This is a genomic window from Streptomyces sp. NPDC012508 (assembly GCF_042902595.1).
GTDB lineage: Bacteria > Actinomycetota > Actinomycetes > Streptomycetales > Streptomycetaceae > Streptomyces.
In genome coordinates this window covers 1-54723 of record NZ_JBIBEO010000002.1, presented here as the reverse complement: position 1 = coordinate 54723, position 54723 = coordinate 1, and the positions used below count along the sequence as shown (strand labels likewise).

General features: G+C 68.7%; 52 protein-coding genes and 11 pseudogenes. 33 read left to right on the top strand and 30 right to left on the bottom strand.

Features of this window, described 5'->3' with window-relative positions; translation table 11 throughout:
• Positions 1-350 precede the first annotated feature (350 nt).
• Positions 351-1091, bottom strand: coding sequence for a class I SAM-dependent methyltransferase (locus ACFY8U_RS06135; protein ID WP_389566336.1), 741 nt, complete (start codon positions 1089-1091; stop codon positions 351-353).
• 599 nt (positions 1092-1690) lie between these two features.
• Between ACFY8U_RS06135 and ACFY8U_RS06130 the strand changes: the two genes are divergently transcribed.
• A complete protein-coding gene (locus tag ACFY8U_RS06130; RefSeq protein ID WP_389566333.1) occupies positions 1691-2692 on the top strand; it encodes a 5'-nucleotidase in 1002 nt (333 codons plus the stop codon).
• Positions 2693-2786: 94 nt separating this feature from the next.
• Here the strand turns inward: ACFY8U_RS06130 and ACFY8U_RS06125 are convergent, their stop codons facing one another.
• Positions 2787-3491, bottom strand: a complete 705-nt coding sequence (locus ACFY8U_RS06125; protein ID WP_389566330.1) for a TetR/AcrR family transcriptional regulator — start codon at positions 3489-3491, stop codon at positions 2787-2789.
• Between the two features lie 120 nt (positions 3492-3611).
• Here ACFY8U_RS06125 and ACFY8U_RS06120 point away from each other — a divergent pair, with 120 nt between their 5' ends.
• The 4 genes from ACFY8U_RS06120 to ACFY8U_RS06105 all read left to right on the top strand — a co-directional run bounded on the left by ACFY8U_RS06120 (position 3612) and on the right by ACFY8U_RS06105 (position 7260).
• Complete coding sequence (locus ACFY8U_RS06120) at positions 3612-4832, top strand: saccharopine dehydrogenase family protein (RefSeq protein WP_389566327.1); 1221 nt, start codon at positions 3612-3614, stop codon at positions 4830-4832.
• 976 nt (positions 4833-5808) lie between these two features.
• On the top strand, positions 5809-6312 hold the full coding sequence (locus ACFY8U_RS06115; protein ID WP_389566324.1) for an N-acetyltransferase: 504 nt from the start codon (positions 5809-5811) through the stop codon (positions 6310-6312).
• A gap of 45 nt (positions 6313-6357) precedes the next feature.
• Positions 6358-6492, top strand: coding sequence for an RICIN domain-containing protein (locus ACFY8U_RS06110; protein ID WP_389566321.1), 135 nt, complete (start codon positions 6358-6360; stop codon positions 6490-6492).
• Positions 6493-6939: 447 nt separating this feature from the next.
• Positions 6940-7260, top strand: coding sequence for a peptidoglycan-binding protein (locus ACFY8U_RS06105; RefSeq protein ID WP_389566318.1), 321 nt, complete (start codon positions 6940-6942; stop codon positions 7258-7260).
• Positions 7261-7788: 528 nt separating this feature from the next.
• Here ACFY8U_RS06105 and ACFY8U_RS06100 read toward each other — a convergent pair.
• Positions 7789-10896, bottom strand: coding sequence for a hypothetical protein (locus tag ACFY8U_RS06100; RefSeq protein WP_389566315.1), 3108 nt, complete (start codon positions 10894-10896; stop codon positions 7789-7791).
• 457 nt (positions 10897-11353) lie between these two features.
• Between ACFY8U_RS06100 and ACFY8U_RS06095 the strand changes: the two genes are divergently transcribed.
• From ACFY8U_RS06095 to ACFY8U_RS06085, 3 genes are all read left to right on the top strand, one after another.
• Positions 11354-12529, top strand: a complete 1176-nt coding sequence (locus ACFY8U_RS06095; protein ID WP_389566312.1) for a hypothetical protein — start codon at positions 11354-11356, stop codon at positions 12527-12529.
• A gap of 194 nt (positions 12530-12723) precedes the next feature.
• Positions 12724-12969, top strand: coding sequence for a hypothetical protein (locus ACFY8U_RS06090; protein ID WP_389566310.1), 246 nt, complete (start codon positions 12724-12726; stop codon positions 12967-12969).
• 13 nt (positions 12970-12982) lie between these two features.
• Positions 12983-14401: a DUF692 family multinuclear iron-containing protein gene (locus ACFY8U_RS06085; protein WP_389566307.1), complete on the top strand. Its 1419-nt coding sequence runs from the start codon at positions 12983-12985 to the stop codon at positions 14399-14401.
• 380 nt (positions 14402-14781) lie between these two features.
• Here the strand turns inward: ACFY8U_RS06085 and ACFY8U_RS06080 are convergent.
• The 3 genes and pseudogenes from ACFY8U_RS06080 to ACFY8U_RS06070 all read right to left on the bottom strand — a co-directional run.
• Positions 14782-14972: pseudogene (locus ACFY8U_RS06080) on the bottom strand (hypothetical protein); the annotation flags it as partial.
• Between the two features lie 233 nt (positions 14973-15205).
• The gene (locus ACFY8U_RS06075) at positions 15206-15664 is read right to left on the bottom strand and encodes a hypothetical protein (protein WP_389566304.1); all 459 of its coding nucleotides are present in this window, start codon (positions 15662-15664) and stop codon (positions 15206-15208) included.
• A 94-nt stretch (positions 15665-15758) separates the two neighbouring features.
• Positions 15759-16130, bottom strand: a complete 372-nt coding sequence (locus ACFY8U_RS06070) for a hypothetical protein (RefSeq protein WP_389566301.1) — start codon at positions 16128-16130, stop codon at positions 15759-15761.
• Positions 16131-16290: 160 nt separating this feature from the next.
• Between ACFY8U_RS06070 and ACFY8U_RS06065 the strand changes: the two are divergent.
• Positions 16291-16686: pseudogene (locus tag ACFY8U_RS06065) on the top strand (ATP-binding protein); the annotation flags it as partial.
• A 62-nt stretch (positions 16687-16748) separates the two neighbouring features.
• Here ACFY8U_RS06065 and ACFY8U_RS06060 read toward each other — a convergent pair.
• The 6 genes and pseudogenes from ACFY8U_RS06060 to ACFY8U_RS06035 all read right to left on the bottom strand — a co-directional run bounded on the left by ACFY8U_RS06060 (position 16749) and on the right by ACFY8U_RS06035 (position 21420).
• On the bottom strand, positions 16749-17288 hold the full coding sequence (locus ACFY8U_RS06060; protein ID WP_389566298.1) for a 2'-5' RNA ligase family protein: 540 nt from the start codon (positions 17286-17288) through the stop codon (positions 16749-16751).
• A gap of 776 nt (positions 17289-18064) precedes the next feature.
• Positions 18065-18307, bottom strand: a complete 243-nt coding sequence (locus ACFY8U_RS06055; RefSeq protein WP_389568207.1) for a hypothetical protein — start codon at positions 18305-18307, stop codon at positions 18065-18067.
• Between the two features lie 255 nt (positions 18308-18562).
• On the bottom strand, positions 18563-19702 hold the full coding sequence (locus ACFY8U_RS06050) for a hypothetical protein (RefSeq protein WP_389566295.1): 1140 nt from the start codon (positions 19700-19702) through the stop codon (positions 18563-18565).
• A 131-nt stretch (positions 19703-19833) separates the two neighbouring features.
• Positions 19834-20077, bottom strand: a pseudogene (locus tag ACFY8U_RS06045) (transposase); the annotation flags it as partial.
• 322 nt (positions 20078-20399) lie between these two features.
• Positions 20400-20759: a hypothetical protein gene (locus ACFY8U_RS06040; protein WP_389566293.1), complete on the bottom strand. Its 360-nt coding sequence runs from the start codon at positions 20757-20759 to the stop codon at positions 20400-20402.
• 385 nt (positions 20760-21144) lie between these two features.
• Positions 21145-21420: a hypothetical protein gene (locus ACFY8U_RS06035; RefSeq protein WP_389566290.1), complete on the bottom strand. Its 276-nt coding sequence runs from the start codon at positions 21418-21420 to the stop codon at positions 21145-21147.
• A 454-nt stretch (positions 21421-21874) separates the two neighbouring features.
• On the opposite strand from ACFY8U_RS06035, the gene ACFY8U_RS06030 reads away from it, so the two are divergent.
• Both ACFY8U_RS06030 and ACFY8U_RS06025 read left to right on the top strand, forming a co-directional pair.
• Complete coding sequence (locus ACFY8U_RS06030; protein ID WP_389566288.1) at positions 21875-23263, top strand: acyltransferase domain-containing protein; 1389 nt, start codon at positions 21875-21877, stop codon at positions 23261-23263.
• 870 nt (positions 23264-24133) lie between these two features.
• On the top strand, positions 24134-26359 hold the full coding sequence (locus tag ACFY8U_RS06025) for an FG-GAP repeat domain-containing protein (protein WP_389566286.1): 2226 nt from the start codon (positions 24134-24136) through the stop codon (positions 26357-26359).
• Positions 26360-26661: 302 nt separating this feature from the next.
• Here ACFY8U_RS06025 and ACFY8U_RS06020 read toward each other — a convergent pair whose 3' ends face one another.
• Positions 26662-26793 carry a hypothetical protein gene (locus ACFY8U_RS06020; RefSeq protein WP_389566283.1) on the bottom strand — a complete coding sequence of 44 codons (132 nt, stop codon included), beginning with the start codon at positions 26791-26793 and terminating at the stop codon, positions 26662-26664.
• 7 nt (positions 26794-26800) lie between these two features.
• Complete coding sequence (locus ACFY8U_RS06015; RefSeq protein WP_389566280.1) at positions 26801-27325, bottom strand: hypothetical protein; 525 nt, start codon at positions 27323-27325, stop codon at positions 26801-26803.
• Between the two features lie 477 nt (positions 27326-27802).
• On the opposite strand from ACFY8U_RS06015, the pseudogene ACFY8U_RS06010 reads away from it, so the two are divergent.
• Positions 27803-27925, top strand: a pseudogene (locus tag ACFY8U_RS06010) (YdeI/OmpD-associated family protein); the annotation flags it as partial.
• An 83-nt stretch (positions 27926-28008) separates the two neighbouring features.
• Here ACFY8U_RS06010 and ACFY8U_RS06005 read toward each other — a convergent pair.
• The gene (locus ACFY8U_RS06005) at positions 28009-28575 is read right to left on the bottom strand and encodes an FG-GAP repeat domain-containing protein (RefSeq protein WP_389566278.1); all 567 of its coding nucleotides are present in this window, start codon (positions 28573-28575) and stop codon (positions 28009-28011) included.
• A 592-nt stretch (positions 28576-29167) separates the two neighbouring features.
• Positions 29168-29596: a DUF1707 domain-containing protein gene (locus tag ACFY8U_RS06000; protein ID WP_389566275.1), complete on the bottom strand. Its 429-nt coding sequence runs from the start codon at positions 29594-29596 to the stop codon at positions 29168-29170.
• A gap of 56 nt (positions 29597-29652) precedes the next feature.
• On the opposite strand from ACFY8U_RS06000, the gene ACFY8U_RS05995 reads away from it, so the two are divergent.
• On the top strand, positions 29653-30234 hold the full coding sequence (locus ACFY8U_RS05995; protein WP_389566272.1) for a TetR/AcrR family transcriptional regulator: 582 nt from the start codon (positions 29653-29655) through the stop codon (positions 30232-30234).
• 514 nt (positions 30235-30748) lie between these two features.
• Here ACFY8U_RS05995 and ACFY8U_RS05990 read toward each other — a convergent pair.
• From ACFY8U_RS05990 to ACFY8U_RS05965, 6 genes and pseudogenes are all read right to left on the bottom strand, one after another.
• The gene (locus tag ACFY8U_RS05990) at positions 30749-31258 is read right to left on the bottom strand and encodes a hypothetical protein (protein WP_389566270.1); all 510 of its coding nucleotides are present in this window, start codon (positions 31256-31258) and stop codon (positions 30749-30751) included.
• Between the two features lie 217 nt (positions 31259-31475).
• Positions 31476-33071, bottom strand: coding sequence for an ISL3 family transposase (locus ACFY8U_RS05985; RefSeq protein WP_389566267.1), 1596 nt, complete (start codon positions 33069-33071; stop codon positions 31476-31478).
• Between the two features lie 328 nt (positions 33072-33399).
• Positions 33400-33918 carry a HEAT repeat domain-containing protein gene (locus tag ACFY8U_RS05980; RefSeq protein WP_389566264.1) on the bottom strand — a complete coding sequence of 173 codons (519 nt, stop codon included), beginning with the start codon at positions 33916-33918 and terminating at the stop codon, positions 33400-33402.
• 253 nt (positions 33919-34171) lie between these two features.
• Positions 34172-34474, bottom strand: coding sequence for a cupin domain-containing protein (locus tag ACFY8U_RS05975; RefSeq protein ID WP_389566261.1), 303 nt, complete (start codon positions 34472-34474; stop codon positions 34172-34174).
• Positions 34475-34660: 186 nt separating this feature from the next.
• Positions 34661-35074, bottom strand: coding sequence for a hypothetical protein (locus ACFY8U_RS05970; protein WP_389568330.1), 414 nt, complete (start codon positions 35072-35074; stop codon positions 34661-34663).
• A gap of 61 nt (positions 35075-35135) precedes the next feature.
• Positions 35136-35426 (bottom strand): annotated as a pseudogene (locus ACFY8U_RS05965) (Ku protein); the annotation flags it as partial.
• Positions 35427-35647: 221 nt separating this feature from the next.
• Here ACFY8U_RS05965 and ACFY8U_RS05960 point away from each other — a divergent pair.
• From ACFY8U_RS05960 to ACFY8U_RS05950, 3 genes are all read left to right on the top strand, one after another.
• Positions 35648-35848: a hypothetical protein gene (locus ACFY8U_RS05960; RefSeq protein WP_389566258.1), complete on the top strand. Its 201-nt coding sequence runs from the start codon at positions 35648-35650 to the stop codon at positions 35846-35848.
• Positions 35849-35899: 51 nt separating this feature from the next.
• On the top strand, positions 35900-36100 hold the full coding sequence (locus ACFY8U_RS05955) for a hypothetical protein (RefSeq protein WP_389566256.1): 201 nt from the start codon (positions 35900-35902) through the stop codon (positions 36098-36100).
• 497 nt (positions 36101-36597) lie between these two features.
• The gene (locus ACFY8U_RS05950) at positions 36598-36876 is read left to right on the top strand and encodes a hypothetical protein (protein WP_389566253.1); all 279 of its coding nucleotides are present in this window, start codon (positions 36598-36600) and stop codon (positions 36874-36876) included.
• 86 nt (positions 36877-36962) lie between these two features.
• Here the strand turns inward: ACFY8U_RS05950 and ACFY8U_RS05945 are convergent, their stop codons facing one another.
• Complete coding sequence (locus ACFY8U_RS05945) at positions 36963-37364, bottom strand: hypothetical protein (RefSeq protein WP_389566250.1); 402 nt, start codon at positions 37362-37364, stop codon at positions 36963-36965.
• A gap of 1614 nt (positions 37365-38978) precedes the next feature.
• Between ACFY8U_RS05945 and ACFY8U_RS05940 the strand changes: the two genes are divergently transcribed.
• Together ACFY8U_RS05940 and ACFY8U_RS05935 are read left to right on the top strand one after the other, a co-directional pair.
• The gene (locus tag ACFY8U_RS05940) at positions 38979-39665 is read left to right on the top strand and encodes a CPBP family intramembrane glutamic endopeptidase (RefSeq protein ID WP_389566247.1); all 687 of its coding nucleotides are present in this window, start codon (positions 38979-38981) and stop codon (positions 39663-39665) included.
• A gap of 364 nt (positions 39666-40029) precedes the next feature.
• Positions 40030-40617, top strand: coding sequence for a hypothetical protein (locus tag ACFY8U_RS05935; RefSeq protein WP_389566244.1), 588 nt, complete (start codon positions 40030-40032; stop codon positions 40615-40617).
• Positions 40618-40702: 85 nt separating this feature from the next.
• Here ACFY8U_RS05935 and ACFY8U_RS05930 read toward each other — a convergent pair whose 3' ends face one another.
• A complete protein-coding gene (locus ACFY8U_RS05930; RefSeq protein ID WP_389566241.1) occupies positions 40703-41554 on the bottom strand; it encodes an SDR family oxidoreductase in 852 nt (283 codons plus the stop codon).
• 69 nt (positions 41555-41623) lie between these two features.
• A complete protein-coding gene (locus ACFY8U_RS05925) occupies positions 41624-41851 on the bottom strand; it encodes a hypothetical protein (protein WP_389566238.1) in 228 nt (75 codons plus the stop codon).
• Between the two features lie 275 nt (positions 41852-42126).
• Between ACFY8U_RS05925 and ACFY8U_RS05920 the strand changes: the two genes are divergently transcribed.
• The 3 genes and pseudogenes from ACFY8U_RS05920 (at position 42127) to ACFY8U_RS05910 (ending at position 44376) form a co-directional block, all read left to right on the top strand.
• Positions 42127-42558: a hypothetical protein gene (locus tag ACFY8U_RS05920; RefSeq protein ID WP_389566236.1), complete on the top strand. Its 432-nt coding sequence runs from the start codon at positions 42127-42129 to the stop codon at positions 42556-42558.
• Between the two features lie 132 nt (positions 42559-42690).
• A pseudogene (locus tag ACFY8U_RS05915) lies at positions 42691-43110 on the top strand (relaxase domain-containing protein); the annotation flags it as partial.
• Positions 43111-44029: 919 nt separating this feature from the next.
• Positions 44030-44376 (top strand): annotated as a pseudogene (locus ACFY8U_RS05910) (hypothetical protein).
• 477 nt (positions 44377-44853) lie between these two features.
• On the opposite strand, the gene ACFY8U_RS05905 reads toward ACFY8U_RS05910, so the two are convergent.
• Positions 44854-45021, bottom strand: a complete 168-nt coding sequence (locus ACFY8U_RS05905) for a hypothetical protein (protein ID WP_389566233.1) — start codon at positions 45019-45021, stop codon at positions 44854-44856.
• Positions 45022-45174: 153 nt separating this feature from the next.
• On the bottom strand, positions 45175-45768 hold the full coding sequence (locus ACFY8U_RS05900; protein ID WP_389566230.1) for a TetR/AcrR family transcriptional regulator: 594 nt from the start codon (positions 45766-45768) through the stop codon (positions 45175-45177).
• Positions 45769-45892: 124 nt separating this feature from the next.
• On the opposite strand from ACFY8U_RS05900, the gene ACFY8U_RS05895 reads away from it, so the two are divergent.
• The 3 genes from ACFY8U_RS05895 (at position 45893) to ACFY8U_RS05885 (ending at position 48145) form a co-directional block, all read left to right on the top strand.
• Positions 45893-46585: an SDR family oxidoreductase gene (locus ACFY8U_RS05895; protein WP_389566227.1), complete on the top strand. Its 693-nt coding sequence runs from the start codon at positions 45893-45895 to the stop codon at positions 46583-46585.
• A 60-nt stretch (positions 46586-46645) separates the two neighbouring features.
• Complete coding sequence (locus tag ACFY8U_RS05890) at positions 46646-47071, top strand: hypothetical protein (RefSeq protein WP_389566224.1); 426 nt, start codon at positions 46646-46648, stop codon at positions 47069-47071.
• Positions 47072-47140: 69 nt separating this feature from the next.
• Entirely contained in the window at positions 47141-48145 is a 1005-nt protein-coding gene (locus ACFY8U_RS05885; protein ID WP_389568205.1) for an NADP-dependent oxidoreductase, read from the top strand.
• Between the two features lie 342 nt (positions 48146-48487).
• On the opposite strand, the gene ACFY8U_RS05880 is transcribed toward ACFY8U_RS05885, so the two are convergent.
• A complete protein-coding gene (locus ACFY8U_RS05880; protein ID WP_389566221.1) occupies positions 48488-48721 on the bottom strand; it encodes a DUF6207 family protein in 234 nt (77 codons plus the stop codon).
• 279 nt (positions 48722-49000) lie between these two features.
• Between ACFY8U_RS05880 and ACFY8U_RS05875 the strand changes: the two genes are divergently transcribed.
• The 5 genes and pseudogenes from ACFY8U_RS05875 (at position 49001) to ACFY8U_RS05855 (ending at position 50963) form a co-directional block, all read left to right on the top strand.
• Positions 49001-49195: a hypothetical protein gene (locus ACFY8U_RS05875; protein ID WP_389566218.1), complete on the top strand. Its 195-nt coding sequence runs from the start codon at positions 49001-49003 to the stop codon at positions 49193-49195.
• A gap of 45 nt (positions 49196-49240) precedes the next feature.
• Positions 49241-49723 (top strand): annotated as a pseudogene (locus ACFY8U_RS05870) (ATP-dependent DNA ligase); the annotation flags it as partial.
• A 130-nt stretch (positions 49724-49853) separates the two neighbouring features.
• Positions 49854-50231 carry a hypothetical protein gene (locus ACFY8U_RS05865; protein ID WP_389566217.1) on the top strand — a complete coding sequence of 126 codons (378 nt, stop codon included), beginning with the start codon at positions 49854-49856 and terminating at the stop codon, positions 50229-50231.
• A 190-nt stretch (positions 50232-50421) separates the two neighbouring features.
• Positions 50422-50690: pseudogene (locus tag ACFY8U_RS05860) on the top strand (hypothetical protein).
• Between the two features lie 51 nt (positions 50691-50741).
• Positions 50742-50963, top strand: a complete 222-nt coding sequence (locus tag ACFY8U_RS05855; protein WP_389566215.1) for a hypothetical protein — start codon at positions 50742-50744, stop codon at positions 50961-50963.
• A gap of 50 nt (positions 50964-51013) precedes the next feature.
• On the opposite strand, the gene ACFY8U_RS05850 is transcribed toward ACFY8U_RS05855, so the two are convergent.
• Positions 51014-51262 (bottom strand): hypothetical protein, encoded by a 249-nt coding sequence (locus ACFY8U_RS05850; RefSeq protein WP_389566213.1) that lies wholly within the window; start codon positions 51260-51262, stop codon positions 51014-51016.
• 562 nt (positions 51263-51824) lie between these two features.
• Here ACFY8U_RS05850 and ACFY8U_RS05845 point away from each other — a divergent pair.
• The 4 genes and pseudogenes from ACFY8U_RS05845 (at position 51825) to ACFY8U_RS05830 (ending at position 53573) form a co-directional block, all read left to right on the top strand.
• The gene (locus tag ACFY8U_RS05845; RefSeq protein ID WP_389566210.1) at positions 51825-52001 is read left to right on the top strand and encodes a hypothetical protein; all 177 of its coding nucleotides are present in this window, start codon (positions 51825-51827) and stop codon (positions 51999-52001) included.
• Positions 51998-52225, top strand: coding sequence for a hypothetical protein (locus ACFY8U_RS05840; protein ID WP_389566208.1), 228 nt, complete (start codon positions 51998-52000; stop codon positions 52223-52225). Before ACFY8U_RS05845 ends, ACFY8U_RS05840 begins: the two co-directional genes overlap by 4 nt.
• Positions 52226-53015: 790 nt before the next feature.
• Positions 53016-53373, top strand: a pseudogene (locus ACFY8U_RS05835) (PRC-barrel domain-containing protein).
• Between the two features lie 26 nt (positions 53374-53399).
• Positions 53400-53573, top strand: a complete 174-nt coding sequence (locus tag ACFY8U_RS05830) for a hypothetical protein (RefSeq protein ID WP_389566205.1) — start codon at positions 53400-53402, stop codon at positions 53571-53573.
• 23 nt (positions 53574-53596) lie between these two features.
• Here the strand turns inward: ACFY8U_RS05830 and ACFY8U_RS05825 are convergent.
• Positions 53597-53988: pseudogene (locus ACFY8U_RS05825) on the bottom strand (ATP-binding protein).
• Positions 53989-54723: the final 735 nt, after the last annotated feature.

Sequence of the window (54723 nt, the reverse complement as noted above, 5' to 3'; positions counted from 1 at the left end):
CCTGGCAGACAGCGGTAGAGAACCAGATACCGGACCCCTCACCTCCGGAGCGACCGTGAAGACCTCCCCGGGTTTCAGCCAGAATTCCTCACCGTACGGCTCGACGAGGAGCCAGAGGTCGCCGTCGCCCACATTCTCCACAGGCAACCTGCTGCGTCCCACTCGTCCCCCAAGACCGCTGCCTCCATGAACGTCTACACGCTAATTCGCCCAGCCCGCATCGGCGCCCCTCAGGTGGCCCTCGTCCCACCGGCCCTGTGCGGGACAGCCCTTACTGCCGACGAATCTCTGACTCAGATCACCAGGCTGGCTCGGCGAGGGGATGCCTTCACGTCTCGGCGCGGCGGAACTTACGGTTTGTGTGTTACCCAGAGCAGTTCCGCCGGCCAGCGGTGTGCCCAGTCGGGTGGGTCGGTTTCGTTGTAGCCGTTGGGTGTTCCGAGTTCGGGCCGCGGCTCGATGAGGTCGTCGATGATGAGACCCGCGCCGCGCAGGACCTTGACCCAGTCGCCGTAGGTGAGCTGATAGCTGGTCGCGCCGTCGCCTTCGGCGATGGTGTTCAGCCCGAAGTAGTCCTTCTGCAGCGTCGTGGTCACGCGGCTGGCGGCTTCGTCGTAGCAAGCTTCGAACCATGGACTGGCGACGTTGAACACCAGGCGCCCGCCTCGGCCCAAGACGCGTGCGGCCTGCGGGACGGCCAGGTGCGGGGGCGCCCAGCTGAGCCCACCGAAGTCGCAGAACACCAGGTCGAAGCTGTCGGCGGCGAAGGGAAGTTGTTCGGCGGCGCCTTGCACCAGCGGGTAGTGGGCCGCTCCCATCGCGCGGGCCGCTGCGTCGAGTTGGGCTTCGGAGAGGTCAAGCCCGACCACGGTGGCGCCCTCGGCGGCGAGCGCCCTGGACCACTGGCCGGCGCCGCAGCCAAGTTCGAGGACGCGCTTTCCGGTGACGTCGCCCAGGGCGTGCAGCTGCGCGTCGGGGATGGAGTACATGCCCCACAGCCGGGGTGCAGCGCCGATTTGCGGGTCGTGCTCGTGCTGGTAGGCGCCGCTGATCTGGTTCCAGAGCCGCCGGTTGGCGGGGATGCTGTCCACATTCCGACTCCAGCACTGCCTGACGGGGGTGGTCAACACGATTAGGGCACTGGCCGGCCCTTGCCTCAGTCCGGCCCTGGCTCGGCCCATGATCCGCCGGACGAGACCTAGGCCCCGGTCTGCCTCTGCAGCGGACATGCACTGGCTCTCACGGAGACATGCGAGTCGGGAAGTTCACCGCAGGAGCGATGCGCTGCTGCTTGAGTGTGTCGGTGGGGGAGTGGTGCGTACATAGATGCCGGCCTGGACGCCCGCCATACCGGGGGTGGCCCACACCTATTCCAGCACAGTCATGACAGTTCGGGCGGCCTGCTGCGCTTCGTGGGGCTGTGACGTCCATGACCGCCAGGCCTGGCTCGCAGACGTGCACCTCGTGGATATGGACCATGCCCTGCGAAACCCAGCCAGCCGCGCGCCGGTTCGCTGACGCTAGGCATGTCACCAGGTCGAGTGAGCGAGCGGCGATGGACTTGTATGTGGTCCTGCTGCCGTGCCGGATGGTGGGCCGGGCTCCTGCCTGTGTCGTTGGGAGGTACCCGCCGGAGCGCTACCGGACTGCTCGGGGGCCGTGCGGCAGGCCCGGCGATGTGGCCGGTGCGATGATTGAGAGCGATGAGAGCAGGCTGATCAAAGGGGTTGCTGTGGCGGCTTACGAACTGGCGAACCGGCTTGTCATCGGGATCGCTTCCAGCGCGCTGTTCGACCTCGCAGAGTCGGACGCCGTCTTCCGGGAGCAGGGCGAAGAGAGCTACCGCGCCTACCAGGCAGAGCACCTCGACCACACACTCCGCCCCGGGGTCGCGTTCCCATTCATCCGCCGACTGCTGTCACTGAACGACCTGAGCGAGGACGGCGACCCCCTGGTCGAGGTCATCGTCCTGTCCCGGAACGACCCGGACACCGGGCTTCGTGTCATGCGGTCGATAGAGGCCCACGAGCTGTCGATAAGCCGGGCCATCTTCATGCAAGGCCGCTCGCCCTACCAGTTCATGCCGGCCCTCAATATGTCGCTGTTCCTGTCAGCGAACGACAGCGACGTCCGCGAGGCCGTCTCACAGGGCCTGCCGGCAGGACACGTCCTGGGAGAGCCGTACGAGGACGACACCAACGATCACGACCTGCGCATCTCCTTCGACTTCGATGGCGTGCTGGCCACCGACGCATCGGAGCAGGTCTACCAGACGGGAGGCCTCGAAGGGTTTCGCGCCCACGAGGTGCTGAACGCCGCGGTTCCGCACGATGCTGGACCGCTGAAAGACTTCCTTGCCAGCATCAACCGCATCCAGCAACGAGAGGAAGAGGAACGTCGGAGGGACGCCGAATACCGGATCCGTCTTCACGTGTCTCTCGTCACCGCACGCAACGCCCCCGCGCACGAGCGGGCAGTGATGAGCCTGAAGCAATGGGGAGTGACGGTCAACGACGCCTTCTTCCTCGGAGGCATCGACAAGGGTGAGATCATGAAAGTTCTCAAGCCGCACATTTTCTTCGACGACCAGGCAAGTCACCTGGCCAGCACGTCGCGGACCACCCCCAGCGTCCACGTGCCTTTCGGGAAGATCAACGAGCCGGTCCTCCTCGGCGACTCGCGGAACGCCTGACACCGGCCACAGCACCAGCACGCGGGCTGTCCCCGGGTGAACGGTGCCTGGATGAGGCTAGGGCGCCCGCAAGGCGGCGATCCGTCGCGCCGGCCTACCGTGCGCCGGTGAGCCTCGCCTCCGCGCCGTCCAGGAGTGTGTCCAGCACGTCGGGATAGGCGCTGAGATTCATCCGTTCTGCCAGCAGGTGCGCGGTGGCGGCGATGTGCGGATGGGTCTCGCGGGGCAACCGGGCATAGGTCGAGGCCCACATGCCCTCGTCCGCCTCTCGGGCCTCGTCCTTGACGGCCAGCGCGCCCGCGTCGAGGGCGGCGAAGGCCAGAGCCAGGTCGATGAAGGCGTGATACACGCCGACGGCGTCCGCTTCGCCGAAGCCCGCGCCGCGCAGGATGCCCAGGATCGTCTCGTCCACCTCGATCTCCCGGGGGCGGCCGGTGACACGGCTAGCGGTCAGCAGCGCGGCCTGGGGGTGGGCGAGATAGGAGGCGTGGATCGCCAGCCCCAGGGAACGCAGGTCGGCGCGCCAGCTCCCGGTGGCTGTCCAGCTGTCCAGGGCGCGCCCCATCAGCTCCTCGCCGATGGCCCGGGTGAGGCCGTCCAGGCCGGCGAAGTACCGGTACAGGGTGCTCGGGTCGGCGCCGAGAGCGGCACCGAGTCGACGTGCGGTCAGTCCGGCACTGCCGTGCTCGCGCAGCATCCGCAGCGCCGTCTGCACGATCAGCTTCTCCGACAGCACGGAGCCTTGCCGGGTCGGCCGCCGTCTGCGCCGCTCCGCCTCCGCAACCACCTTCTTCGGCATCGCTCCGCCGCCCCGCCCTCGCTCCTTATGCCAACGCTGTAGACCTTAACCGCCGGGACGGTATTGCATCAAGGCGTGCCCGGTGCTCGCCGGGGCCGTCCAGCGAAAGTGGTGTGTGAGATGCGAGTACTTCTTGTGGGTGCGGGCGGCGTCGGAACCGCGGTCACCCGTATCGCGGCCCGCCGTGACTTCCTGACCCACATGGTTGTGGCCGACCACGACCCGGTCCGCGCGCAGGCCGCAGTGGCCGCGCTCGGCGACCAGAGCCGGTTCAGCGCGCATCGTCTGGACGCCTCCGACGAGGCGGCGGTCCGCCGCCTCCTCACCGAGGAAAACTGCGACGTTCTGCTGAACGCCACCGACCCCAGATTCGTCATGCCCCTGTTCAACGCGGCGCTCGCCGCCGGCACGCACTACCTCGACATGGCGATGTCGCTGTCCGTGCCGCACCCGACCACCCCCTACGAACAGTGCGGTGTCAAACTCGGCGACGAGCAGTTCGCCCTCGCCGAAGCCTGGAAGAACGCCGACCGCCTAGCCCTGGTCGGCATGGGTGTGGAGCCCGGCCTGTCAGACGTGTTCGCCCGCTACGCGGCCGATGAACTCTTCGACGAGATCGAGGAGATCGGCGTCCGCGACGGCTCCAACCTCACCGTCGAGGGCTACGACTTCGCACCGTCCTTCAACATCTGGACCACCATCGAGGAATGCCTCAACCCGCCCGTCATCTACGAGAGAGGCCGCGGCTGGTTCACCACAGCGCCCTTCAGCGAGCCGGAGGTCTTTGACTTCCCCGAGGGCATCGGCCCGGTGGAGTGCGTCAACGTCGAACACGAGGAGGTTCTCCTCATGCCCCGCTGGCTGGACGCACGCCGGGTCACCTTCAAATACGGCCTCGGCGACGACTTCATCGCCAAGCTGAAGACCCTCCGCGACCTAGGCCTCGACTCCACGGCCAAGGTCACCCTCCCCGGCCCCGACGGGCCCCTCCAGATCTCCCCCCGCGACGTGGTCGCCGCCTGCCTGCCCGACCCGGCCACCCTGGGCGACCGGATGAAGGGCAAGACCTGCGCAGGCACCTGGATCAAGGGAACCAAGGACGGCACGCCCCGGGAGGTGTACCTCTACCACGTGGTCGACAACGAGTGGACGATGCGGGAGTACGGCTCCCAGGCCGTGGTCTGGCAGACCGCCCTCAACCCGGTGATCGCCCTGGAACTGATCGCCGACGGCACGTGGAAGGCAAGCGGCGTCCTCGGCCCCGAAGCGCTGCCGCCCCGCCCGTTCCTCGACCTGCTCGGCGCCTACGGAGCCCCATGGGGGCTGCGCACGCAGCGCTGACTCGCCGTCCCGCAGCGAAACGCAGCGACTCTCTTCCCTCACCCCCACACCAGGACTCCCGGCGAGCCCACCGTGGCCGCCGGGAGCCCTGGAAGCCGATCCCCGCTGGACCGGCGCAGGAGCCATCCCCGCCAGGAGGAACTCGGTGTGGCTCGGGAGCGCGACCACGTCGGAACCGGTGGACGCTCTCTCGCCCCTAAAGGGCCTGCACCGTTGAACATGCCGACCAGACAGCGAACAGTTCACTGAGCCCCCTGACCCCGCCGACGCCGTACCCCTGCCGTACAGCGCCGCATCGCAGCGACACCATGGACACACGCCCCAGCTGGGCCTCCGGCGACCCTGAGCAGCGGCGGTGCACTGACGCACGTTGCGGGGGCTGCCGGACCAGAGCTCCCTGCACGGCCTTGCCAGTTCCTCCACCCGCACCCGTACGGGACCGGCACCAGGGTTCACCACGACACCGGAATCGTCCGAGGCGCCAGCACCCCACGCCTTCTCAGGACAGATCCCGTCGTCCGTCTCGTGCGTCGATGTCGTCCTCTGCACGCTTGGACGGCTGGCTGTTGGCCTGGTGCCACGCGGTGTACAGAATGAGCGAAGTGCACGACAGGCTCCGCGCAGTCACCCATGGCATCTCCTTGGACTCCCGCTCCGCCGCCCCGGCGTAGCCCTCGAGGTCACGCTCGGCAGGCGGCCGGAGATGGCCCTGCACGCAGCCCCCAGGGCAACGGTCGCCCGGCTCCTGCAGGAACCGCCGGCGCCATCGCCGCAGCGTGTCCGGGTCCCATGGTGATCGCAGGCACGCAACCTTGCGGGCGTAGGAAGCCGTTGTCATACCGATCATGGAGTTGTCGATCGAACGGGAGTATCGAGCGGGTGATCGCGGGTGCTGCCCTGTATGAGAGCCGGTCCTGGCGGTATGCGGGCAATATCCAAAGGAACGGAGGCCCGCGCGCTGCTACGGTCGGGCGCTATGAGCTGGCTCCCCGATAGTTTCGTCCATCCCGTCCTGGTACCGCTGCCGGGCAGTGGTCATCACCTGCGGCCGATCCGGGAGGCGGACACCCCGCTCGACTATCCGGCTGTGATGGGTTCGCGCGAGCGGCTGTGGACCATCTTCGGCCCAGCCTGGGGCTGGCCTGCGGCCACCATGACCTACGAGGCCGACCAGGCCGACCTGTTGCGGCACGAGAAGGAGATCGCGGCACACCAGTCTTTCAACTACGCGCTGTTCGACGCGGCGGAGACAGCTCTGCTCGGCTGCGTCTACATCGACCCACCGGAGAGGGCCGGCGCGGACGGCGAGATCTCCTGGTGGGTGGTGGACGAGCTGGTGGACAGCAAGGTCGAGCAGGCCCTCGATGAGCTGGTGCCACAGTGGATCGCCGCCGACTGGCCGTTCGAGCAGCCGCGCTTCCTCGGCCGAGAGATCTCCTGGTCGGACTGGCTCGCCCTGCCGGAGCATCCCGACGCGTAAGTAGCTTTTGTCGTACAGAGCGGGTCGGTTGCGGGTCGAACTTGGGTGCTCGGTTTCGCCCTGGTCAGTCGGAATGTCGACAGGTGTGTCTCCCGCGTGGACGGCAGTACCGACTCGGGCACTGCCCTGGAGTTGTGGGACTGCAACGGCCAGTCATGCCAGAAGTGGAAGGCTGCCTGAACATTGTCCGCTTACGGGCCGCGCGGATAGGCACGGTTGGGACCCCGGTAGCAGTACGGGCGCAGGTCCCGGGGATCACGGAGCATCTTGATCCGGTTGACGTGCCCTTCGATGACACCGAGGTGCCAGGGCAGGGTGATGCCATCGATCTCAATGTCACGGTCCCGATCCGGTCAGACGCCGGATGTCTTGTACACGCGGTGAAGGGCGTGCGACGGTACGCGCGGTCTAGTCCAAGTCGATTGGCTGGGGGTTCCGTTGAATCGTTCTGTCCAAAGCTGGGCATGGAGAAGTGCGGTCACTGCTGCGGCACTTGTGGTGGCAGCCGGCGTGCAGTCACCAGCGCACGCGAGCGTGGCACAGGGAAGCGTGTACGGCTCAGGGACAGTGACGGATGACTGGGGAGACGAGGGCCCACTCTCCACCACCAAGAACAGACACAACAGCGTGGTCGGGCTGTGGCAGGGAGTCCTGATCGCTGACGGATACCTGCCTCAGTCCGGCCTCGACTGCGACTTCGGCCCGAACACCAGAGCCGCAACGATCGAGTGGCAGAGCGATCGCGGACTCAAAGCGGACGGAGAGGTCGGGCCGCAGACCTTCGGTAGAGCCGACAACAATCTCTTCTGGAACGGCTCCGAGATCCGCTACAACGGCACCAACAGCGATCTCGGCAGCATGTACAGGAACAGCGCGGGCCGGTGGTACGTCGCCGGCAGCAGCAGCATCGCCTACCTCTCCTACTCCGACGACAGCCTCTGCGGATGACCGGGAACTGAGGCAGCCGCAGGACAGGCTGAAGGCTCAGTGAAGTGTGTCCGGCATGTCTGCTCCGATGTGGTCACGTCGCCCGGGTCCGGTCCGGGCGACGCGGCCACGGGGCGGCTGTCGCTGTGGCCCGGTCCTCCACCGGGAGGGGCGTGCTCGCCTGCTGAATCCTGGCGGTGGCACCGACGCCCGCGTTGGCTGCCAAGCTGCCGCTCTGGCGCCGGACGGCCATGATGAAGCGCGCTGGCTGGCGAGGAACATCGAGGCCGAATGTTCCCTCGTAGATCACGTACGCGAGGATATCGGCGCCGTTCCGGTGGCGGCCCGCTGCGATGGCGCTTGTCAGCCCGCGCTGCGGCGTTCGGCGCCGCCCTCGCCTGAGGCCCGCATCCGCCGGGGATGCGGGCCTCGTGGGACAGGCGGGCCTGGTCAGGGGCGGTCTGGGCTATGCCCGGTCTGCGCCGGTGAACCGTCCGGTCGTCCGACCGCGTGGATCCGAGAGGTGCCGGTCCGGTCCGGGTGGGCCGTTCACGACTGCACCACCCTGATGGCGTCGCAACCGAAGAAGCGGAAGGTCCGGCCGGTGGCTCCGTCGGTGAACGATCCCTTCGCACAGGCCTCGGTGTCCGGCCGCTGGAGACCGGAGGTCGCCGAGGCGAAGTGGAGCATCATGTCGAGGTCACCGTCCCTGACCCGTTCGACCGGGGTCGTGGTGCGTTCGACCACGTTCTCGATGTGGCCCCGGTTGTGGGCTTCCGTGCTGCCGCCCGTGCCGCCGTAGACGGCGGTGCGGGGGCCGAAGCGAACCGTCAGGGGTTGGATGGTGGTGGCGTTGAAGTCCAGTGGGAGCGCGTATTCGCCGGCCCTGGTGGTCAGGACGCCGACGGGGACGGTGTCGGCGGGGATGTTGACGGAGTTCGGGTTGGCCCCCGGCTTGATGTTGATGGCGACCGGCACGACGCAGTCGAGGGTGAACTCGGCCGGCCGGTGGTTGTTCGCTTCGACGGGGTCGGTGTCGTCCGGTCGAGCCGGTGTGATGGAAGCGGTGAAACGGTAGGTGTGGAATCCGGGCTGTGAGCAGCCGATGGTGAAGACGCTGTCGAAGGACTGCGGCGTCCCGGTCGCGAGTGCGGAGATGGTCCGCGTCGACGAGGAGGGCACGACCGTGGCGCCCGGGTCGGCCGTGGCGGCGGTGGCCAGTACGGCGTCCATCGGGCTGGACGGCCCATTGTTCGCCACGGTGCCGTGCAGCGTGACGTCGAGGGTCTGCCCGATGATCACCTGCGTGGGCGGTGTGGTGGGGGCGAAGGACGTGACGGCGAGGTCGGCGATGGCGACCACCCTGGTGTCGGTGGCGGCGGTGTCGTTGTCCGCCACCGGGTCGGGGCCCATGAGGTTGTCCACCACCGCCCGGTTGGTGAGGGTGACCGGGCCGCCGGCGTTGTACACGAGATCCGCCGGCACATGGGCGGTGATCGTGACGGTGCGGGAGGCTCCGGGCAGGAGGTCGCCGACGCCGCAGGTCACCGTCGCACCGGACGTGTGGCATGCCGCGTCGTCGCTGACGTAGGCGACCTGCGACGGCAGGGTGTCGACCAGGGTCACCGCGGCGGCCGGCCTGACGCCGTGATTGGTGACGACGGCGGTGTAGACGATGTCCCTGCCGGCCGCGACGGGGTCGGGGGTGTCGGTGACGGTGATGCCGACGTCGGTGGTGTTCGCCTCCTCGTGCATGGCGAGGAGTTCGCTGTAGGTGGGGACGTCTGCGCTCTCCCGGTTGATTGCGGCGTCCGCGGACTCACCGAACTGACGGAACGGCAATGAGACGGAGGTCCAGTCGTCAGAGCCCCCCATCGTCTCGTTGGTGGAGCTGTTGGTGCACTCGCTGGGACCGCGCAGGCCGGCGTCGTTGATGTTCGTGGGGAGCACCGGGCCGGTCCTGTCGCCGTCACCGTCCCAGTCCGGGCTGATGTCGAGGTTGTTCGGGACCTTCATGCCCTTGCGGTTGGTGAATTGGAACCGGTTCACGGAGTCGGTCGCGTCGAGGATGGTCGGTTCGGTGAGGGCGTCTTCCCGGAGCTCGGGCAGCGGGGCGTGTCCGCGCTCGCCGTCGGTGGTCCTGGGCGGCGAGTAGTCGAGGATGGCGCCGCCGCCGACGCGGGGGATGCCGAGCTGATGGTCGTAGTTCAGGACGCTCACGTAGTTCGGCTTGCAGTTGGGTTGTTCCTCGTGCCCGCCGTGACGCAGGTTCAGGTTGTGCCCGAGCTCATGCATGATCGTGCCGGCTTCGGGGCTGAAGACGGCGAAGTCGTTGCCCCCGAGCTCGCCCTGGCCACCGACCTGATCCGGGCATGTGGCCACACCAGGCAGCTCGAGGAGCTGCCCGTAGTGGAAGACCTTGCGCCGGTTCCCGTCGAACTGAGAGGCCTTGGTGGCGTAGAAGGCAGCGTCGAGGCCGCACGCACCGCGAGCGAGGATGTCCCCGCCATCACCGAGGTCGTCGCCGACGAGGCAGTCGGTGTCGTCCTCGTCGGTGATGCCGTCGCCGTCGTTGTCCATGTTGTCCGTGCAGTTGGTCGGCTGCGGGTTCTCGACGCTCGCGTCGAGGTAGTCGACCGGCACGCGGGGAGGAGGCCCCTGCCTGACGCACGTGGGATCGTTGCCGTCCTTCAGCCCGTCCCCACCGTTGTCGATCCCGTCGGAGCAGGTGCCGACGGGCCCGCCCTCACGGCCCATCGGGTCGACCAGGTCGCCGGTGTCGACATGGAGATTGATGCCTGGTACGCCGTCGGGGTTCGGGGGTGCGTCCACACCGACACCGCCGTTGTCGGCCCGCCTGCTCGACGCGGTTGAGCCTGCATCGGGCGGCGCCGCGGCGTACGCCTTCTTCATCGCCTGGATACCCGCGCGGGTGGGCTCGCGCCCCGCCTGCCAGTCCAGCTCGACGAAGACGTCCTTGTGGTCGGCTTTGGCTCCCATCGCCGGCAGGTCCACATCGATGTCGCCGTCGCCGTCTGCGTTGTACCCGTTGCGCTCCCAGCCGTCGAGCAGTCCGTCGCCGTCCGCATCACCTCTCGTCGAGGTCGTGCTGACATCGAAGCAGACCTGGACGGAGGGTCCGTCGTCCTCGCTCCCCTCGTCGCCGTCGCCCGACGAACAGGACTGCGGCCAGTTCACGTTGTCGGTCTTGTCAGCACCGGTGTCGCGCCACTTGCCGTCGGCGTAGGAGACGGTGAAGTCGAGGTTGTTGTCGTCGTCGTGCGGGCTGGCGTCGCCCAGGTCGTCGCCCGAGGTGCTGTCGTAGTCCCAGATCTGGATCCCGACGGGAACATCCTCGAGGGTGTCGGGCAGCTCCGTGGAGATGACCCAGTCCGGGTCGACTCCGGAGACGTTGTCGACCCGGGGCGTGCGGTACTCGACCCCGTTGATGAACACCTTCGCGTAGAAGTCGGGGTGGCCCTCCAACGCGGCTTCGAGCCCCTCGGACGAACACGGATCGACGCACCCGATGTGGGTGATGGTGACGGAGAACGGTCGGGTGCCTGCGGCCTGGGCTTGAGCCGGCAGAAATACCGGCAGAAGAGCCAGTCCCGCCATGGCGGCGACGGCGCGCAGCCGCTTCCCGGTTTGTCTCATAGAAGTCCCTCTCTTCGCGGGGGCGCTGGGCCCCGGGAACGCAAAGACAGCGATCCGCCGCACGGGAACGAGACCGGCACGCCGACCGCGCGCGACAGTGTGCCGGTCCGTGCTCTGCGAACTCCGAATCGGCGACGGCGAGTCCGCGCGGAGGCGTGAGCTGATCGTTTCTTCAGCAGGTCCGCTCCGCCGGTGGAGTGAAACGGCCTGCGTGGAAACCTCCGCCCGTGCACCGCGGTCGGCAGAGTGATCCAGGCAAGGGGGCGACGACGCCCGCGGAGAACCCGGCCGAGCGAGCCCGTGCTGAACGTTTCACGGGCCCGGCTTCACACCTCGATCGGCGGGCAGAGGCATCACCCCTGGTCGGCCGCGGTCGGATTGCGGGCCAGAGCGGCGGAGCGGTGCTGGGCAAGGCCGCGTCGGCAGCGCGAGGGCGCTGGAACATGGGAGAACGATCATGGGTGACTTCATCGTGAACACGTCCGCCGTCGGGGGCCAGTCGCAGCCCTGCGCCGACGCGCTGAACAGCAACGCCCTGTTCACGGCGCTCTGGGCGGACGACTCGGACGCCGGCATCAAGGGGCAGCGGGTCGACGCCGCAGGAGCGAAGGTAGGTACGGAGTTCCTCGCAAGCGAGGCGACCCCACCCGGCGACAATACGAACCGACAGTGGCCCTTCCTGGACTCCGTCGGCATGAACACCTTCGCGGCGTGGATCGAGCGACCCTTCAACCTGCCCCCGCCGACCCCGGTCGTGGTGCTGCGGCGGTTCTTCGACGGGCAGCCGTCCGGCCCGGCGGTCCAGGTCAGTACCGGCTCCATCGACCCCGACTTTCCGCCCACGGTCACCCGTTTGGTCGATGGTGGCTGCCTGGTCACCTGGACGGGCGCCGGGGAGCAGCAGCGCATCCGCGCGCAGCGATTCACGCCCGAAGGGCAGAAGACGGGCCCCGAGATCGCCGTGAACACCACCGCGGCCTTCCACCGCAACCCGGCCGTGACGCTGCTCAGCAACGGGGACTACGTCGTCGCCTGGACGAACGGCGAGCCGGTGGGCGGCGGCGGGCTCGTCTACCGCGTGTTCGAAATCGACGGCACACCCCGGACCGGCGAAATGCGTCCCAACGTCGGTGGCTTCACGGGGCGGAGCGCGCTGACGGCCCTCGACAACGGGCGCTTCGTCGCCGCACACATCAAGTCGACGGTGCAGAGCGACCTCGGCGTGCTCCAGACCACCGCCGTGGCCAGTGTCATCGACCCGGCGGGAAACGGCAGCGTCCTCCTCAGTGCCTCCGCGGGCTCGCCCAAGCACTTCCACCGGACCTCTCCGGCTCTGACGGCGCTGCCGGGCGGTCGCTTCGTCCTCGCCTGGGTGGAGAAGAGCGCGGACACCTTCCAAACCGTGCCGACCGTGATGGCACAGCTCTGCTCGGACACCGAGCTCGAGATCGGGCCCCGGGTCCAGGCCAGCTCCGGCACCAACGGCAATCGCTTCCACCTGAGCGCCGCGGCCGTGTTCGGCAACGGCAATCCGGGCAGCGTGTTCCTCTCGTGGGCGGACATGGCGGACGGCGGCGACACCACCATCCGCGGCAGCGTCCTCACCGCGGGTTCCGGCGGGCTGTCCTCGTAGAGGGCGATGCACTCACGGCCGGCCGAACACGACTTCGTGACAGCCGGCGTCGGGCTCGGCTCCGGCCGGGTCACCCGGGTGCCCGTGCGCGCCTCCTCGTGGGGTGTCGGGGCGTCCCTGCATGATGCTGAGCGGCCGTCCAGGCGACGAGGGCGGCCGCGCCGGAAAGGACCCCGTCCGAGAGGGAGATTCGTATGCCGAACAATCCGATGGCTGGACCAGTGCCGGACCCGTGGCTGGCGGCGATCAACGTCACGGTGCCGATGTCCGTGGCCAACGACCTGGACAAGATGCACGGTGTGATCAAGGACGTGATGACGCAGCTGGGGTGCCCCACGTGTCACTCGGGGCGGGACCTCCGCATCACCATCGCCCGCGACTTCGTCGTGAATCCGGCGGGCCAGGTCCAGCCGGTCGTCGCCGGTCCGATGGTCGGCTGATCCACGACCGGCCATGACGAGGCTCGGGGTGGGGCTCACGTACGTACCCGGTCTCGACAGGATCCTCGCTGAGGTCGCCGACCTGCTCGATGTCGTCGAGATCGAACCACAGAGCCTGTGGCGCGTACGGAGCGATGGCGGGATCCAGATCGACGAGGACGTGCTGGGGCGACTTTCGGATCTGCCCGGAGCGCGGCTGTTGCACGGGGTCGGCAACCCGGTCGGCGGTTACGGCCTGCCCGACCCGCGGTACACGGAACTCTTCGGCGAGCTTGCAGGAAGACTGCGCGCGCCGTGGGTCAGCGAGCACCTGGCCTTCAACCGGGTGGCCGACCGGACGGGCTCGTTCCACACCGGGTTCATGCTGCCGCCCTGTCAGACGGCGGCGGGCGCCCATGCGGCCGCCCGGTCCGTCCGCTCCATGGCCGATGCGCTTCCGGTGCCCCTCGCCGTGGAGATCGGCGCGAACTACCTCCGGCCGCGGCCAGGCGACCTGTCCGACGGCGCGTTCGTCCGGCGGGTCGCCGAGGAGAGCGGCTGCGGTCTGCTCCTGGACCTGCACAACGTCCTGGCCAACGAACGCAACGGCCGCGGCAGCGTGGACGATCTGCTGGCCGACCTGCCCCTCGACCGGGTGTGGGAGGTGCACCTGGCGGGCGGCTTCGAGTACCGCGGGTACTGGCTGGACGCCCACTCCGGGCTCCCCGAGGACGACCTGCTCGCGCTCGCCGGCCGGGTCCTCCCGCGGCTGCCAGCCCTGCGCGCGGTGCTGTTCGAGGTGACGCCGTCGGCCGTACCGGATCTCGATGCGGGCGCGGTCCGCGAACTGCTCGTGGCGGTGAAGGAGATGTGGCCCCAGCGAGCCGCTCTTCCCCCGCTGTCGCCGCCGCACACGATGGCCGTGCCCCACGCAGCAGGAGAGGAGACGACCGCTCCCTGCGACTGGGAGCTCGCGCTCGGCAGCCTAGTTGTCGGCCGCGATCCCGGAACCTCACCGCTTGCCCGGGAGCTGGCAGCAGACCCGGCGATCGGGTTGCTCCGGGACCTCGTCGCCGAGTTCAGGGGCAGCGCACTCACGGGCACGCTCCGGTACACGATGCGGCTGCTGTTCCTGACGCTGGGCCCGGACGGTGTGGGCGAGCTGCTCGGTGCCTACATGCGTGCCCGCCCGCCGCGCCTCTTCGCCTCCGAGGAGGCCTTCGCGTTCGCGGACCACCTGCTGGAGGCGCGGCCACGCGTACCGTGGCTGACGGACGTCGTCGAGCTCGACCGCGGCCTCCTTCGCGCACGACTGGACGGCTCGCCCTGCACCGTGGGGCTCCGCACCGATCCCACCGCGCTGATGACGGATCTGGGAGCCGGGCGGCTACCGGTGGCGCCGCAGCGCGGCCACTTCCGGGTCCGTCTCGTCGACGACCTCGCACCTGCCTGATGGAGGAGCGGGCGCTGCGAGGGCCTGGAAGGCGCGAACGAGGAGCGCAGGCCGTGGCGTGGTGGCGCATCGCGGCGCGGCTCCACACCGCCTCAGCCTTCAGAGACGCGCGGAGCTTGTCGGCGTCGAGGTAGCCCTCGCCGTCGACCACGACCATCCGCGCGAACGTGCGGGCACCGACTGGCAGCGAGCGGAGGTAGCACTCGGCGCGGTGGTCGTCCAGCGGATGTCGACGGTGCTGATGGACAGCGCCGCGTTGTGCTGGGCGGCGAGCTCGACCAGCTTCTCAGCGAACGGTCGCGCCCTCAACAACGATCCTCATGGGAGCCCTCCACTAGGTCCTTACCCCGTTCTAGGGGTCTCCACGGAGAGTATGCCGTGGCGTCCGCGTCCGCCGGGTCGGCCCACAGCGGGTGCGGCTCCTTCATGTTGCAGCCCCTGGGCGGACGACGATCCGGCCGGCGGCGGTCTCCTGGAGGTCCGCCTCGGTCATCTCGTCCATGAATCGGGTGGACCCGCAGATGGCGACGATGACCGGCACGCCGAGGCCGCGCTTCGCGGAGACAAGCTCACAGTGCCGCCTCCTTGCCGCTCCGGGGGATGAACAGGCCGTTCGTGCGGTGCTCCACGCGGTCTACGTACTCCTCGCGGTCGAAGTCCGCATCAGCGCCCGCGGGTGGTCGGCGTCGACGAGTACGCAACCCGCAATGGCCGCCAGATGTTCGGCCGCGCCGGCTTCGACCTCCTGCGCAAGCGCGTCCTGCTCGCGTGACGAAGCCATGCGGCCTTCCACGGACGAAACGGCTATACCGGCTCCTCAAACAAGTCGATCCCAGCGGGCCTGCGATCAAGAAGCGGTCCGAGACGCTCCTCCATGGCAGCGAACCACCCGTCGATGTCCGTATCGGTGTCGTAAAAGAACCAGGAGTCGAAGCATCCCAAAGCATCCAGGTCCAGTGCTGGCGTGTAGCGGAGTTCGCAGCGAACTTGCACGTAGTGGTCGTACTCACTGTCGTCACTGACGTTGAGCTGCCTCGTGAGGTCCACAGTGAACATCGGTCGCCCGCTGGAAAGGTACGTGCCGTACTGAAAGAGCAAGCCGTCGGAGTCGGCTTGGGGCGCTGTGTGAAATCGCCTCCGCCCGAAACGCGTGAAGGCGAGCCATGCACCCCGAGTCGACCCCTCGGCCGTCGTCGACTGCTCGGCCGCCAGCTCGGCACGCAGACAGTCGAGAGCGTCCTTCGCTTGCGACCTGTTGGGCATGCCGGCTCCCCTCGCTATGTGGATCAGCACCATAACCTGGCGTGGTCGGATCAAATCCAGCCCTGGTTGGCTTCATTCACGGGGGGTTGTGAAGTCAGTTGTTCACGGGTTTGGGAGGCGCCCCGATCCACGGTCGGGTGATGTTCACGAGGTTTGAAGTCACCAGGGTGCTTGCCAGTGCAGCATCGGGATGCTCCTGGTGAAAGGGCCTGGTCATGCCGCGGATGTCGAAGGTCGAGCTGTACGCGGCGATCCGGCGCGACCACCGCGGCGGCATGAAGATCCGGGAGATTGAGCGCAAGTACAACGTGTCGTGGCGGACGGTCCGCAAGGCCGTCGACTCGGTCTGGCCGGAGCCGAGGAAGCGGCTGCGGCCGCGGCCGCTTCCTCGGCTCCGGACAAGCAGGTGATCGATGTGATGCTTCAGGCGGATCTGGACGCGCCGCGCAAGCACGCACACGATCACGCGGATCTTCCACCGCCTGGTCGAGGAGCACGCCGGAGACGTCTCCTACCAAATGGTCCGGCGCTACATCTCCGACCGGAAACCGCAGATCCTCGTCGAGTCGGGGAAGGCCCCGGTCGAAGCGTTCGTGCCGCAGACCCACCAGCCCGGCATGGAGGCCGAGGCGGCTATGGCGGGCCACCGGGTCAAGTACGTGCTGGCCACGAAGCTGGTCAAGGAGCTCGTCGAAGCCGCCGACGAGAAGCAGCTCTCCAAGACGAGCGCCCGCTACGGCCGCGTCGACCTCCTCTGCATCGACGAACTCGGCTACATGGAACTCGACCGCCACGGCGCCGAACTCCTCTTCCAGGACCTGACCGAACGCGAGGAGAAGAACCGCATCGCCCTCGCCTCCAACGAGTCGTTCGGAGGCTGGACCAAGACCTTCACCGACCCCCGCCTCTGCGCGGCCATCGTCGACCGTCTCACTTTCAACGGCACCATCGTCGAGACCGGCACCGACTCCTACCGCCTCGCCGGCACCCGAGCACGCGCCGAGCACGCTGCAGCCAGCTGACCGGAGCCCCCTGCTGGTCCGCTGCCCCTTGGGGCAGCGGACCAGCCAAGCCTCTGCCTGCTTTATTCTCCGAGTGCGAACGACGCCCTCTCTTGCCACTTCACGCCGTCGTGCACCATCAGTTCAACCGACGCGACATGAGACGTGAACGGGAGCCTGCCGACGAGGTCGGCCTCGATCTCCTGCAGGACGGCGTCTTCCTGACCTTGAGCGATGGTCAGGTGCGGCACGATCTCGGCAAATCGGCCGCCATACGGCGGAGCCTCAGGCCAGCGATCAGCGATCGCCTCCGTGAGCTGCCGCAACTGCGTGTCAGGCTCGGGTACTAGATACAGCACTTCCGGGAGCCGTCCACACCTCTCGAACCGCAGGTCAAAGGCCTGGTGGCTGCCCAGCACGTCCGCGAGAGCGGAGTAGACGAGCGCATCTATTCGGCTCTCATCGAGGAACGGGAAGAGCACGGTGACGTGGGCTGAAACCCCGGCCTGGGCTGAGGGGTCGAGCCGTTCACGCCACTCGCGGACGGACGGCTCCGCCTCCGGGATCCGGACGATGAGCCCCGTCTGGCCCGCCTGAAACGCACTGGTGCTGTCATCTGCCATGACACCGCATGGTGTCACCTCTGCCGCAGACAGAACGGCTCCTTTCCCGCCGAACGATCACGACCGATCTCCGAAGCCGGTCGACGAGCGGGACGACCAAGACGCTGCCGCTGCCGCTATTTCCCGTGAACATCCAGAGTGCCGATGATCACTGCACGCCGCCGGAACCCAGGAACAAGCGCTGTCGGTTGACGTGAACGAAGCCACCTGGTCGCCGACGCGTATGCCTCCGATGACTGGCAACGCTCGGTCACCGCTGCACGGAAGCTGTGCCAGAACCGGTTCTCGTGAACAAAGCCAGCCGTCCTCCAAGAAGACTGGCGAGGACACGCTCACCACCCAGGATCTGGAGCAGATCGCCCTACAAGTTGAAGAGGTTGCCGGTGGCGCCGGGCCGTCTCGCAGGCGTTGGTGTAGGTGAGGATGAAGTCGAGCCTCTGCCCGGGCCGTGGTAGTCCGGCGCAGCGGGTGCTGCGCTGGCCGGGGAGACGGTCGATCGGGCCGCCGGCGGCCTTGAGGTCACGGCAGTGTCGTCGCGGTGCGGGTGGGCGGCATTCTCCTTGCGGGCTCGTGTGCTCGCTTCTCGGAGTGCTCGTGCTGGTCGAGACGCCCTGCCCGGCCGTGAGTTGATGTTTGTCGGGTCCTGCCTCATGTGTGGGTGACCGACTGCACCGGGCAACGCTTCGGTGGACCGGCGGTGGCCCGCCCCTGCTGCCGTGAAGCCTCCGCCCGCGCGCATGGCCCGGGTACGCGGGCGGAGGTGTTGGCGCTCGGTCTTACGGGGTGGCTGTGGGGTCGATGACGCTGCCGTTGGAGCAGTTGTTGGCAGGGTTGCCGACCCAGTCGCCCGTTACGGGGACGACCGCGGCTTCTTGCAGGCAGACGGCCGCGGCGGTGAAGTTCCCATTGTTGGCGGCGTTGATGCCGCCGCCGAAGTTGGAGTCGTTGTAGGCGTGGGCGGGGGCGGCCAGCGCGACGGCGCAGAGCGCCGTGGCGGCTACGGTAATGATCTTCTCAATGCTGACGTGAACGACATGGGAGGGGGGAGGGCACGGAGGCGTGGGCATACCGGCGGACGATCGCTCCGCCTGGTGGAGGCGGTGGGCCGGCGGTTGGTCGAGCCCTGGCTGCCGTATCTGCCTTTGCGGCTGAGTGCGGTGGGATCTAGGGGTGGAAGTCCGACGCGACAGCCGGGCGATCAGCCTGCCCGCCAGTAGCCCTAACAGCCGAAACGGTCCGCCGTAGAACCGACGGACCGTCATGAAGGATCGAGGCTAGTGCATCAGCTCGGAGTGGGGGTGCTCCGGAGCTGCCGGGCAGACGTAGAGCTGCTGGTCGTAGCCGCTGCCGATCTGGACGGCGGTCGGTTGCCTTGGAGCAGGGTTGGTACCGAGGGGCCCGACGCGGGCATCGTGGGAGCCGCGGCCGCGGTCGTGTGCCTCAATGCCCTGGGCGTGGAAGAAGTCGATCACGGCCTGTCCCTCCGCTCCAGTGTGGCTGGAGGACGGGCTCTCGTTCGGGAGCCAGCTGCTGTCGGCGTCGCCCTCGAATGTGGCGATGGTCAGTAGGGCGTCCATGTCGCTGCCGCAGGTAGGGCAGAGCCGAGGGGTGGGGTCGGTGGCGCCCCAGCGGGGCCAGCCGCCGACTTTCCAGCCGGGCGCGCCGGCCAGCTCGTTGTCGTAGAAATTCTGAGGGTACGACGCGCGGGCGCTGTCCACGATCGTGCCGGCTGCCTGCCAGATGTTCCAGTTCCCGAGCCGCTCTTGGAGTTCCTTGCTCAACTCCAGGTGGTCGGGGTATTCGGTGACCTGCTCCGGGTTGAGCAGGCACGGCTCGGGCAGGTAGTCGTCGAACTGCATGGCGGGCGGTTCGGGGGGCGTGGTCAGGAGGTCGGTGACGGTGGCTGCTGACCGCCAGAACAACGCGGTCTTGGGCATGATCGGGTGGTCGAAGGGGCACCACAGGACTTGGAGCAGGTCTGCTCCTTCAGGCGTGTGCAGATCGGGTACGTCCCGCAGGTACAACTGTGCGACCGGCAGCATGGCTATGGGCCCCTCATACGGTGCGATGGCCAGCTTCAGCGGAAACTTCCGGGGAGGGCGGATTCGCTCCAGGACCTCTCGCTCCTGTGGGGTCAGGTCCCTGCCGTGCGAGGCGGCACGGATCTGGCGTTCCAGCCTAACGTCCGCTGGGGACAGGGTCTGGTTCATTCCGTCCACGACATGAGGTCCGTCGCAGTGCGGCCACGGCTCGTCGGCAGGCCATAGCAGTGGTCCTCCGATGGAACTGTCCTGCGGTGACGGAGTCCCGGGGCGGGGGTGCAACCGAGTCGCCGTGCGTGCCAGCGGCGCCAGTTGAGGGAAGACGGCGGTGACGTCGAACGGCCGCGGGGGAGTGGTTGGGGTGGTGTTCATGGCCGCGATCTTGCCAACTCAGTCTGACAACGCTCGCAGCCGCCTCGGAGCGGCCTCTCCCTCCGGCGAAGACTTGCAGGGTTGACCTGCACCTCTGAGGTATTCGAACACTCACTCAGCTTGTTCTTTGTCTACCAGGATCTTCCAGGCTTGACGATGGCCTTGAGGGTCTCGGGGCGTCTGACGGTTCTGCCGACGTCGTAGCGGTTGGCGGGCTGCCGGTTCTTCGAGCCGAGGGGGCGTGTGGGACCAGCGCCACGAGGTTGGGGAACACGGGCCGGGCAAAGCAGGTGGGCGCGGATGTTCCTGAGTCCGCGGCGGACCCCGGCCTGGGGTGACGCCTTCGGGCTTGGCCGGCCTCTCGGCACGACGACGAGTTCGGCAACGTGCACGGGTACTGCTGCGGCAACCCACTCGAAGGCCGTGCCCTACTCGACGGCGCGATCCGAGCAATGTCGCCTCGCGGAGCCCGCGAGCTCCGCAGGGTCATCGAAGAGCTAGACGCCTTCATGGGCCCGCCCGCCCCAGCAGCAGACCGCCGCAGACAAGGAACAAGCTCAGCCATTGAGGCGCATGCGGACGTGGGGCTGGACGTTCTCCTCGGCCACCCAGCCGGTGCGGCCGGCACGCAGGCCGCAGCGGCCGTCGGATTCGAGCTCGACCCGGTACCAGCCGCTGCGCTCCTACATGGGTTCCGTCACCCCCACTCCGACCTGTCGGCCAGGCGGCGGTACCACCAGAACTGTGTCCGCCACTGGCGCCGGTGCGCGAACGGGTCCGGCAGAGTACGGCTTAGGAACACCTCATCCAAAGGCTTCACGAGCCGGCCGAGCTCGGCACGGGCTCGTTCCGGCAGCCTCTCCAGGACCTCCTCCAACACGTCGCGTGCGTGCCGGACGTCGTCGAAGGAGCACCAGGTGCACGAGCAGTACGACTCCCGCGGGTACAGCGGACGTCTGCCCGGTGGGTGGAGGAACTCGCGGTACCGCTGCAACGCACAGTCGGTGGCACCTGGGTGGATGTAGAGGCTGCCGCTCAGGTACTCGACCCGGTGCACGGCCAGGCTCGCCCTGGTGGAGAGTCCACGAATCCGGAACGGTGGGGTCGGCCCCCAGAAGCGGGAAGCCGGTTGCTCAGCGCGCAGTGCGCGTGGCCGTCTACGCGGCATCGGCCTTTCGACACGTGATCACGGGAGCCATGATGCCAGGCGTCCAGGCCCTGCTGCACCCGGTTTTGCGGCGTCTGTCACAACGACCAGAGGCCATGAGGGCAGTTGCCGGACAACCCTTAGATGACCTCTTGGATCGGGCACGGGACATGGGGCCCACCTCCTACGCGTCGGTGGTCCTGTTTGATCTCTGCCGCAGTCCAGCGGCAGCGACGGCTGCCGCTGCCATCGAGGCCCATTGTGTTCTCAACGACAGTACGCTGACGCCCGAGGCTCAGTTGAGCGTTGTCAGCTGGGGCCCGGTACTCTCCGGAGACCAAGTGCGGCGTCTGGTAAGCATGTTGGAGCCTCGGGTGAGGAGGCCGAAGGCGACCATGTCGTTGCCGAGCTTCACCCTGTCGACCTGGAAGGTCACGTTCTCGTAGGAGTTCCGGTGTCTCTTCCCCTCTTCGACGAACGTCGGCTCCGGCGTCTGGACGTCGATGAGCCACCTATGTTCCCGCCACGTGCTGATCTTGATCTGCGTGGAGGCGACGGTCGCCTTACGCATGGCTGCCTATGATCACGATCCCAGATCAGGGCGCTGCCTGCTCCGTTCAGAGCACGTAGCGGCCGCTCACGCAGGCTGTCATGTATGAGCGAAGCGGGAAGGGCGTAGAGGCGGCCCCTCTCCGCAGCACCGCCAGTATGTGCTGCGGACCGCCCACTGTGGTGCCGTAGCCGCTATGCACGGAGCCTCGCTGACCCGCCGACCGATCCGCGCGGAGGTGTGGTTTCGGTCGAAGCCGGTGCGGACTTCCCCTCGACGGCCATCGGAGCGGTGGCCTTCTCCTTGTATGCGCCGTGGAACTCCCGTGTTCTCGTTCGGGACTTTGTACGGGCTATGACGCTAGCGTATTATCGTCGATGAGACGATAATGGATCGGTGGGCCCACGACAGGTCTCGGAACATGAGGCTGCGCTCCACCGGAGCAGCGGTGACCAGCACCCAACGGGAGAAACGAATGACATCGACCCTCGACACGACGGACTCGGCACCGACTCATGCCGAGTTGGCGCGGCGGACGGTGAACGCGCTGGTCAGGATCGCCCACACCGACGACTGGTCCAAGAGCACCTACATCCACTACTACCTCATGCTCGCCCTCCACGGCGGCAGAGGAGCTTACGTGGACCGCGCTCCCCTTCTGTGGATGGATGAATGGCGCGCGCGCTGGATAGCTGCTCGTGAGGAGGGCGACCAGGATGCTGAGGCCGCCGAGGAGCGCTACCTCCACGAGCAGGTGCTGGCCGCGCTCGGTAGCGATCCCGGCGTGCAAACAGAGCTGTGGAAGAAACTCCCCACGTGGGAGGAGATGGGCCGCCGGACGCTGACGGCTTCCTACATAAGGAAGGCCCTGGGGCTGGGCGAGCAGTTCCGGGCGTGGACCGAGGCTCTGGAAGCGGCAGCGGGACGGTTCGATCAGCTCCCGGTACACGGCATACCTGAGGGCGATGAACTGATCACCCTGATGGAGGAACTACAGATCCCCCGGGAAGACCACACTGACATCGCCGCCGCGGTCGATGCCGTGACCGATGTCGACTCCCCATGGCTCTGGCTGCTGGAGCGCACCCTGTGGCTGATCAAGTCCCGAATGGGTAACAGCCTGAGCCTCCCCGTCGGCCCTGTCATGTCCGACCACGGCTCGGAGGGCTGGTGGTTCTACACTGTGGCCTACCTCGCCGCCACCCCGCACGTACGGAAGTTCCACCGGAGCATCGAGGTGCCGGACGAGACATCAGCGGCCAGCCTGGGGGTGCTGGGCGAGAAGATCGCCCGCTACCGGACGGGTTCCGGGCACGGCGGACTGGTTCAGCACGACTTCGTGATGGGTGTCTTCTGCGGACGCATCTACCGACTGGAACAGCTCGACTGCGTGGCGTGGAACGACGGGGTGGACGTGTACGTCCCCCACACAGCGCATCCGCTGACGACCGTGCCGGACCAGGCCTGGGCGGACCGGGTCCACGCGTTCCTCCGGCGCCTTCCACGGGAGTACGGGGAAGGCGTCCACTGGGAGCAGGGCGCATTCACTATCAGCGTCGAAAGTTGGCTGCTCGACCCGGCCCTGAACGACTACCTGCCCGAGGGCCACGAACTTCGCCGTTTCATCGCCCAGCTCGGATCTTCAAGGCGTCGACACGACCGCGACCCAACCCAGGACCAGCTCGGGCTCACCGCGGGCGACCGTGAGGCGATCCAGTACGCCTACGGCCGCTACGTGTGGGACCTCGGCGACGCACTGTCGCTGACCGCCGAGACCGATGTCCAGCACGCCGTACTCGCCCACCTGCAGGCCGGCCACCACTGGATCCGACCGGCCGCTGGGCACTCGGTCCTCGCAAACTGACCGGAACACCAAGCCGCCGCCCAGGCACCCGGCGAACGCTCTCGGTCACGGCCAAAAAGTTGGCATGCGGACATCCGCGCAGAAGGTCTCTTCCAGCATCTACCGGGACTCCTGCAGAATGCCCCCGGCCTTCAAGCCGGGGATGAATGCATGGCGCTGGCCGACAGGAGCCGATCCCGGTGCGCGCCGCCCGGGTCGTGCTGCGCCGGACCGTATCCGGCGCTGGGCACGTACCTCTTCATCGTGCACTCCTCACTGCCCGACGCATGCAGAAGGCTGCACCGCCAACCCTGTTCGAGGTCGAGGGCTGAGGTGGTGTCAATCCTTGGTTCTTCGGTCGAGATCCTTCTGCAGGGACATGTGTCCTGCGCGGCAGTGATCGACCGCAGTTGTCATCCCGGCTCCTTCGTAGAGAGTGGCTGCCTCACCGAAGAGACCGTGCGCTTTCTCGGGGTCGCCTCGTGTGGAGGCGACCTCGGCCAGTGTGTCGAGGGCGTTTGCCTGCGCTAGTGAGTGGTTTGCACAAGCAGACGACCGGCCGACGTCCCCGTAGCCGCGTGCCGGTCGCTCTGCGCGACAGGACAATCATGCCCGGGGTGGCATCCCGGGCCGGTGCTCCTACCGCTGACCCCATACTTCCTGCACATGCCGCCGCAGCGCTGCCCAAGCCGTGTGAGGAGGGTGCCTCGTGAGCGGTGCCATGACTATGACGGCATGGCCGACAGCACGCTGAGGTAGGGGCGATGGAGAGTGCCGGGCTGGGTGCCGGCCCGCAGCTCCCGGGTTCTCGTGCAACTATTCGAGCTGTTCATGAGTCTGAGTCGGACACGGCGTTTTCCGTGTCCGACTCAGACTCGTGGGGGCTTCGCCTTGCAGTTCCGTTCCACCAGCAGCCGTCTCGCCACCGCCGTCACGGCCGTCCTCGCGGTCACCGCCCTCGGCGCCGGCGCGCTGGGAAGCGCTCCGGCCGCGGTCGCGACACCATCGGCCTCGTCCGGGCAGGGCGACGCCACGCTTCCCCTCTACCCCGAGGGCTCCCACCTCGCGGGCGGGGGCACCAGCGGGTTCTTCACGTACGACTACGTCGACGGCATCACGGACCTGGTCTGGACGCCTTACGACGGAGGAGCCTCGAAGCGGCTCCGGCATCCCCAAGGCGGCGGTTACGCTCTGGCGGGCAATGACGTGGCCGTCGTCGGCGATGACAGCTGGCCCGAGGCCATGCAGTCGATCACCTTGTGGAACATGGCCGACCCGGCGGCCCCGGGGGTGGACATCGACCTCGGCGCGCTGGGCGGCGGCTACCTGGCCACACTGAGCCCGACGAGTGTGCTCGCGCAGATCTTGAAGGCGGACGGAACGGCGGAAGTGCGCTTCGTGACCAAGGACGGCGCCACGACGACCAACCGCAAGATCACCGGCCTGCCGGCGGACGCCACCCAGTTCAGCGGCTCGACGGTCCTCGGGGGCTCCGTTCTCGTGAGGTACGCGGCGGGTCCGCCGGACGCGCGCACCGGCCACCGGGCCCTGGTCGACGTGGCGACCGGGACGGTGACCGAGACCTACTCCTCGGCCAAGTCCGGTTACAACGACGACTCCGGCCACCTGACGTTCTCCGCTTCGCAGGTGGCCTGGCTCGACGAGACGGACAACCACGAGGTGTACGTCACGTCCGTCGACCGCAAGACGCGCGAGGAGAAGAAGACCGTCCTGGGCGCCAGTTTCGACGAGTTGTACTACGAGCTGGTGGGCGACTGGCTGGTGTATGGCGCTTACTGGGCACCCGCCAAGGCCGTTTCCCTGACCAGCGGCGAGACTCGCGAACTCGGCGTCACGGCAACGGAGTCGGCGCCCACGGCGGATGGCAGCGCGGTGCTGCGGGGCAGCCGGGCCGCCGACGGCGACGGTTTGTTCCGCGTCGCGGCCGTCGCGGACGGCACGCCGACGGTCACCAAGGTGGCAAAGACGGGTAAGGCGGTGGCCCCGCTGGCGATCGACGAGGTTCACGTTCCCGACACGGCCGACCTTGACAAGTCCGGCGGCAAGGTGACCCTGGGCTGGACGCTGTCGCGCGCCGACGCGTACATGGACGTCACACTCACGCACACCGCCACCGGCAAGGAGTTCACGAAGCGCCTGACCGCGCCCGCGTCCGGCACCCTGTTCTCCTTCGACTGGGACGGCGTCATCGCCGGGGTCGACGCGCCGAACGGCAAGTACGCCGTGGAGGCCGAAGCGAGGCTGCTCGACGGCACGGGCGAGCCCGCCTACCAGGGCTGGCTCACGAACATCACCCGCACGTACAACCCGCACGACTACACCAACAACGGTTCCACCGACGTCCTCGCGCGGGACGCCTCCGGCGTGCTGTGGCGCGACGACCTGCGGGACCGCCCGGTCAACGGCCAGAACGATGTCGCCGGGCGCACCCGTATCGGCTCGGGCTGGGGGGTGTACAAGCAGATCGAAACGGTCGGCAATGCCGGCGGCAACGCCACCGGCGACCTGGTCGCGGTCGACGGTTCTGGCGTGCAGTGGCTCTACCTGGGCAAGGGCGACGGCACGTTCGCCTCCCGCGTGCGCGTCGGCACGGGCTGGCAGATCTACGACAAGATCGCCGCCGGTTCGGACCTCGACGGCGACGGCCGGGCCGACCTGGTGGCCACGGACGGCGCGGGTGTCCTGTGGTTCTACAAGGGAACCGGCAGCTCCTCGAAGCCGTACGCGGCCCGCGTGAAGGTCGGCAGCGGCTGGCAGATCTACAACCACATCACCGCCGTCGGCAACATCGCCGGCACGGTGGCCGGGGACCTGGTCGCCCGTGACACCTCCGGCGTCCTCTGGCTGTACCAGGGCAACGGCCGCGGTGGCTTCGCCACCCGCGTGAGGATCGGCGCGGGCTGGGGTGCCTTCTCCCAGCTCGTCGGTGCCGGCGACCTGGACAACGACGGGCGCCCGGACCTGGTCGCGTACGGGACGAGTGGCGAGTACGGCGCGTACGTCTACCGCTCGACGGGCAGCGTCACCGCCCCCTTCAGCCGTCGAACGACGAGCCTGTACAAGTACCAGGGCCGCTCCTTCAACCACGTCGCCTGAGCACGGTCCATGCTTCGATCGGGCCGGTTCGCCCACGGTGCCCCTCCTCCTCCCCACCGAGCAGGGACGGGAACCGGCCAGTTCTTGGAGGTCCGGGCCTTGGTGGCCATGCAACCTCAGTAATCAGCCGCGCTGATGACCTGTATCCGTTCGGTGACGGAGTTGCCGACGGCCGGGTCACCCAGCAGCAGCACAAAGCCGTGGTCACGCAGCGCGCGGGCGGTCTTGCGTAGACGCCGGTGACGACGAACGTGGCCACCTGCTCGGGTGTGGACGCCATGAGTACCGAGGCCTGGGGGTAGTCACGCGCGTCGAAGGATCTGCGAGAGATCACCGAGCCCATAGACGCGAGGACGCCTGCGGTGCGTGGCGATCATGTTGCGCAGCCACTGGCCGTCCAGGACGAGCGGATGCGCGACCCCGTACGCGCGCAACCGACGGTCACCACAAGGAGGGGCGGTAGGGGTCGTCGTCGGGGTCGTAGTCAGAGGGCTCGGGGCGGGGCTTGGCCGTTTCTGGTGCGCTGCCCTCGATGGTGAACGTGAACTGGTAGGGCGGCAAGGGAGCCCTGATGTGCTCGCGGCCGATGGTCCAGTCGGTCGTCGCGCCTTCTTCCAGGCGCGCGATGTATTCGCCGTCGTCAAGTTCGATGTAGCCGAAGAACTCCACGCCGTCGTCCAGCTTGATCCGGCCTGGGGGGCTGAAGGATACGAATCTGCGGGGCTTCCCCGGCCTGATGATCGCGCATCCCGTAGCGTACCCGGCTTGGGCTTGGAAGATGCGGGGCGCTTCAATCCGGCGTACACCGTCTGCCTGGTGGTAGGTCAGCCGTTCCAGCCTCAGCCGGAGCACCTTTCGCCCCCAGTCCGTTGTGGCGATACGCACGCCCATCCGGGTCCGCGATATGCGCTGCCCGTCCTCCGAGAGCCGCTCCGCCCAGTCGGTCCAGTCCATGTCCTCTGTCACGGCAATCTCCCCCTTGCACCGGACAAGCGTTCAACACACCACGGCCACCATATCGAGCGACCGTGCTGCCGGCCCCGGTCCGGCTCGCGCACCGCGTGCCGGTGGTGTCGGGCAGGCAGCGGAGGAGGGGAATGGACAGTCTGGATCGACGGGGCGCGAAGGTGGTGTCTGGGTTGGGTTCGAAGGTGAGGTGCTCGTGCCACCACTCGGGTCCTGGGTTGGCGGTGGGCCCCGAGAGGTCTAGATATCAACGAAGCCCCAGGTCGCTGACCTGGGGCTTCCGCAGTCGAAGGAGGGCAGGCTGCCCCAGGTGGCACGTGCGGTGGCCGAGGAGTCACCGGAGAGAATCGCGTACTGAAGGCCTGTGGCGTAGAGGCGGCCGGCCTACGACAGCGTCACCGGGGAACCGCCGGTCCCGCTGGGGGCAGGCAGATCTGTTTGGCGTGCCACTAGGCCGCGTCGACCTTCGCCGCCGCCCCGGCCGCGGCGTCCGTCCTCGAGACCCTCGGCCGCTCTGACCGCTACGCGATCCTCTGCCGTGTCCAGGACGCCATGAAGCCCGAAACCCGCGCCCGCCGCGTCGTGAAGTTCGTGGCGATGCTCGCGAACGGCCAGACGCCGCACCCGTACGGGAAAAGAAGGCCGGGTGTCGCGGGCGGCCTCCCCTCCGCGGTGAGGCGATGTCAGAACACGAGGTCCGACGTGTTCGCGTTGACCTGCTCCAGGTGCATGAGCTCGCCGGTGCGGAACGGGACCTTCCAGTCGCCGGTGCTCCTATACAGCTTCGGCGTCTGGTACGGCGTGCCGAGACCCATGAGGTCGGGGCGCCCGTCGCCGTCCGCGTCACCGGCGGCGATCAGTGGACGGAACGCGTTCCAGCCGCCGCCGATCTTCGTGCGGGGCGCGAACGTGCCGTCGCCCTTGCCCAGGTAGAGCCAGAGGACGCCGTCCTTGTCACGGGCGACGAGATCGCCGGCGGTGCCGCCCGCGATATTGCCGACGGCGGTGATGTCGTTGTAGATCCCCCAGCCGGTACCGAGCTTCTTGCGGGGGAGGAAGGGCTTCGTGGCGTTGCCGGTGCCGGCGTAGAGCCAGAGCACACCGGACCTGTCGGCGGCGAGCGCGTCCACGCGGCCGTCGTTGGTCAGGTCGCTGCCGGACGTGAGCTTGTCGTAGACCTGCCAGCCGCCGCCGACCTGGACCCGGGTGGCGAAGTTGCCGGTGCCGTTGCCCTGGTACAGCCAGAGCACGCCGGACTTGTCGCGGGCCAGGAGGTCGCCGACGGGCGTACCGCCCAGGTTGCCGGCGGCCTCGATCCGGTCGTAGACGCCCCAGCCCGAACCGAGGTAGGTCCGGGCCGACGCCTGGTTGATACCGCGCCAGCCGTCGGTCGGACGGTAGAAGAGGTCCGTGCGCCACAGGCGGCCGGCGGAGTCCCGGCTGAGCAGGTCGGGGCTGCCGTTGTCGTTGAAGTCGTGCGGCTGGGCCTTACGGACGACCTTGAACGTGCCCTTGGCGGTGACGTCCGGGCCGATGCCGTTGGCCGGCTCGCCGGTCAGCTCCCAGGTGTGGTCGCCGTTGGGGGCTTTCTCGGCCCAGGGGGTGGATGACCAGCGGCGCAGACTTGCGTCGCGCCGAACAGGGCCGCAGTCCTGGGGGGAGTCACGGCAGCTCGATGCCGGAGGCCGCAGCTCGATCCATCCGCGTGAACTGCACCATGCTCATGGGAGTTTCGGTCCTGAGCGGCTTGCGGTTTGGTGAAGGGGGTGCGGCTGGGGCTGGTGGCCGCGGGGCCTCCGTGCCCGGCTTTTCTCACCACTCGGCGGCACCCGCCCGGCACCGTCAGTTCCTGCCGTCCTCGCCGCCATGGCGGGGCCATATCGCCACAGCGACGAGGACAGCCGCCCACACCCCCAGCGGGGTGGCCGGCCAGTAGTACGTCAGCTCCCCCTTCTGCAAGCAGCGCACGCCCCAGATCGCCGACATGAGCACCAGCCCGCCGAGCCAGTACCGCCACTCCGCGAGCCACTCCGCCATGTCCTTGCGGTCCCGTTCGGCCCGGGTCGGTGTCGGGGTCGGCAGGTCGGCGGTGAGGGCACCGAGGTCGTCGGCGGTCCGTGCCAGCAGGGCCGAGTGGACCCGGCTCGCGTGTTCCTGCGCGTCGAGCCGACCTACGGCCAGCGCCTCGGCCAGGATGCCGAGGGCCCGATCGCGGTCGGCGTCCGAGACCCGCACCGCAGGCATGGAGGGTTTGCTGTGGTCGTCCTCCATCGTCTTCCCCCTTCGTCGTTAGGATACGACTGTATCTCAACGAGGGGAGGTGGCTCATGCCGAAGACCGTCGACCGGCCCGAGCAGCGCCGGCAGATTGGCGCCGCACTGCTGCGGCTCGCCGCCGAGCGCGGCCTGGACCAGATCAGCGTGCGCACCGTGGCCGCGGCCAGCGGCCGGTCCGCCGGGGCCGTGCAGAAGTACTTCCGCTCCAAGGAGGAGATGCTGGTCTTCGCCGCCGAACTCGCCGGCGAGCGCGTCGAGGAGCGCATGGCGCTCGTGGACACCGGCCTCCCGTTGCGCCAGGCGTTGCGCGAGCTGATCCTCACCACGCTCCCGCTGGACGAGGAACGCCGCGCCGAAGCCGCCGCGCAGCTTGCCTTCGCCGTGCAGGCGGCTCATCACCCCCGCCTCGCCGCGATCCGGCGCCAGGTCGACCACGACGTCAGGGATGTCCTCGCGGCATGGCTCGACAAAGTCGGCTGCCCCGAGGCCGGAGCCACCGCCGACGCTGTCATCGCGCTGAGCGACGGGCTTGCGCTGCGGATGCTTTACACACCTGCCGAACAGTCCTCACTTCTCGACGCCCTCGACCGCGCACTCGACGTGCTGACACCGGACGTGCCGTCGGCGACTTGAAAGGGATGCTGGTGGCACGTCGCGCCCACAAGCGGCAGGGAGTACAGAGGTCTGGGATGGATGAGCCCTGGGCGGGGGCGTCGGCGGCGGCAGAGTCGAGCACGTGGTCGTAGAACCACCCACTTGGGCTACCGAGGAACTCACGGACGCCCAGGCACGGGGGTGGTTCTCCATGGGCACGGCTCACGAGATAGTCCGCAGCAATGTCGAGCCGCCGGATAGGTCTGGTCCGGTCGCTCGCGTACCGCACTGCCGCCGCTGTCCCGGCTGGTGGCTTTGTAGGCGAGAACGGGGCTCTGGCACAGATCTTGGGGAGCGGTCGCGGAGGGTGACGATGCCGTTCGATTTAAGAGGGTGGTCACGAACCGCAGCTGCCCGACTCGAACGCTCCCCCGAGGACGAGATCGGTTCTGGATTCGCCTACACGATCGTCCTGTCACACACTCACGGCGCACCCGAGCTCGCATAGAGCGGCCAATTCCCCGGCCAACTGCGTGCCAGCAGACTCACAACTCTACGAGGCGCCAAGTTCTCCTATGGTGTGTGGCTCCCGTCCATCCGGGTGCCGTTGGCAGTACGTCCAGGGGGTGAGCGCCGATGCCGAGATGGCCTCTCGGCCTGTGGAGTATCCCAGGTCGATCCGCGCGGCCTGGTCGAAGGTGAAGTCGACTTCTATAAGCCCCACGGCAGCAGCCACTGCCGTAGGCAGCTCGGACAGCAAGAGCGGTTGTGTTGGCACGCCGTATCGGCTGTAGCGATCGTCGTGCTCCTCGTCCCAGGTGAAGAGATACGGCGCCCGTGCCAGCTCGATGACGCAGTGCTGAGGACAGTCATATTCCACACACCCCGCATCAAACCACTCCGGGTGCCGCGTCTTGGCCCAGGCTGTCGCCTCATCCAGGATCTGCACATGGGCGTTTGCTGCCGAGGGCACCGGTCCGAATGCGGAGTAGAACAACCCGACTCGGTCGAACGGATCTACCGCCCACCAGTGGAACTGGAGTCCCCAACGAGGATGCGTCATGGGATAAGCATATTGAGGCGTCGTAGCCCCTTCGGTGCCCCGGGCCTGACCTACGGCGAAGCCTGGCGTTCATTCCGTTCAGATCCGGTCGTACCCAGTTGTCCAGCTGGGTACCGCAGGCCCCAAGTGATCAGATCTCGAACGACGACTGCCTGCCCGACTCCGATGCTGCCGTTTCTCGGTTCTGGCGCAGATCTTGGAGAGTGATCGCGGAGCATTACTGGAGCATGATCATCTTGCGGAGAAGTTTGAATCCGGCTCGGCGGTAGAGCTGCCGCTTGATCTTCTTGATGCGGTTGACGGCCCCCTCGATGCTGCCCGAGCTCCAGTCGAGAGTGAGCCCGGCTGTCACGGCGTCGAGGTCTCGGAGCAGGTGGAGTGCGAAGCCGGTGAGGCCGGGTAGCCGGCTGGCGTCGACTGCGTCGATCCAGGCAGGGAGTGTGGCGCCGAGGCGGCCGGTGAGGATCTCGCCGAAGTCGCGGACGTGTCCGGCGGCCGTGTCCAGTTCAGGGCAGCGGGCCAGGACCTCCTTTTTCAGGCCGACGCGGTCTTCCTCGACCAAGGTCGTGGGGTGGCGGGTGAGCCAGCCGGTCACCTGCCGCACCGTCGGCGGCTGGGGCGGCGCCTCGGAAGGAACTCCGCGCAAGGTGGCGATGTGGGAGCGGACCATGCCGTACGTGACCGGGGCGTGCTCGGCGACCAGTTCGCCATGCAGTCGGGTGACGCTGGTGCATCCCTCGGCGAATCGCCGTTCGAGGTAGGGCTTGTAGGGGTCTAGCCTGCTGGGCCGGGGCGGGTTCTCGCGGATGGTGTCCTGCCAGCGTGCGGCGTTCGCGTATCGGAGCACGGTGTTGAGGCCCCAGCCCAGGTGCCGGGCGATCGCCCGGCGTGAGTGGCCCTGGGCGAGCATCTCGTGGACCAGGGCGTGTGCGGCCTTCTTGCGCTCGGCCCGCCGACCGACGGGGTCCGAGTCGTCCGGCGGCCGACCGGGAGTTGGTCGGGTGCCCTGCAGCAGCATGCCGCTGGGCGACGGATTGCGCAGGCAGTCGCGGTGGGCGGCGACGCCGGTCTCCACGGCCCGGCCGAGGCCCTGCCACAGGTGAAAGCGGTCAGCGACTTGCAGAGCGTCGGGGGCTCCGCGCCGGGCGCCCTCGGCATAGGCGCCTGCCCGGTCCCGGCAGATGATCTCCACACCGGGGTGGCGGATCAGCCAGGCGGCCAGCGGCCCGGCTTCACGCGTCGGGAGGATATCGACCACGCAATGGTCTTCGACGCTGGTCAAGACGGTGGAGTAGGTCTGGCCGCGACGGATCGCGAAGTCGTCCACGCCCAGCACCCGTGGAGTACTGAATCGCGGATCGGGCAGCGCCATGATCCTGCGTAACAAGGTCATCCGTCCCGCGCCGAAGCCCAGTTGGGCGGCCAGTCGGGCGCCGGCCCGCCCGGCCAGCGCGAGCCCCACTCGCTCCAGGGCGTGGTTGAGTCGCGTGGTGAACCGTGCGTACGGGGCGGCCAGCCGGGAGAACGGCTCAGCGAACGTGCGGCGCGGGCAGTCCGCCGACCCGCAGATGAAGCGCCGGACCGTCAGCCGGATCACAAAGCCCTGCTCAGCGAGCGGAAGGTCCTTCAGCCTGCGCTGGTAACGGTCGTGGACTCGATCCGAGAAGCGGCCGCAGTCCGGACACGCCGCCGCGGCCGCGCGACCTCTCGCCGCCACCTCGACCGTGCCGAACGCGGCCGTAACCGCCTCGACATCCACCTCGTCGATCCCCTCGAACACCAGCGAGTCCCAGAACGGTGCGTCGGTCTGCATGGCAGCACCATCACCGTCCACAGCCGACCAGAGGAGCGGACGGAATGCACCTGAGGGAGCGTCACTTCCGACTGCGAGACGCCAAGGCGTACGCCGTCTCGCACGAGCCAGTCCCTCGCAATCGAACATCGAGGTAACGCTCCGCGACGGCTCCCCAAGATCTGTGCCAGAGCCGAGTTCGGGAGTCACTCACGGCCCGATGGGTGGTTCGAGCGACATCCCCTGAGTAGTTGAGGTACAGGAATTCCTGGCAAGATTGATCTTGATGGGAGCGACTGGCGGAGGAAAATGGGCCGGGTGTTCCGGATGAATGGCTACGCCTCCGCGGTCAGAGCTCGCCGCGGCGTGCGAGCTGCCTCAGCGCGTTCTCACGGATGATCTCGTTCTCGTCGTCGCGCAAGCCCTCGAGGGCTTCCCGGGCCTCCGGGCCGGCAATGGCGCCGAGAGCCCAGATCGCCTTCACCGCGAGCGCCCGGTTCTCGTCCCAGTCCAGGTACTCAGGAACCCAGCGAGTCGCCAAGACCAGCGTCGGCACCGTCTTGGGCGAGCGGAGCCTGCCCAGCATGGACACGATGTCCTCGTATTCCCTGTGCCAGTCGGCAGGGAACAGCTCGATCAACGGCTCCAGGAACTCTTCGCCCGAGGCGTTGGCGGTGGCATGGACGATCAACGCCATCGCGACGTCGTCGGCGTCCTGGCGCTCCATGGCGTCCCGAAGCAGCCGGAGCGCCAGGGCCCCACCGTCGGACTCGCCGAAGTGGGCGAGCACCTCGTCGAGCGTGCGCGTCGGGGGCGAGCACGGTGCGACCCCCAGGCCCATGATCAGGTCCCGTTCCTCTGGGGTCATCACCTGATCACCTCCCATGCGTTGAACGTCCCAGTTCTTGGGAGGACCCTAGCAAGATCATTCTCAGCGGTGCCTCCCGAACTCGTGAACATCGTCCAGGGCGCCTTCTGAGCTCATCGACACACGACTCCCGTTCTCGCGAACAGAGCCACGGCTGGCGTGATCTGGACCGCGGCGCCCCCACCGAAGGGGTGGAAGGTCAGCAGGAGCTCGGCATCCTCGACTGACGTTCATCGACTGCGAGGCGTGCGGCTCAGCCGGCTCCGACGGGCAGGGGGCCGACCCGGCTCTCCAGCCAGGCCGGCAGGTCGAGCAGCCGGATGCCTTCCTGTTCGTTGGGGTCGGTCCGCGCGACCAGGCACACCATGTCCTCGTCACCTGTGCTCACCGGCATGTGCGGAGTGTCGGCCGGGATGTGGATGTAGTCACCCGCACGCAGCACGACATGCTCGGCCAGGTCCTCGCCGTGCCACACCTCTACCTGGCCGGACTGGATGAAGATGGCCGACTCGTGACCCTCGTGAAGGTTAGGGCGGCCCCGGCTGCCAGCGGTCATCACCAACCGATGCAGACACAACCGCTCAGCCCCCACGGACTGCGCGCTGATGCCTGCCCCAAACAACCCGCCCTGGACCCCCTGGTACTGCCCGCTCCGAACCACTGCGCACAACTTCTGATCTGCCATAAGCGCAGTACAGCAGCGCGCGCACGGCGTTCGAGCAGTTCAGGCCAGCCCTCCGCCTCAGGCTGACCTACGCCGCATCGTCTTCTTCGCCGTCGCCTTCTCGGCGGCCGCCTTCCTCGCCGGGGCCTTCTTCTTCGGCTTGGGCATCTCGTGCACGGTCGCGTGCTCTTCCTCGCCGCGGGAAGCCTTCGCCTTGGCCACCGACTCCTCCAGCGCGGCCATGAGATCCACGACCTGCCCGGCCGGCGCGCCCTCCGCGCCTTCGGGGGCGGCCGGTGCGCGGTGTTCGGCCTTGGCGGCGATCACCTCGACCAGGGGGTTGCGGTACTGGTCGGTCAGCTCCAGCTCGTCGAGGCGGTCCACGGACAGGGCCTCCGGGAGGGCCATGGCCCCTGCGAGCTCCTTGGCGGTCAGCTCCACGGTGTCCGGGGCGGGCTCGCCGGGGTCTCTGACTTCGTCGTCGCAGCGCATGGGCGTGGAGGAGCAGCGCGTCGCCGTAGGGGCGCAGGAGGCCGAGTCGATCGCGGCCGCGGAGTGCGAACTTCGCGACGGCCACCTTCTCGTTCCGGCACAGGGCCTGGCGCAGGAGGGTGTACGGCTTGGCCGCGACCTGGCCGTCTGCGGTGACGTAATAGGACGACTCTCCGATGTGGCGGGGGACGATCGACTCCCACGGCACGAAGGCGACGATCTCGATCGCCTTCGCCGTGGGCAGGGGCATGTCGGCGAGATCCTGGTCGGTGATCGGGATGACCTGATCCTTCGCGATCTCGTAGCCCTTGCCGATGTCGGCTTCGGTCAGCTCTTCGCCGCTCGGCGCCACTCCGGCGCTCCGAACACAACAAGGGGGCCACCGTGCTCGACTCCACCACCGACCGCATCGCCGCCGGCGCCACTCTGGTGGGCGCCGCCGCCACCCTGATCGCCGCGTGGGGCACGTGGATTACGTGGAGGCACCGACCCGAGAAGTAAGCCCGGACCGGCACCTGGTGAAAACCCCGACCGGCTCCGGAGCCGGTCGGGCCTCATGGCAGTATCCGCCGTATGAGTGAGTGGGGGATCGCCCTGATCGCCGCTGGGTCGGCCATCCTGGGCAGCATCACGACCGGGTTCTTCGCGTGGAAGGCCGGCCACCGACAAGCGGCCGCGGCCGAGACTGCAGGGCAGGCGCAGGCGGCCGCGTTGATTGCCACCGTCCAGGCCACGCTGGACGAACAACGTCGCGCACGGGCCGGCGAACGGTGACGTCAGGTCTACCTCGACTTCCTGGAGGCCGCCCAGATCGCCGATCTGACGATGAACGAGGACACGATGGGCAGGATGGCCAGCACTGAGAGCGCGGTCGCCCTTGAAGGGCCGGATTCCGTGAGCGAAACGGCCCACCTCTACCTGAAGGCTGTGGGGAACTGTCATGCGGGCCGCATCGAGGGAGAGGCTGTCGAGGACGCCCGGCATGCCTACATGGCAGCCGCCCTCCACGCCCTCGACGGCGCCTGATCCCCCGCCCCCGTCCTAAGCGCGGGACGGGGGCGAGGGGCGGGCGACGCCGAGGCAGTAGGTGGGCCGCCAGCGTCACGCCGTGATCAGCCGGTTGAGTTGTCCATCACGGCCGGTGCGTGTGGCGCCACCATCCCCCCCCGCGTACAGCCGGGCCGCACGCCCACACCGAGGGCCGCCGATCTCGGCCCGCGGACGCCGGACTCAGTCACTAGAGGTGCGCGGCAGCCCAGGGACACAGCAGTATTCGCAGGTCCCTGCATAGACCCGCCTGATGCCGGGCTCTTCCAGAAGCGGCCTCGGAATCGCGGGCCGGCTCTCCCAGCATGCCCCCAGCCGGCCGGGCGGTTCATGCTGGGCTGTTGTCGGACGACATGACGGTGTCTGCGCCTGCGAGACAGGGGGTTGTCATTGGATGCCCGTGATGCAGGGCGGATGCCGAGCACCTGGCATTGAGAGCCGTCAGGTTGGATAGCACCGTGGCCAGACAACCCAAGATGAAGAAGAAGCGGCCCCCCTTCGGCATCCCAAGGGAGATCACCCTGCTGGGGGGACAGGACGTGTGGCCCTACACGTTCATTGCCGAAGATTCGAGCGGTGGGTGCGGGAAGGTTGCCATGCCTTCTGACGCAGCCGTTGAGGATGTGCAGGCGGCGGTCTGCGCCCTCCTTGCAGACCTCACCCGCAGTCTTCATGGTGTCGATATCGACGTTGCATGGTCCTCCCAGACATCCGAGTCGTGGGTCGGGCGGATCCGGCAGGTCCCCGTGGCGTAGTTCAGGCCGACGGGTGAGTGAAGGCCGGCTGAAGAACCGCAGGAAGGCCATCGAGCGGAAGAACGATGTGTCCTGACCGCCAGCGATCAGCACACCGGGTCTTCACCCGGCGGGATGAAGGCGTCGGCGCTATCAGCGTCCTCGACATGCCCCTGGGCGTCGACCGTGATGGCCGTCGCCCGCCCCTGCGAGGTGATGAGCCAGGCCAGCACCTGTTCCGTCAACGGCGTTCCCCCCGGGCCCTCGTCCTTCCAGTGCACCTGCCAGCCTCCGCCAGCCACCGCGGCCACGACCTGGTCGGCTCTCTCCAAGTGGGAAAAGTCCTCGTAGTCCGTCACAGGACGCAAGGCGCCACGCTTGGCATCGACGACCAGAGCTGCCCCGGTCTCCTGGTCCCAGCCCTCTACACGCACCATGCGGCCGGTCTCAGTGTCGGTGCCACTGAAGATCGCGGTCCAGCCGGTCTGATTGAAGTATCGAAGAGTCACCGCCCCATCATCTCGAACACTGGCTCTGCCTATGAGAACAGGGCCTGCTCGCTGTTCACGAATGCGGAAGCAGTGCAGTGAGCGTTCCCCGTTGAGCAAGGACACGGGCCCGTAAGAATTCGCGGCCGAGCGGAGGCGCCCCGTGCTGGGCTACGAGTACAGCTGCCACCAGCGGTCCGCCTCAGCGCGAGCCACTTCGGCGTCGTACTGACTGGCTTCGAAGTGGAGCTCAGGCGGCGGGTAGGGCATGGCGCTGTGGCTCACCTCCCACGGAACCTCCCAGTCCGACCACTGCACGACCTTCCCGAACCGCGCACGGCCACGGCCAGGAAGCCGCAGCAGCCACCAGTGCAGTCGGGTTCCCCCAGCTCCAGGCGGCGAACCTCGCCGGTCGCCCGGAGAGGGCTGGGTCGGTCGGCCGGCAGCGCATCAGCCGCGTACGATCCGCCCCGCCTTCGCCGACCGCCGCTCCGACCACGTCCTCACCGTTGACCCAGAACCGCACCTGGGCAGGGAACCGTGGTCCCGGCGGCAACGCCTTGATCTCCAAGCGATCGAACATATGACCACGCTACGGGGCGCGCTGACGTCGGAGCGTGGCCCAGCAAGACACCTACCTCCGCCCGGTCGACGGGAGGGTCCACAGGTGCCTCCCATTCTCGGGATCTGGCTCAACTTCTGTGGTGAGTGCCGAAGCCTCAACGCCAGAACCGCCCCTTCGCGTGCGGTCGCTGTTTCGAACGGCGGCATGGTTCCAGGAGCCACCGACATCGGTCACGCAGCGAGGAGGACTCGCTTGAGGAGTACCGGCCCTGCCCGTACCTGCAAGGCCGAGGCCATCGTGCCACGTCCTGGACGATTGGACGTCCCGCTTCATCGCCCAGTTCGCCGCCCCCGACGCCCAGCGCCTCACCCTCAGCCGGGACGGTCGCAGCTAGCACGTCCTGATCGACGTCGTCTCCGGATCGTGGGCCGCCGTCTACGCGGAATCGGGGCGCTGGATCACCCACCAGGACGGTCCGGATTTTCTGTGGGACGCCGTGGAGGCACAGCTCCGCCGCTGGCACACAGCCGGGAAGCCCGCCATCGAGAAGGCAACCCGTCACGGTCACCGCACAAGGCCGGACCCTCACCTGGTAACTCCACAGAAGGGCCCGCGCATCCACCTCCTGGCCGATGAGCAGGTCCTTCTGTCGCGGCGCCTGCACCGGACCGTGAACCTGCGAAGGTCCTGGGGAGCGAGCCACAGGGCTGTGCGGCCTTGCGCGGCCTCGCCTTGTGGATCCGTGGGTGGGGTCGTGGTGAAGGACTCGACTCTCTGGTCCGAATCCGGGTTCGTAGCAGCGCGAAGGAAACTCGGTCACACATGCGTCAATGGGCCGGACGATCTCCCCGACGCCTCCGCTCTGATCGAACGACGCCTGGGCATTCCGAGGTTGCGGCCCCCATGACCCTGACAGTCTGGGACGAGGACGTCTTCTACGAGCTGATTGAGACGTTCCGTGCCTCGTCAACCGTCCCCGGCCATGACGTGGAAGCCTCTTCACAGCAGAGGAGCGGGCGCGTTGCAGGGCCCTCCGGCGGGAGCTGTCGGCGATCGTGGGAGCCATGTGGATGCTGATCCTGGTCGTCTCGGTGCTTGCAGCCGTAAACGCGGTCAACAACCGGTTGGCCCCCGGCTTCTACGTGCCGGTCTGCGTCACCACGGCGGTCCTCCTCGTCGTGATCGCGCGGCTCTCCGGACTGACAGCGGACGATCTGGGGCTCGGCAGGGCCTCCGCCCGCCGCGGACTGCGATGGGGGCTGATCCTGGTGGTGGCAGTCGTCACGGTGTACCTGGCGGTGCTCGCCATGCCGTTCACTCGGGACGTCTTCCAGGACCAGCGTGCCGCAGATCTGACCGTCGGCGAGTTGCTGTACCGCGTCCTGGTACGCGTGCCGCTCGGCACAGTGCTGCTGGAGGAGATCGCCTTCCGCGGCGTGTTGTGGGCGATGTTGGAACGGCGGTGGGGCCACATCTGGGCGACGGCTCTCTCCTCCGTGCTCTTCGGCCTCTGGCATGTCCTGCCCTCACGCGGGTTGACTCGCGCCAACGCGGCGTTCGAGGCTCTTTTCGGCACCGGCCCCGCCGGCGTGGCTCTGTCGGTTGTGACGGGCGTCGTCGGCACTGCCCTTGCCGGGGTCCTGCTCTGCGAACTGCGCCGCCGATCAGAGAGCCTGATTCCGCCCATGGCATTGCATTACGCGGTGAACAGCACGGGGTACGCGTTGGGCTGGGCTGCGGGGCGGTGGTGGGCGTAACGCCCTCCCAGGCCCTCCTTGTGCCGTGAGCGCTCCATGCGGCACCGTGCGCTGGGTCGAGCGCTCGGCCTGAGGCATCCTCCCGCGGGAGGTGGTCTCGGAAGTACTGCGAATCCAGCCTCTCCTCCTGCACGAAGAGCGGACGTCTAGGGTGCGCTTACCCGAATCGTTGCGAACGCGCCCCGCCGGGCGATCACCGACTTCACGCCGAGAGGCCCTCGCCAGCCACCCGGGCCAGAGCTGAAGGAGCCTGCCAAGGCCGGCTGTCCGCTCCTCGCAGGACATGACGAACCTCGCTTGGGCGGCGTCCGCGAGGATCGCGTCGAGCTGTGTCGGTGTCAGCCGGCGCTCCTATGATCACCGCATGTCTGATGCCTTCACCGTTCTGTGGACCCACGACACGTGCCGTGCCCTGCGCAAGGCCGGCCGTGTGGGCGAGCGGCCGCCGGTCGCCTACTCCGGCGTTCACCAGTCCCTGCCCACCTGGTCGGGTGCCCGCGCTGGCGACGAGGTGTACGCCCTGCATGTCAACCGGTGCGAGGTGTTCGTGGTGTCCCGGATGCGGGTGATCGACATGGAGCGGCACGGCTGCTGCGGCACTGCTCCGGCATCGTGGCAGGATCCGTCGTTTCCCGGGCACGATGACTGGTCAATGCTCGGCGCCGGAGGGTGCGGTGCCACTGCGGTGCACGTGGATGCGACACCCGTGCGCTTCGACACGCAGATACCCCGTGACCTGCTGTCGACGCTCACCTGGCGCAACGGCCGGGGCAAGACACGCAGTCTGAAGTACGTGGTGGACGGCCGCCTGGAGCGCTCGGTCAGCCTCCAGGGCTTCTATCGGCTGACCTCCGAGTCTGCCGACGCGCTGGCCGAGCTCGTAGAGAGCAGCGCCTCGGGCCCGAGGCACCTCCGGAATACCGCCGCTACGACTACGGCGGGGGTGAACTGACGATCAACTGGCAGATGCCCTGGCCTTCCCCTGCGCCTGCGTGAACAGGGGAGCGGCCAGTCCTCATTGGTCCTGGCCGGCTCCGTCATGGGCCTACAGGCTGGGCTGTTGCGCCAGTGCGATGCAGGAACTGCCGAGCGCCGCGAAGTGTGGTGCGCAGACCCTGCTGGGTCGCCCGGCTGTCGAGGCGCACGTCGAGAGCGCCGGGGAGCGTGCTGTCGGCCCGCAGGCCGGAGGGCAGCCGGGAGGCATCGAGCCCGTCCCGCTGGGCGATGAGGATGCCTAGCTCGTGACGGCTCACAGCATCGCGGCCTGCGAGGTGGTGGACGCCGGCCGCGTCGGCGGCCGTCAGTTCCAGAAGGGCGGCGGCCAGGTCGGTGACGTGCACGGGGCAGCGGATGTCGTCGGTGAACAGGACGCCGTCGCGGGTGCCATCGGAGAGTTCGTGCACCATCTTCTCGTGCACCGACCGCCCGTGACCGATAATCAGCGATGTCCGGGCGACCACGGCCTGCGGATGTACGGCGAGGACCCCGGTCTCTGCCGCGGCCTTGGCCGCGCCGTAGGGAGTGACGGGGTCGGGGAGGCTCGACTCGTCGTAGTGGACTCGCGCACCGGAGAACACCGCGTCACTGGACACGTGGACCATGCGGATTCCGTGCCTCGCCGCCACCATCGCGAGCCGGATGGGGCCGTCTGCCGTTGTCGCCCAATCGGCCGATCCGCTCGACGCGTTGAGAACGAGCTGCGGGCGCACGTCGGACACGACGGCGTCCAGACTTTCTGCGTCCCGCAGGTCAAGGTGGCACCACGCGGTAGGGGAGGCGGCGCCGGGCTTGGTCGCGTACGTCGCGACGGTCGTTTGCCCCGCTGTTCTCGCCTGCCGGATCAGCTCAGTCCCAAGAAAGCCGCTGCCGCCAACGATCAGAACTGTCATTGCGACACCGTAGACCGGCCCGCGACGATGAAGGCGGCCACCCGGGAGTTCGGGTGACCGCCTTCACGGTCAGCGTGCCGGTGGGGGCTGCCAGAGGTAACGCACGTCTGGCTCGCGCTCGTCGTTGCGCAGACCGCCCGTTCGCTCGACCACGATGAAGCCGTGTCGCTCGTAGAGCCCCTCCGCCGGCCGCTGCTTCTTGGCCAGGGACATGAACCGGTCGCCGTTCCGGGAGGCCGCGGAGCTCAACGAGAAGGCAGCCCGGAACGGCGTACTGGAGCACTCCTTCTGGAACATGGTCGAGTGGGCGGCGAACCTGGAGGGCGCCGGCCTGCACGACGAGGCAATGGCCGTCTTCGGCAAGCTCCTTGATCAGACCCGGCGCGAGGCCGCCGAGGGGCGCACGGCGCTGGCCATCCTCACCTGGGAGCTGGTGCACCTCTCCCGGATGCGCGAGACCACCGGGAGCCGGGCGGACGCCGACGCCACTCGGCGGGAGGCCCTGACCGTCCTGGAGGAGCTGGCGACGACGGGCGAGCAGAAGAACTGGAGCTGCATCCTCGTGTGGTGGGGTGACCCTGTTCGCCCTGTCAGGGCGGGCCGACGAGCCGGCTGCGAGTGCCGAGTCCCCGATGCCGCCGTTCGGCACCGACCTCGGATGGTCGAGCGACACGCGGGATGCCTTTCTCGGCGCCCTGCCAGGGCTCGGCACGGAGGCGGCGCGACTGCACAGGGCTGGCCGACTGCCCGAACTGGTGGATGTCCAGCGCAGAATCACCATCCGCGTGATCCTCCGCGAAGGCAACCGCCCCTATCGGTTCGCGCAGCGGCTCAAGCCGTACTTCGACGAAGGCGTGGCGCTCGCCCGCCGCCTGCCCGAGGACCCTGCCCGCCTCGCCCGGGCCCTGACGGACCGCTCGATGTTCCTCGTCGCCGCCCGGACCTTCGAGCCCGCGTACGCCGACTTCGCCGAGGCCGTCGCCCTCCAAACAGCCGTCTGGTGATGCCCTCCCGCCCGGCGGGAAGCACTCCGGATCACGCTTCTACGCAGGTCAGCGTCGGGGTTCCATGGGTCGGTGATCAGCACAGCGGAGGTCCGCCCGGGGGACGGGTGGTGCTACCTCTTCCGTGGCGTGATGGTCGGCGACGGCCACCGCCGGGCGGGCACGCCGCTGCGCGTCGCCCAGGACGAGGCCGGTGTCCCGCCCGGCGTGTGGAAGGGCCGGGGCCTGGCCGCGCTCGGCCTGACGGCCGGGGACGTAGTGAGCGAGCGGCAGGCCGAGCTGCTCCTAGGGGAGGGCCGGCACCCGGACGCCGACCGGATCGAGCGCGAGCTCCTGGCGCAGGGCAGGAGCCCGGACCAGGCGAGGCGGGCGACCGTGCTGGGCAGGCCCATCGAGCACAACCGCTCCCCGAAGACCGACAAGGCCAAGGAGCGCACCCCCTGGCTGGCCTTCGACCTCGTGTTCCGGCCCCCGCCGACGGCACACATCGCGTGGGCCCTGAGGGACGACAAGCACCGCCTCGTGCTGGAGCTGTGCGACGACATCGCCCGCGACAAGACGCTGGCGTGGCTGGAGGAGTCGGTCGCGGAGATCCGCTGGAAGGCCGGCGGAGCAGCGGGCCCGGGTCAAGGACGGGCTGATTGTCGCGGTCTTCCGGCACTACGAGTCCCAGGGCCACGGAATCGAGACCGCTGCTTCACGCTCACGCGGTCGTGTCGATCCGCGCCCGGCGGCCGCACGACGGTAAGTGGGGCAACCTGTCGGCGGACTGCGGCCGCGGCCGTGTGGGCCCGGGTGCGGCCGGTGGTCGACATCGCGCTGGCCGCCGTCGACGGCGCCGCCGTGGTGTACGTGATGCGCGGCGCCTTCGCGCGCCACCACCTGCTCGCCGAAGCACGCCGCCACCTCTCCTACGTCCTGCGCGGCCGACCCCACCAGCCCGGTCTGGACGAACGAATCGTGCAGACGGCCGTCGATGACTACACCCGCCCCGTCGGGCGCGGCCGGAGGATGCCTGCCGACCTGCGCGCCCTGTACCCGGGCGACACCGAGGACCAGGCCGTGCTGCGCCCGCTGACCCGCAAGCGGACCGCCACGCCGTACGAGCGAGCTCGCCTCGCCGCCGACGCCCTGGCCGCCCGGGTCCACACGAGCTGTACGGAGCGCCTGGGCTCCCGCCCCCGCCCGTACGCCGTCGCCGTGCCCGCCGCCTCGAGGTCGCACCCGCGGCCGTTCCGCACCGGCCCGAAGAACGGCCGCCTCCTGGAGCCGGAGACCGGCGTCGACAGGGTGGAACAGACGCGCCAGACCTTCGAAGCCGCCGCAGCGAAGGTGGCCGCCACGCTCCAGGACAGCCAGCGGGCGCGCGAAGCCGCCCACGGCCCCCGCCCACAGCCCACCCCGGCGACGGCCCAGCAGCCGCAAACCCAGCAACCCGGCACACACCGGGCCGAACCACAGGAGGAGTCACGTGAGCACCCCGGAAGAACGCCCCAACCCCGACGAAGCCCTCGCCCGCGCCCGTGCCGCCCGCGAGCAGATGGCCGCCGCGCTCGACGAGGCCCAGGAGCCCGAAGTCGACGGGCCCGTGGGGTGGCAGCCGATCTGGAAGCGCCCGCGGAAGCCGAAGTCGAAGGCGGCGAAGAAGGCGGAGCTGCGCAAGCAGCGGAAGCGACTCCAGGAAGCCGGGAAGCGCCGCCCCGCCGCGGGGAACGCGCGCCGGCCCCGCTCCCGGCAGAACGGGATCGGCAGCTCGGCCGCGCGCCGCGAGGCCCGCGCCCTGTCCCGGTGCGGCACTCCAACGCCTGGCTGTGGTGACGAGTGACGATCCCGGGCACCGTCCACATAGTGGAGTCCACCCGATGTCGGCATCGCCACCGGATGCAGAACATCCAGTGGGGTCCACTCAGTGGGCTCCACCCGAGTGGGCTCCACCGAGTGGAGCCCCCTCCGGTGCGCCGGACGACGATGGACTCCACCGTGGTGCGCACCGCGATGGTGCGCCACCGCGTCCTGCACCGCACCACTCCGACGATGCACGGCACTCTCGCGCGCGCCGTCGGCCGACCCTTTGTCCGGGTGTGGCCGGACGCGCGCGACCCCCTTGTCCGGCTCCGCTACACCCCCTTGTCCAGCTCTGCTACCGCGACGTTTTTCTTGACATCGCCGGTTTCGGCTTGCGATCAGGTTGCGGTCAAGGGGGTGTGTGATAGAGGAGCCCGCCTGGCTGTGGCGCGCGCCCGGTGCGGTGCGGCGATGCCGGTGGACCGCACCACCGCTGTCCCGGAGGTGCGGCTACGCGGTGGTGCGGTGCGCCGGGTGCGCCTCCATCGCCTGCTTCATTCCCGCGGCCTCCAGCTGGCGCAGGACGTCGGCGACGTCGCCGTGCTCCTCGGTGAGGATGTTCTCGGTGAAGCGGACGATGGTCTGGGCGATGCCCGGCGGGAAAGTGAGCCTGAGCATGATAGGTGTCGCATTTGCACGACAACTGCCGTAGGGAGCACGGAACTACGCCAGACCGATCAGGCCGCGAGCACGGAAGCCTCGTACCCCGCGTCACCTCGCGGGTGCGGCCGGTGCACACACGCCGCGCGGCGCCCGATGCCGGGCCCCCGGTCAGCCGGCTTCCGTCAGGGCCGCGTGCGCGGCGGCGAGGATCTCCTCGGAGAGCGGGGAGCCCTGGGTGGCCCGGGACAGGACCAGAGCACCGACCAGGGTGCACAGCCGGGCGAGGCCGCCCTCGCCACCCCCGACGCCCTCGCCGCCCGCGACGGCCTCGGCGGGGGCGAGGAACGCGGCGAAGTCGGCCACGCCCTCCGCGTAGGTACGGCGCGCCTCGCGGCCTTCGGGTCCGCGCGCGATATCGATGGCGAGAGCCGCGACCGGGCAGCCGTCCGCCGCGTTGTCACGGTGTTCGACGGAGAGGTAGGCGTCGATCAGGGCCCGCTGAGCGGCATCCCGCTGCCCGTCGTGCCGCTCGAGCCCGGCCGCATTGCGCCGTGCGATCTCATCGAAGGCGTGGGCGGTGACCTCATCGACGAGCGCTTCCTTGGAGGCGAACTGCTTGTAGAAGGCACCGTGGGTGAGGCCGGCCGCCTTCATGAGATCGGCGACGCTGACGTGGGTGCCCTGCTCCCGGAACAGCCGCGACGCGGTGTCCACCACCCGCCTGCGATTTTCCTCCGCCTGCGCCTGCGATACGCGGCCCATGGCCACCTCCTGCACGAACCAGTTTGGATGTCGATTGGCATCTATCCTAGTCACGTGTTTAGATTGTGGTTGCAATCTAATTGACGCGGGTGCTCCGACGGCGCCTGCGAGGACTGGAGCGAGCATGGAACTCAAGAACGCGGTCGCGGTGGTCACCGGCGCCAACCGGGGCCTCGGGCGGCACCTGGCCGCCCAGCTCGTGGAGCATGGCGCCAAGGTCTACGCGGCGGCCCGCCGTCCCGAGACGGTCGACCTGCCGGGCGCCCGCCCACTGCGCCTCGACGTGACGGACCAGGAGTCGATACGGGAGGCCGCCCGCATCGCGTCGGACGCGACGCTTCTGATCAACAACGCGGGCGTCTCCACCGGCGCGACGCTGGTCGGCGGCGACCTGGACGAGGTACGTCGTGAGATGGAGACCAACTTCTTCGGCCCGCTCGTCGCCACACGGGCCTTCGCTCCCGTCATCGAGGGCAACGGCGGCGGCGCCGTACTCAACGTCCTGTCCGCCCTGTCCTGGTTCCACCCGGCAGGACTCGGTTCCTACGCGGCCTCCAAGGCCGCCGCCTGGGCGCTGAGCGACGCGACTCGTGAGGAACTGGTGCCCCGCGGGATCACCGTCTCGGCGCTGCACGTCGGCTACATGGACACCGACATGGCCGCCGGCGTGCCCGCCGATCAGAAGGTCGCCGCCGCCGACGTCGCGGCCCAGGCCCTTCACGGCATCGAGACCGGCCTGCCCGAGATCCTCGCCGACGAGACCAGCAGGTACGTCAAGCAGAGCCTGTCCGCGGCGCCCCAGCCGAACGCGGGCTGACGCTCACCCCCTCCACCACGGCACGACGGCCTTCCGGGCCCCCTTACGCAAGGACTTCTCATGCGTTACACGGCCTTCGGCCACAGGACCGGACTACGCGTCTCCGAGTACGCGCTCGGCACCGCGAACTTCGGCACCGGCTGGGGCGCCGGCGCCGAGCCCCACGAGGCCCGCCGGATCTTCGACCGGTTCGCCGAGGCCGGCGGCACCTTCCTCGACGGCGCCGACAGCCACCTCGCAGCCCTCGACGTCCAGCTCACCGACGAGCAGTACGCGTGCCTCGACAAGGTCAGCGCCATGCCGCTCGGCGTACCGCACGAGGGCGTCACGGGCTCGCTGGGCCGCCTCCAGGGCGGCGACGCGGGCAGCGGTCATCGCCCCGGTCGTGCCGGTGGCCTGAGCCCGGAAACACGCGGACCAGGCACTGGCCACTGCCGTGCCGACGCGGAGCGCGCGGACCAGAAGACACCACAAACTGTCTCGTAACGAGACAAAACCCTCACGGGCAGAACACCCCTCCCGCTTGGACGGGAGACCACACGAACGGAGATGACGATGAAGGCCTTCATGGTCGAGAAGTACGGCGACGCGTCCAACATGCGTGCCGCCGAGATACCCGACCCCCAGGTGGGCGCCGACGACGTCCTGGTCAGGATCGACGCGGCGAGTGTCAACCCACTGGACATGAAGATCCGCGACGGTGACCTCAAGCAGATCCTGCCCTACCGTCTCCCGCTCATCCTGGGCAACGACCTCGCCGGGACCGTCGTCCGCGTCGGATCGTCCGTCACCCGCTTCGCGGTGGGCGACGAGGTCTGGGCGCGGCCCGACAAGGACCGCATCGGCACCTTCGCCGAACTCCTCGCCGTCCACCAGGACGACCTGGCGCCCAAGCCCGCCACGCTCACCATGACCGAGGCCGCCTCCCTCCCCCTGGTCGCGCTGACCGCCTGGCAGGCCCTGGTCGAGCGGGCGAACGTCCAGCCGGGCCAGAAGGTCCTCATCCACGCGGGCGCCGGCGGCCTGGGATCCATCACCATCCAACTGGCCAAGGCACTGGGCGCGCACGTGGCCGCCACCGCGAGCACCGCCAAGGTCGGCCTCGTCAAGGACCTCGGCGCGGACGAGGTCATCGACTACCGCACCCAGGACTTCTCCGAACTCCTCACCGGATACGACCTCGTCCTGGACTCCCTCGGCGGCGAGAACCTCGCCAAGTCCCTGCGCATCCTCAAGCCCGGCGGCCTGGCCATCTCCGTGGCGGGCCCGCCCGACCCGGCCACCGCCCGCGAACTCGGCTCGAACCTGGTGCTCCGCCTGGGCATCGCCGCGCTCAGCGCCAAGACCCGGCGCCACGCCAAGCGTCTCGGTGTCACGTACTCCTTCCTGTTCATGAAGGCCAGTGGCGACCAGCTGCGCGAACTCACCCCCCTCATCGACGCCGGGAAGATCCGCCCCGTCGTCGACCAGGTCTTCCCCTTCGATGAGACCCTTCAGGCCATGGAGTACGTCGAGAATGGCCGCGCGAAGGCCGGCAAGGTCGTCGTCTCCATGACGTGAACCCAGGGCAACGGCCCTGCCGTACGCCGAGAACGCCGCCCTCCACAACGAGAAGATCCCGCCCCACGCTCCTTTCTCCCACACCAGGACCCGATCACGAACGCACCGTCCAGCTCCCCCACGCCCACCCCGTCGTCGTACAGGAACGCGCCGACCCGCGCCGTGTCCGTGCACGGCGTGGGCGTCGCCTACCGGCAGCACGGTCCGGACGGCAACTTGCCTGCGAAGAGCGCGGATCAAGTCAGCAACGATGCGAATTCGGCGACAGATGTCGCGCTCAGAGCTTCACGAGAGGGCAGGTCGGGACGGAAGGATGACGACACCGATCGTGCTCAGTCTCATCTACAACGAGCGCCAGGAGTACGACCAGGCCCTGCCCGAGAGACGTCGGATGTCCGCGTACACCCGCGCCCTGACACCCGCCTCTCCCGGCATACGCCATACCGGCGTGACGCCAGAGGTGGCCCACTGCTGCTGGAGGCCATCCATCACCGCGCGGATGGTGTCCTCGTCGGTGGCGGTGACGTCCAGGACCACCAGCCCAGGTTCGGCGATGTGCTGCTCGTTGATGCGCATGCTCCTTGCGACGACACAGCGTGGCCTGCGATTCGTCGGCGGCCGCGTGAACGCCCGGACGAGTGATCGCCGTAGGCGGCTGGGCGCTGGCGGTCGCGTCGGTACGGCCGGGCCCGTAGACAGGGAGGGCAGGCTGCTGCCCGCTGACAGGAAAGGACCGCCAAGTCTGCTGCCTCTCTCGCCGGGGTCCGCGCTACCCCGAGAGCGCGGGCCCGGCGAAATCCCGGCAGCGTGGCGCCCGGGTCGCGCAGTGCGGAGCGCCGTCGTAGACAGAAGGCCATGAGCGAGGAGAAGACGTCGTGGCATCCCGGTGAGATCGTGCCTGCCAGCGGGATCTACGAGTGTGACTGCGGCGGCGAACACCACTGGAGCACCGACGTGAAGGGGCACCGCTTCCCGCCCCTGCCTTCGGGCTGCTCGGGCGAATTCTGGATGCTGCAGAAGCCAGCGCATCCCGAGAACTACCTCGGCTGACCCGGGCCGGGGCACGCCGTGGTGCTGAAGCCTCCTGTGGAACCGATGCTCGCCCAAGCTCGTGAGACCGTCCCCGCAGCAGGCGTCCTGCCCGGTGGCCTGGCGTTCGAGGCGAAGTTCGACGGCTACCGGTGTTTGCTGTTCACCCCGTCCGAGCCGGGCGGCCCGCCGCTGCTCCAGACGCGTCGCGGCTCACTGATCCAGCGGCACTTCCCCGACCTCTTGGCGGCCGCGCGCCAGCTCCCGTACGGCCTGGTCCTCGATGGCGAAGTGGTCGTGTGGTCGGGAGACAGGCTCTCTTTCGAGGCGCTCCAGCGCCTCGCCTCCTCCGGCGACCGTACCGTCCAGCAGTTGGCCGACGCGATGCCCGCGCACTTCATCGCTTTCGACGTCCTTCAGATCGACGGTCAGGAGCTGCTCGCCGAACCGTACGAGCGCCGTCGCGCCGTGTTGGAGGGCTTGTTCCGCGAGCGCGGTTTGACGCCGCCGCGGACGCTCTGCCCGATGACCACCGACCCGGTCGTCGCCCAGGAATGGCTGACGTCTTGGACAGAAGTCCAAGGCGTTGAGGGTCTGGTCATGAAAGGGCATCGGACAGAGATATCTGCCTGGAGCCAGAGGGTGGTTCAAGGTCAGACGGCGGGAGACAACCGAAACCGTGATCGGCGGCATCACCGGCACACTCCAACGGCCGCAGCTGCTCGTTCTCGGACGCTACGACCAAGACGGCCGGCTGCGCGCGGTCGGCCGCACCACGCCTCTGAAGCCGGACGCGGCCCGCCAGCTTGCCGACCACCTCACCGCCGCCGGCGCCGACCACCCGTGGACCGGCGTACGGTTCACCGCCACCTGGGGCAGCCGCGAATCCCTCGTCCCGATCCTCGTGGTCCCGGAGCTCGTCGCGGAGATCAGCGCGGACACCGCGGTCGATTGGGGCGCCTGGCGCCACTCGCTGCGCTTCGTACGGCTGTGCCTGGACGTCACGGTGGCCGACGTCCCGCCGTTCGGGGAAGGCGCGGCACCAGCGGCCGGATGAGCGAGGCTTGTCCCTGTCAGAGCCGGGATATGGCGACGGTCAGCGCCATGAGCTGCGCTTTGACCGATCGGTCGTCGGCCATCGGCCACGTGACCGATCCATGCAACTTCATGACCGGGACCAGTTGGGCAAGCCCAAGGCGACCCTGGGTAAGCCCGCCTTGTCGGTGGCGGCTGGGAGGCTGGGACGCATGGACAGGGATGAGGAGTTGCTGCGCGGCCGGGTCTACGGCGCCGACCACGATTACCCCGGCCCCCGACCCGACCGGCGCTACGCCGAACTGGTCGGCGGCCCACTGGACGGCCTGTTGCTCGACATCACCGGCTGGACGCCCGACGAAGTCGACGCCGGCGTCGCGCTCTCCACCGAGCTGGGGCAGTTCGGCGCCGGCGGCCGGGCTTGTATGGCCCGCGCCCCGGTGACCTGGACCGCAGGGACTGGACCGGCGACGCTCCCTGACCGCCCCTGGCCGACTCGCCCACCGAACCGGCCCGGGGCACGCTGGGAGACGTGAGCAGCGCGCCGATCGTCGTGCACCGGCCCTCGCTCTCAGGCGGCCGGAGAGTCACCGTGCACAGCCACGGCCGGGACGAGATCCTCGGCACCGCCTACAGCGACCACGATCTGGTCGTGTTCCTCGAGGGCGCTGGCGTCGCCGAACCCGAGGCCATGGACGACCCGCAGTGGGTGGAGTGGCGCGGCGGCCCCGCCCACGAGTTCCACGCCGCCTGACTTCCGAAAGTCGCGGGGTCGGAGAGGGAGTTCCTGCCCGACCCCGTCGGCTAGTCGATCAGGTCGTGCAGCCCTACCGTGCAGCCCGCGGCAGCGAGGACACCGGCGAGGACAGCCTTGGGGTAGGACTTCTCGGCGAAGAAGGTCAGCACGCCGAAGCCGATGCCGACGCCGACGGCTATGAAGAGGATCAGCGCGGTGCGCTGCGACAGGAGCGCCGGCTTCCCTTCGGGGGCCGATCCGGGCGTGCTGGGTGGATCAGGGTGTGCGGATGCGGGGGAGTGCTGGTCCCGAGACATCGGGATTCTCCTAGAAGGCGGAGGAGCAGAGACGGCGGACACTCGCGTGGTGTCGTCCGCGGGGGTGTGCGCCGCGCGGTCGGCGGTCCTGCTGCGGCCCTCTGCCTGAGAGCGTCCCTGTGGGGGCTCGGCCCGGCCCAGGGTGGGCGTGTTCAGCGTAGCGGCGATCGGCGCGTGGTTGCCCCTGGTGTCTGGCGGGTGGTCATCGGTACTGCCTCCGGCGTGAGTTCGACATGGCGGGCGGGACAGTCACAGGACTCAGGTGCTTGCGTCTCGTCCTGGCGGGCACGGCTCCTTCACCCCGTAGGGCCGGAAGCCGGCACCCGTACAGCAGCGACCGTGAGAAAGATCCCGGGCACGACGAATGCCCGGACACCTGGTCCGGGCCTTGCGCTGCCGAAGTCCTCTAGCGAGTCGAACGCCAGTAAGGGAGTCGGAGACCTACCGTCTACTCGTGCCCTCCCCGGGAGCGGTTGGCAACCCAGTTGCCCAGCGCGGACAAGCGGACGGCCTCCCCGCCAGTCGGGCGCATTCCGGGCCCGGCAGAGGGCAACATGTCCGCATGACATACGGACCCCACCGCATCGAGGGCGCACCGGCCCTGGGTGCGCTGCCTGGCCAGAAGGGCCCGTTCGGCCGCTGGCCCGAGCCGGGCGTGCTGGATGACACCGACACCGACACCGTCATCGGCGAGTCGGCTGCCGAGGTACCCGTGCCCAGAGACGGGAGCGGGCGGTGACGCTGTGGCGGCAGGTTCTGTCCGCGCTGCACGACGACAGCCTCGACGACGCGGAGCGCGAAGCCATCGTGGCCCGTGGCGCGGCCCAGCTTGCCGCACGTCGTGCCCCCGAGGGGCACCAGCCCACCCCTGACGACGTGATGGGCATCGCCTTCAGCGAGTTCGCGATTCTGCTCGACGCGGACACCGCCCGCACCGCTCTCAACCATTCCGCCCACCGTTGAGGGGTGACCCCGCCGGCCGGGCGGCGTTGTACCCCGCATGACCACCACGTCCGCGACGGTGCGGCCCACTCCTGTCATCGGTGCGCAGCGTGGGAGCGAGGAAACGGTTCCCCGCCCGGACCTGGAGCCGATTTTCACCGAGCTGGCCCGGCGGTGGGAGACGGATGGCCGTCTCGTGCCCGGTCGGCCGGATGAGGCGTGGGCGCTCCTGGCCCGTCGCTATCCCTGGCCGGGACGCTGACCGCGCAGTGCGGGCACGGCCCCCACCGGCTCCCGTACCGAACCCCCAAGGAACCGCAGGCGCTCCCCGGCGCCGCGATTCCGGGCTGCCGGACCGGCACACCGTGGTTGGGCCCACCGGTCCGGCAGCCCCCTCACCATGCAGCTCAGGGCGCACGGGACGGCGCCCGGCAACACGAAGCCCTGGTCCCGACGGAGACCAGGGTTGTCGACCGCACGGCCCGCCGGGGGGAACCAGGGAGCTGTTGACGCGGCCCCGACGCCAGAGCGCGGAATCGGGGGCCGCGGACTGCACCGGCCCGACGTGGGGGTCCAAACCAGTGCACGCGTCACACAGCACAACGCCCGCACCGCCACGAGGACACGTTCCGCGTCAACACAAAGTGCCTTCCACCTCCTGCGAGGATGCTGCTCATGCAGCTGCTTTGGCTCTCACAGCCCGCCAGACCGGCGGCCACGCTGCTCCTGCGCCGCCTGGTGCGGGCAGGCGTCGGGAGGCAGGCTGAGAAGTGCACCGGTCGGGTACGTCGCCGTGCGAAGGGGACCTGTGATGATTCGAATCGCGGATATCCGTGGGTGGCGGACCCATGACGTTGTCGATGTGGGTGGCCACAGGATCGGCGTGCTGAAGGCCGTCTATGTGGACACCAGCCGCAACGAGCCGTCCATGGCCACGGTTCGGTCGGGCCGCCCACCCGCCGCCAGCTGGTCTTCGTTCCGCTGGCCGTGGCGCGATCGTGGGGCCGGGCTACGTGAAGGTCGACTTTGAGGAGTCGCTGGTGAAGAAGTGCCCGGCGATCGGCACGGACGACGTCCTGCCCGCCGGGGGCGAGGCCGCGGTCTTCGCGCACTACGGCATGCCCTACCAGCCCGGCGCGAACGGCGAGCGACGGCTCGCCCGCCGTTGACTGGTCTCATCTAGGAGGCCTGACCCATGACGCTGTTCCTGGTCCTCGTCATCGCGGCGATCGTCCTGGGCATCATCGGCACCGTTGCCGAAGGGCTGTTCTACCTGCTGGCCATCGGCGTCGTGGTGTTCGTCGCCGCCTTGGTCTACCTGGGGATGCACGTGCGGCGCTCCGGCAGCCACCGCCGAACGCTCCGTTGACCGGCCGCGCCTGTGTCTTGGCTCTACCTGGGGAGTAGGGCGCTCACGGTCTTGCCCCCGGCCGCCTGGCGGGTCACGGCGGTGGCGCGGGCGAGCCGGTTGACCAGGGGCCAGCCGAAGCCTCCGGTGCCCCGCCGTTCAGGTCGGGGGTGCGCATGCGCGGCGCCTGTGGGCTGGGGTCGTGCACGGCTACCTCGATGCTGTCCTGGTGTGCGGTCAGGTCCAGGGTGCAGGTGCCGCCGCCGTGGCGCACGGCGTTGGTGACGAGCTCGGAGACGACCAGGACCACCGTGTCGGCGGCCTCGGGTGCGAGAGCCGGTAGGAGACCTTCGAGGAATTCCCGGGCGCTGTCGCGTGCGCCGGCTACGGATGTCGCCGAGCGGAGGGTTGCGACGTTGACGCTCGTCGTGTCCATCAGGGCACCCGGTCTCTGGATCGTCGACGTCCGGTCCTGTCTGCCCGGGGCTTGTGCCCCGGCTGCGGCCCGTTAACCCGGCTCATCCCGGCACCCATCACTGTTCGACGGCGATTACCTCTCTGCCGAACACATGAAAATCTATGTTGGCCGGAGTAGACATTGGGTAGTGGTGTGGTTATGGTTTCTCTCGTAGCTCAGAGAGATCGCGGGGCCCGGCAGAGATGAACTGCCGGGCAGCAGTACCCGCAGTACAGGTAGTTGGAGTCGCAGGACGGTGCGGTGGTGGAGTTTCGAAGCCAGCCTTTTTGCAGGACGGCGACGTGACTGACGACCGGACCGGGTGGCCCGCGGTGATCAGGGGCCGCCACCGTAGTGGCAGTACCCAGCAGTGAAGTCAGCGGTACCTCGGTGAAGGCGTCGGCTGCGGACGCGCGCACCGGGAGGTTCGGCAGTGGGGTTCTAAGCCAGTGCAGACGCAGGACGGGCGACGGGGCTGGCTGCCGAAGAGTGGCGCTGTCAGGCCACTTAGGCGGTTCGCATCACCAGCAGTACGCAGTAGAGCAGTACCAGCAGTAGGAAGTTCCCGTTTGGTACGTAGTTGATCACGAGGGAAGAACGGAGGAACGAAGCACCATCAGGATCGCCCGGGCGGAAGTCGTGAGCCCGGGTACCGCAGGACATCGATAGTGAGGTGGTCTCCGGTCAAGCAACCGCGATCCCCGCACCCCCGAC

What these genes read in the sequence shown, in the direction of transcription:
- ACFY8U_RS06085 (WP_389566307.1), top strand. Translation starts at nt 12,983, where the DNA reads ATGACGAGGCTCGGGGTGGGGCTCACGTACGTACCCGGTCTCGACAGG.
- ACFY8U_RS05880 (WP_389566221.1), bottom strand. Translation starts at nt 48,721, where the DNA reads ATGCGCATCAACGAGCAGCACATCGCCGAACCTGGGCTGGTGGTCCTG.
- ACFY8U_RS05940 (WP_389566247.1), top strand. Translation starts at nt 38,979, where the DNA reads ATGCTGATCCTGGTCGTCTCGGTGCTTGCAGCCGTAAACGCGGTCAAC.
- ACFY8U_RS05995 (WP_389566272.1), top strand. Translation starts at nt 29,653, where the DNA reads ATGCCGAAGACCGTCGACCGGCCCGAGCAGCGCCGGCAGATTGGCGCC.
- ACFY8U_RS05850 (WP_389566213.1), bottom strand. Translation starts at nt 51,262, where the DNA reads ATGTCTCGGGACCAGCACTCCCCCGCATCCGCACACCCTGATCCACCC.
- ACFY8U_RS05875 (WP_389566218.1), top strand. Translation starts at nt 49,001, where the DNA reads ATGAGCGAGGAGAAGACGTCGTGGCATCCCGGTGAGATCGTGCCTGCC.
- ACFY8U_RS05845 (WP_389566210.1), top strand. Translation starts at nt 51,825, where the DNA reads ATGACATACGGACCCCACCGCATCGAGGGCGCACCGGCCCTGGGTGCG.
- ACFY8U_RS05885 (WP_389568205.1), top strand. Translation starts at nt 47,141, where the DNA reads ATGAAGGCCTTCATGGTCGAGAAGTACGGCGACGCGTCCAACATGCGT.
- ACFY8U_RS05960 (WP_389566258.1), top strand. Translation starts at nt 35,648, where the DNA reads ATGAGTGAGTGGGGGATCGCCCTGATCGCCGCTGGGTCGGCCATCCTG.
- ACFY8U_RS06130 (WP_389566333.1), top strand. Translation starts at nt 1,691, where the DNA reads ATGATTGAGAGCGATGAGAGCAGGCTGATCAAAGGGGTTGCTGTGGCG.
- ACFY8U_RS06050 (WP_389566295.1), bottom strand. Translation starts at nt 19,702, where the DNA reads ATGAACACCACCCCAACCACTCCCCCGCGGCCGTTCGACGTCACCGCC.
- ACFY8U_RS05980 (WP_389566264.1), bottom strand. Translation starts at nt 33,918, where the DNA reads ATGACCCCAGAGGAACGGGACCTGATCATGGGCCTGGGGGTCGCACCG.
- ACFY8U_RS05970 (WP_389568330.1), bottom strand. Translation starts at nt 35,074, where the DNA reads ATGCGCTGCGACGACGAAGTCAGAGACCCCGGCGAGCCCGCCCCGGAC.
- ACFY8U_RS06115 (WP_389566324.1), top strand. Translation starts at nt 5,809, where the DNA reads ATGAGCTGGCTCCCCGATAGTTTCGTCCATCCCGTCCTGGTACCGCTG.
- ACFY8U_RS06075 (WP_389566304.1), bottom strand. Translation starts at nt 15,664, where the DNA reads ATGCCCAACAGGTCGCAAGCGAAGGACGCTCTCGACTGTCTGCGTGCC.
- ACFY8U_RS06100 (WP_389566315.1), bottom strand. Translation starts at nt 10,896, where the DNA reads ATGAGACAAACCGGGAAGCGGCTGCGCGCCGTCGCCGCCATGGCGGGA.
- ACFY8U_RS05985 (WP_389566267.1), bottom strand. Translation starts at nt 33,071, where the DNA reads ATGCAGACCGACGCACCGTTCTGGGACTCGCTGGTGTTCGAGGGGATC.
- ACFY8U_RS06120 (WP_389566327.1), top strand. Translation starts at nt 3,612, where the DNA reads ATGCGAGTACTTCTTGTGGGTGCGGGCGGCGTCGGAACCGCGGTCACC.
- ACFY8U_RS06060 (WP_389566298.1), bottom strand. Translation starts at nt 17,288, where the DNA reads ATGGCAGATGACAGCACCAGTGCGTTTCAGGCGGGCCAGACGGGGCTC.
- ACFY8U_RS05905 (WP_389566233.1), bottom strand. Translation starts at nt 45,021, where the DNA reads ATGCTCAGGCTCACTTTCCCGCCGGGCATCGCCCAGACCATCGTCCGC.
- ACFY8U_RS06035 (WP_389566290.1), bottom strand. Translation starts at nt 21,420, where the DNA reads ATGCGTAAGGCGACCGTCGCCTCCACGCAGATCAAGATCAGCACGTGG.
- ACFY8U_RS05975 (WP_389566261.1), bottom strand. Translation starts at nt 34,474, where the DNA reads ATGACCGCTGGCAGCCGGGGCCGCCCTAACCTTCACGAGGGTCACGAG.
- ACFY8U_RS05935 (WP_389566244.1), top strand. Translation starts at nt 40,030, where the DNA reads ATGTCTGATGCCTTCACCGTTCTGTGGACCCACGACACGTGCCGTGCC.
- ACFY8U_RS06000 (WP_389566275.1), bottom strand. Translation starts at nt 29,596, where the DNA reads ATGGAGGACGACCACAGCAAACCCTCCATGCCTGCGGTGCGGGTCTCG.
- ACFY8U_RS05925 (WP_389566238.1), bottom strand. Translation starts at nt 41,851, where the DNA reads ATGTTCCAGAAGGAGTGCTCCAGTACGCCGTTCCGGGCTGCCTTCTCG.
- ACFY8U_RS05990 (WP_389566270.1), bottom strand. Translation starts at nt 31,258, where the DNA reads ATGACGCATCCTCGTTGGGGACTCCAGTTCCACTGGTGGGCGGTAGAT.
- ACFY8U_RS05930 (WP_389566241.1), bottom strand. Translation starts at nt 41,554, where the DNA reads ATGACAGTTCTGATCGTTGGCGGCAGCGGCTTTCTTGGGACTGAGCTG.
- ACFY8U_RS05900 (WP_389566230.1), bottom strand. Translation starts at nt 45,768, where the DNA reads ATGGGCCGCGTATCGCAGGCGCAGGCGGAGGAAAATCGCAGGCGGGTG.
- ACFY8U_RS05955 (WP_389566256.1), top strand. Translation starts at nt 35,900, where the DNA reads ATGAACGAGGACACGATGGGCAGGATGGCCAGCACTGAGAGCGCGGTC.
- ACFY8U_RS05830 (WP_389566205.1), top strand. Translation starts at nt 53,400, where the DNA reads ATGACGCTGTTCCTGGTCCTCGTCATCGCGGCGATCGTCCTGGGCATC.
- ACFY8U_RS05950 (WP_389566253.1), top strand. Translation starts at nt 36,598, where the DNA reads ATGAAGAAGAAGCGGCCCCCCTTCGGCATCCCAAGGGAGATCACCCTG.
- ACFY8U_RS06125 (WP_389566330.1), bottom strand. Translation starts at nt 3,491, where the DNA reads ATGCCGAAGAAGGTGGTTGCGGAGGCGGAGCGGCGCAGACGGCGGCCG.
- ACFY8U_RS05890 (WP_389566224.1), top strand. Translation starts at nt 46,646, where the DNA reads ATGCGTTACACGGCCTTCGGCCACAGGACCGGACTACGCGTCTCCGAG.
- ACFY8U_RS06095 (WP_389566312.1), top strand. Translation starts at nt 11,354, where the DNA reads ATGGGTGACTTCATCGTGAACACGTCCGCCGTCGGGGGCCAGTCGCAG.
- ACFY8U_RS06030 (WP_389566288.1), top strand. Translation starts at nt 21,875, where the DNA reads ATGACATCGACCCTCGACACGACGGACTCGGCACCGACTCATGCCGAG.
- ACFY8U_RS05895 (WP_389566227.1), top strand. Translation starts at nt 45,893, where the DNA reads ATGGAACTCAAGAACGCGGTCGCGGTGGTCACCGGCGCCAACCGGGGC.
- ACFY8U_RS06090 (WP_389566310.1), top strand. Translation starts at nt 12,724, where the DNA reads ATGCCGAACAATCCGATGGCTGGACCAGTGCCGGACCCGTGGCTGGCG.